63 protein-coding genes, 5 tRNA genes, 1 rRNA gene and 2 pseudogenes are annotated in these 55,548 nt (G+C 39.8%); 54 read left to right on the top strand and 17 right to left on the bottom strand.

The features are described 5' to 3' along the window. Window positions 1-57 precede the first annotated feature (57 nt). The 30 genes and pseudogenes from J671_RS11885 (at window position 58) to J671_RS11740 (ending at window position 16,270) form a co-directional block, all read left to right on the top strand. A complete protein-coding gene (locus J671_RS11885) occupies window positions 58-786 on the top strand; it encodes a type 1 glutamine amidotransferase (protein WP_004711809.1) in 729 nt (242 codons plus the stop codon). A 252-nt stretch (window positions 787-1,038) separates the two neighbouring features. Then, window positions 1,039-1,350 carry a 30S ribosomal protein S10 gene (rpsJ, locus tag J671_RS11880; protein WP_000070912.1) on the top strand — a complete coding sequence of 104 codons (312 nt, stop codon included), beginning with the start codon at window positions 1,039-1,041 and terminating at the stop codon, window positions 1,348-1,350. Window positions 1,351-1,407: 57 nt separating this feature from the next. Next, window positions 1,408-2,046, top strand: a complete 639-nt coding sequence (rplC, locus tag J671_RS11875) for a 50S ribosomal protein L3 (protein WP_002049740.1) — start codon at window positions 1,408-1,410, stop codon at window positions 2,044-2,046. Window positions 2,047-2,057: 11 nt separating this feature from the next. Continuing rightward, window positions 2,058-2,660 (top strand): 50S ribosomal protein L4, encoded by a 603-nt coding sequence (gene rplD, locus J671_RS11870; protein ID WP_002049755.1) that lies wholly within the window; start codon window positions 2,058-2,060, stop codon window positions 2,658-2,660. Further along, window positions 2,657-2,977 (top strand): 50S ribosomal protein L23, encoded by a 321-nt coding sequence (gene rplW, locus J671_RS11865; protein WP_002049693.1) that lies wholly within the window; start codon window positions 2,657-2,659, stop codon window positions 2,975-2,977. The genes rplD and rplW overlap by 4 nt, the downstream gene beginning before the upstream one ends. Window positions 2,978-2,988: 11 nt before the next feature. Then, on the top strand, window positions 2,989-3,813 hold the full coding sequence (gene rplB, locus J671_RS11860) for a 50S ribosomal protein L2 (RefSeq protein ID WP_002049686.1): 825 nt from the start codon (window positions 2,989-2,991) through the stop codon (window positions 3,811-3,813). A 13-nt stretch (window positions 3,814-3,826) separates the two neighbouring features. Continuing rightward, a complete protein-coding gene (gene rpsS, locus J671_RS11855) occupies window positions 3,827-4,102 on the top strand; it encodes a 30S ribosomal protein S19 (RefSeq protein WP_001138119.1) in 276 nt (91 codons plus the stop codon). A gap of 11 nt (window positions 4,103-4,113) precedes the next feature. Continuing rightward, the gene (rplV, locus tag J671_RS11850) at window positions 4,114-4,443 is read left to right on the top strand and encodes a 50S ribosomal protein L22 (RefSeq protein ID WP_001982638.1); all 330 of its coding nucleotides are present in this window, start codon (window positions 4,114-4,116) and stop codon (window positions 4,441-4,443) included. 1 nt (window position 4,444) lies between these two features. Then, window positions 4,445-5,261, top strand: a pseudogene (rpsC, locus tag J671_RS11845) (30S ribosomal protein S3). Next, complete coding sequence (gene rplP, locus J671_RS11840) at window positions 5,201-5,614, top strand: 50S ribosomal protein L16 (protein ID WP_002049688.1); 414 nt, start codon at window positions 5,201-5,203, stop codon at window positions 5,612-5,614. The pseudogene rpsC and the gene rplP overlap by 61 nt, the downstream one beginning before the upstream one ends. Continuing rightward, complete coding sequence (gene rpmC, locus J671_RS11835) at window positions 5,614-5,811, top strand: 50S ribosomal protein L29 (RefSeq protein ID WP_000849928.1); 198 nt, start codon at window positions 5,614-5,616, stop codon at window positions 5,809-5,811. The genes rplP and rpmC overlap by 1 nt, the downstream gene beginning before the upstream one ends. After that, window positions 5,808-6,065, top strand: a complete 258-nt coding sequence (rpsQ, locus tag J671_RS11830) for a 30S ribosomal protein S17 (protein ID WP_001291845.1) — start codon at window positions 5,808-5,810, stop codon at window positions 6,063-6,065. The genes rpmC and rpsQ overlap by 4 nt, the downstream gene beginning before the upstream one ends. 92 nt (window positions 6,066-6,157) lie before the next feature. Next, window positions 6,158-6,526, top strand: coding sequence for a 50S ribosomal protein L14 (gene rplN, locus J671_RS11825; protein WP_001982634.1), 369 nt, complete (start codon window positions 6,158-6,160; stop codon window positions 6,524-6,526). Window positions 6,527-6,535: 9 nt separating this feature from the next. Then, window positions 6,536-6,853: a 50S ribosomal protein L24 gene (gene rplX / locus J671_RS11820; protein ID WP_002049703.1), complete on the top strand. Its 318-nt coding sequence runs from the start codon at window positions 6,536-6,538 to the stop codon at window positions 6,851-6,853. Between the two features lie 15 nt (window positions 6,854-6,868). Then, window positions 6,869-7,405: a 50S ribosomal protein L5 gene (gene rplE, locus J671_RS11815; protein ID WP_002049698.1), complete on the top strand. Its 537-nt coding sequence runs from the start codon at window positions 6,869-6,871 to the stop codon at window positions 7,403-7,405. Window positions 7,406-7,414: 9 nt separating this feature from the next. Then, a complete protein-coding gene (gene rpsN, locus J671_RS11810; protein ID WP_002049689.1) occupies window positions 7,415-7,720 on the top strand; it encodes a 30S ribosomal protein S14 in 306 nt (101 codons plus the stop codon). A gap of 11 nt (window positions 7,721-7,731) precedes the next feature. After that, the gene (gene rpsH, locus J671_RS11805) at window positions 7,732-8,127 is read left to right on the top strand and encodes a 30S ribosomal protein S8 (RefSeq protein ID WP_002049732.1); all 396 of its coding nucleotides are present in this window, start codon (window positions 7,732-7,734) and stop codon (window positions 8,125-8,127) included. A gap of 13 nt (window positions 8,128-8,140) precedes the next feature. Further along, a complete protein-coding gene (gene rplF, locus J671_RS11800; protein ID WP_031982340.1) occupies window positions 8,141-8,674 on the top strand; it encodes a 50S ribosomal protein L6 in 534 nt (177 codons plus the stop codon). Window positions 8,675-8,688: 14 nt separating this feature from the next. Further along, the gene (rplR, locus tag J671_RS11795; protein ID WP_002049741.1) at window positions 8,689-9,039 is read left to right on the top strand and encodes a 50S ribosomal protein L18; all 351 of its coding nucleotides are present in this window, start codon (window positions 8,689-8,691) and stop codon (window positions 9,037-9,039) included. Between the two features lie 2 nt (window positions 9,040-9,041). Continuing rightward, window positions 9,042-9,539 (top strand): 30S ribosomal protein S5, encoded by a 498-nt coding sequence (gene rpsE / locus J671_RS11790; protein ID WP_001141025.1) that lies wholly within the window; start codon window positions 9,042-9,044, stop codon window positions 9,537-9,539. A 6-nt stretch (window positions 9,540-9,545) separates the two neighbouring features. Continuing rightward, window positions 9,546-9,722: a 50S ribosomal protein L30 gene (rpmD, locus tag J671_RS11785; RefSeq protein WP_000849088.1), complete on the top strand. Its 177-nt coding sequence runs from the start codon at window positions 9,546-9,548 to the stop codon at window positions 9,720-9,722. 3 nt (window positions 9,723-9,725) lie between these two features. Beyond that, window positions 9,726-10,166 carry a 50S ribosomal protein L15 gene (gene rplO / locus J671_RS11780; protein ID WP_002049750.1) on the top strand — a complete coding sequence of 147 codons (441 nt, stop codon included), beginning with the start codon at window positions 9,726-9,728 and terminating at the stop codon, window positions 10,164-10,166. A gap of 45 nt (window positions 10,167-10,211) precedes the next feature. Continuing rightward, window positions 10,212-11,531, top strand: coding sequence for a preprotein translocase subunit SecY (gene secY / locus J671_RS11775; protein WP_170318186.1), 1,320 nt, complete (start codon window positions 10,212-10,214; stop codon window positions 11,529-11,531). Window positions 11,532-11,551: 20 nt separating this feature from the next. Then, the gene (gene rpmJ / locus J671_RS11770) at window positions 11,552-11,668 is read left to right on the top strand and encodes a 50S ribosomal protein L36 (protein WP_000867907.1); all 117 of its coding nucleotides are present in this window, start codon (window positions 11,552-11,554) and stop codon (window positions 11,666-11,668) included. A 107-nt stretch (window positions 11,669-11,775) separates the two neighbouring features. Then, window positions 11,776-12,132, top strand: a complete 357-nt coding sequence (rpsM, locus tag J671_RS11765; protein WP_000090816.1) for a 30S ribosomal protein S13 — start codon at window positions 11,776-11,778, stop codon at window positions 12,130-12,132. A 19-nt stretch (window positions 12,133-12,151) separates the two neighbouring features. Further along, entirely contained in the window at window positions 12,152-12,538 is a 387-nt protein-coding gene (rpsK, locus tag J671_RS11760) for a 30S ribosomal protein S11 (protein WP_001040166.1), read from the top strand. A 12-nt stretch (window positions 12,539-12,550) separates the two neighbouring features. Further along, window positions 12,551-13,177, top strand: a complete 627-nt coding sequence (gene rpsD, locus J671_RS11755) for a 30S ribosomal protein S4 (protein WP_002049716.1) — start codon at window positions 12,551-12,553, stop codon at window positions 13,175-13,177. Between the two features lie 17 nt (window positions 13,178-13,194). After that, a complete protein-coding gene (locus J671_RS11750; protein ID WP_002049752.1) occupies window positions 13,195-14,202 on the top strand; it encodes a DNA-directed RNA polymerase subunit alpha in 1,008 nt (335 codons plus the stop codon). Window positions 14,203-14,220: 18 nt separating this feature from the next. Further along, entirely contained in the window at window positions 14,221-14,598 is a 378-nt protein-coding gene (rplQ, locus tag J671_RS11745) for a 50S ribosomal protein L17 (RefSeq protein WP_002049717.1), read from the top strand. Between the two features lie 181 nt (window positions 14,599-14,779). Beyond that, the gene (locus J671_RS11740; RefSeq protein WP_006580692.1) at window positions 14,780-16,270 is read left to right on the top strand and encodes a flavin-containing monooxygenase; all 1,491 of its coding nucleotides are present in this window, start codon (window positions 14,780-14,782) and stop codon (window positions 16,268-16,270) included. Window positions 16,271-16,318: 48 nt separating this feature from the next. Here J671_RS11740 and J671_RS11735 read toward each other — a convergent pair whose 3' ends face one another. Continuing rightward, window positions 16,319-17,491 carry an acyl-CoA dehydrogenase family protein gene (locus J671_RS11735; protein WP_002049748.1) on the bottom strand — a complete coding sequence of 391 codons (1,173 nt, stop codon included), beginning with the start codon at window positions 17,489-17,491 and terminating at the stop codon, window positions 16,319-16,321. A gap of 189 nt (window positions 17,492-17,680) precedes the next feature. Between J671_RS11735 and J671_RS11730 the strand changes: the two genes are divergently transcribed. From J671_RS11730 to J671_RS11710, 5 genes are all read left to right on the top strand, one after another. After that, window positions 17,681-17,938, top strand: coding sequence for a succinate dehydrogenase assembly factor 2 (locus J671_RS11730; protein ID WP_002049719.1), 258 nt, complete (start codon window positions 17,681-17,683; stop codon window positions 17,936-17,938). 6 nt (window positions 17,939-17,944) lie between these two features. Then, window positions 17,945-18,334 carry a hypothetical protein gene (locus tag J671_RS11725; RefSeq protein ID WP_025466084.1) on the top strand — a complete coding sequence of 130 codons (390 nt, stop codon included), beginning with the start codon at window positions 17,945-17,947 and terminating at the stop codon, window positions 18,332-18,334. Between the two features lie 767 nt (window positions 18,335-19,101). Continuing rightward, window positions 19,102-20,187, top strand: coding sequence for a hypothetical protein (locus J671_RS11720; RefSeq protein WP_002049690.1), 1,086 nt, complete (start codon window positions 19,102-19,104; stop codon window positions 20,185-20,187). Between the two features lie 83 nt (window positions 20,188-20,270). Next, window positions 20,271-20,837: a rhombosortase gene (gene rrtA / locus J671_RS11715; RefSeq protein WP_004711824.1), complete on the top strand. Its 567-nt coding sequence runs from the start codon at window positions 20,271-20,273 to the stop codon at window positions 20,835-20,837. A 187-nt stretch (window positions 20,838-21,024) separates the two neighbouring features. Further along, window positions 21,025-23,220, top strand: coding sequence for a TRAP transporter large permease subunit (locus J671_RS11710; protein ID WP_006580689.1), 2,196 nt, complete (start codon window positions 21,025-21,027; stop codon window positions 23,218-23,220). A gap of 147 nt (window positions 23,221-23,367) precedes the next feature. Here the strand turns inward: J671_RS11710 and J671_RS11705 are convergent, their stop codons facing one another. The 4 genes from J671_RS11705 to rnr all read right to left on the bottom strand — a co-directional run bounded on the left by J671_RS11705 (window position 23,368) and on the right by rnr (window position 28,669). Continuing rightward, window positions 23,368-23,799: a hypothetical protein gene (locus tag J671_RS11705; protein ID WP_031982338.1), complete on the bottom strand. Its 432-nt coding sequence runs from the start codon at window positions 23,797-23,799 to the stop codon at window positions 23,368-23,370. A gap of 11 nt (window positions 23,800-23,810) precedes the next feature. Beyond that, entirely contained in the window at window positions 23,811-24,020 is a 210-nt protein-coding gene (locus tag J671_RS11700) for a YheV family putative zinc ribbon protein (RefSeq protein WP_002049754.1), read from the bottom strand. Between the two features lie 40 nt (window positions 24,021-24,060). After that, window positions 24,061-26,115 carry a M3 family metallopeptidase gene (locus tag J671_RS11695; RefSeq protein ID WP_031982336.1) on the bottom strand — a complete coding sequence of 685 codons (2,055 nt, stop codon included), beginning with the start codon at window positions 26,113-26,115 and terminating at the stop codon, window positions 24,061-24,063. Window positions 26,116-26,248: 133 nt separating this feature from the next. Beyond that, window positions 26,249-28,669, bottom strand: a complete 2,421-nt coding sequence (gene rnr / locus J671_RS11690) for a ribonuclease R (protein ID WP_031982335.1) — start codon at window positions 28,667-28,669, stop codon at window positions 26,249-26,251. A gap of 261 nt (window positions 28,670-28,930) precedes the next feature. Between rnr and J671_RS11685 the strand changes: the two genes are divergently transcribed. From J671_RS11685 to J671_RS11665, 5 genes are all read left to right on the top strand, one after another. Continuing rightward, window positions 28,931-29,021, top strand: a tRNA-Ser gene (locus J671_RS11685). A 10-nt stretch (window positions 29,022-29,031) separates the two neighbouring features. Continuing rightward, window positions 29,032-29,108 (top strand) — tRNA-Arg (locus tag J671_RS11680). A gap of 39 nt (window positions 29,109-29,147) precedes the next feature. Then, window positions 29,148-29,224 (top strand) — tRNA-Arg (locus J671_RS11675). Window positions 29,225-29,263: 39 nt separating this feature from the next. Further along, window positions 29,264-29,340, top strand: a tRNA-Arg gene (locus J671_RS11670). Between the two features lie 107 nt (window positions 29,341-29,447). After that, a complete protein-coding gene (locus J671_RS11665) occupies window positions 29,448-30,041 on the top strand; it encodes an HAD-IB family hydrolase (RefSeq protein ID WP_031982334.1) in 594 nt (197 codons plus the stop codon). A 69-nt stretch (window positions 30,042-30,110) separates the two neighbouring features. Here the strand turns inward: J671_RS11665 and J671_RS11660 are convergent, their stop codons facing one another. Then, complete coding sequence (locus J671_RS11660) at window positions 30,111-32,729, bottom strand: beta strand repeat-containing protein (protein WP_031982332.1); 2,619 nt, start codon at window positions 32,727-32,729, stop codon at window positions 30,111-30,113. Between the two features lie 592 nt (window positions 32,730-33,321). On the opposite strand from J671_RS11660, the gene J671_RS11655 reads away from it, so the two are divergent. After that, window positions 33,322-33,398: transfer RNA gene (locus tag J671_RS11655), tRNA-Arg, on the top strand. Window positions 33,399-33,514: 116 nt separating this feature from the next. Here J671_RS11655 and J671_RS11650 read toward each other — a convergent pair. Continuing rightward, the gene (locus J671_RS11650) at window positions 33,515-34,207 is read right to left on the bottom strand and encodes a nitroreductase family protein (protein WP_031982330.1); all 693 of its coding nucleotides are present in this window, start codon (window positions 34,205-34,207) and stop codon (window positions 33,515-33,517) included. A 223-nt stretch (window positions 34,208-34,430) separates the two neighbouring features. Here J671_RS11650 and J671_RS11645 point away from each other — a divergent pair, with 223 nt between their 5' ends. Together J671_RS11645 and J671_RS11640 are read left to right on the top strand one after the other, a co-directional pair. Next, window positions 34,431-34,928: a YcxB family protein gene (locus tag J671_RS11645; protein ID WP_004711841.1), complete on the top strand. Its 498-nt coding sequence runs from the start codon at window positions 34,431-34,433 to the stop codon at window positions 34,926-34,928. A gap of 39 nt (window positions 34,929-34,967) precedes the next feature. Then, a complete protein-coding gene (locus tag J671_RS11640) occupies window positions 34,968-35,609 on the top strand; it encodes a fumarylacetoacetate hydrolase family protein (RefSeq protein WP_031982329.1) in 642 nt (213 codons plus the stop codon). A 75-nt stretch (window positions 35,610-35,684) separates the two neighbouring features. Here J671_RS11640 and J671_RS11635 read toward each other — a convergent pair whose 3' ends face one another. After that, entirely contained in the window at window positions 35,685-36,479 is a 795-nt protein-coding gene (locus tag J671_RS11635; RefSeq protein WP_031982328.1) for a helix-turn-helix domain-containing protein, read from the bottom strand. A 105-nt stretch (window positions 36,480-36,584) separates the two neighbouring features. On the opposite strand from J671_RS11635, the gene J671_RS11630 reads away from it, so the two are divergent. Next, window positions 36,585-37,499, top strand: coding sequence for a DMT family transporter (locus J671_RS11630; RefSeq protein ID WP_006580678.1), 915 nt, complete (start codon window positions 36,585-36,587; stop codon window positions 37,497-37,499). 20 nt (window positions 37,500-37,519) lie between these two features. Here the strand turns inward: J671_RS11630 and J671_RS11625 are convergent, their stop codons facing one another. Beyond that, the gene (locus J671_RS11625; RefSeq protein WP_002050751.1) at window positions 37,520-38,767 is read right to left on the bottom strand and encodes a YihY family inner membrane protein; all 1,248 of its coding nucleotides are present in this window, start codon (window positions 38,765-38,767) and stop codon (window positions 37,520-37,522) included. Between the two features lie 280 nt (window positions 38,768-39,047). Here J671_RS11625 and wrbA point away from each other — a divergent pair, with 280 nt between their 5' ends. Next, the gene (gene wrbA / locus J671_RS11620; protein ID WP_185126866.1) at window positions 39,048-39,650 is read left to right on the top strand and encodes an NAD(P)H:quinone oxidoreductase; all 603 of its coding nucleotides are present in this window, start codon (window positions 39,048-39,050) and stop codon (window positions 39,648-39,650) included. Between the two features lie 54 nt (window positions 39,651-39,704). Here the strand turns inward: wrbA and J671_RS11615 are convergent, their stop codons facing one another. The 3 genes from J671_RS11615 to J671_RS11605 form a co-directional block, all read right to left on the bottom strand. After that, window positions 39,705-40,280: a xanthine phosphoribosyltransferase gene (locus J671_RS11615; RefSeq protein WP_002050789.1), complete on the bottom strand. Its 576-nt coding sequence runs from the start codon at window positions 40,278-40,280 to the stop codon at window positions 39,705-39,707. 71 nt (window positions 40,281-40,351) lie between these two features. After that, the gene (locus J671_RS11610; RefSeq protein ID WP_002050776.1) at window positions 40,352-41,065 is read right to left on the bottom strand and encodes a DUF3108 domain-containing protein; all 714 of its coding nucleotides are present in this window, start codon (window positions 41,063-41,065) and stop codon (window positions 40,352-40,354) included. Between the two features lie 157 nt (window positions 41,066-41,222). Further along, window positions 41,223-41,894, bottom strand: a complete 672-nt coding sequence (locus tag J671_RS11605; protein ID WP_022576134.1) for a hypothetical protein — start codon at window positions 41,892-41,894, stop codon at window positions 41,223-41,225. A gap of 233 nt (window positions 41,895-42,127) precedes the next feature. Between J671_RS11605 and J671_RS11600 the strand changes: the two genes are divergently transcribed. Continuing rightward, on the top strand, window positions 42,128-43,012 hold the full coding sequence (locus J671_RS11600) for an energy transducer TonB (RefSeq protein ID WP_031982326.1): 885 nt from the start codon (window positions 42,128-42,130) through the stop codon (window positions 43,010-43,012). Between the two features lie 88 nt (window positions 43,013-43,100). Here J671_RS11600 and ybeY read toward each other — a convergent pair whose 3' ends face one another. From ybeY to miaB, 3 genes are read right to left on the bottom strand one after another with little or no spacing between them, the layout of a single operon-like run. Then, a complete protein-coding gene (ybeY, locus tag J671_RS11595) occupies window positions 43,101-43,577 on the bottom strand; it encodes an rRNA maturation RNase YbeY (RefSeq protein ID WP_031982325.1) in 477 nt (158 codons plus the stop codon). Window positions 43,578-43,586: 9 nt separating this feature from the next. Continuing rightward, a complete protein-coding gene (locus J671_RS11590) occupies window positions 43,587-44,675 on the bottom strand; it encodes a PhoH family protein (protein ID WP_002050786.1) in 1,089 nt (362 codons plus the stop codon). 37 nt (window positions 44,676-44,712) lie between these two features. Beyond that, a complete protein-coding gene (gene miaB, locus J671_RS11585; protein WP_031982323.1) occupies window positions 44,713-46,164 on the bottom strand; it encodes a tRNA (N6-isopentenyl adenosine(37)-C2)-methylthiotransferase MiaB in 1,452 nt (483 codons plus the stop codon). A 287-nt stretch (window positions 46,165-46,451) separates the two neighbouring features. On the opposite strand from miaB, the gene J671_RS11580 reads away from it, so the two are divergent. From J671_RS11580 to J671_RS11565, 4 genes are all read left to right on the top strand, one after another. Then, window positions 46,452-48,395, top strand: coding sequence for a lytic transglycosylase domain-containing protein (locus J671_RS11580; RefSeq protein ID WP_031982322.1), 1,944 nt, complete (start codon window positions 46,452-46,454; stop codon window positions 48,393-48,395). A 57-nt stretch (window positions 48,396-48,452) separates the two neighbouring features. Continuing rightward, window positions 48,453-49,115 carry a hypothetical protein gene (locus J671_RS11575; RefSeq protein WP_004711857.1) on the top strand — a complete coding sequence of 221 codons (663 nt, stop codon included), beginning with the start codon at window positions 48,453-48,455 and terminating at the stop codon, window positions 49,113-49,115. A 211-nt stretch (window positions 49,116-49,326) separates the two neighbouring features. Further along, window positions 49,327-50,313, top strand: a complete 987-nt coding sequence (locus J671_RS11570) for a malate dehydrogenase (protein WP_002050778.1) — start codon at window positions 49,327-49,329, stop codon at window positions 50,311-50,313. 163 nt (window positions 50,314-50,476) lie between these two features. After that, window positions 50,477-50,722, top strand: coding sequence for a DUF2789 family protein (locus J671_RS11565; RefSeq protein WP_004711858.1), 246 nt, complete (start codon window positions 50,477-50,479; stop codon window positions 50,720-50,722). A 50-nt stretch (window positions 50,723-50,772) separates the two neighbouring features. On the opposite strand, the gene J671_RS11560 is transcribed toward J671_RS11565, so the two are convergent. Both J671_RS11560 and J671_RS11555 read right to left on the bottom strand, forming a co-directional pair. Next, a complete protein-coding gene (locus J671_RS11560) occupies window positions 50,773-51,300 on the bottom strand; it encodes a hypothetical protein (protein ID WP_002050748.1) in 528 nt (175 codons plus the stop codon). 68 nt (window positions 51,301-51,368) lie between these two features. Continuing rightward, on the bottom strand, window positions 51,369-51,974 hold the full coding sequence (locus J671_RS11555) for a 2OG-Fe(II) oxygenase (RefSeq protein WP_002050740.1): 606 nt from the start codon (window positions 51,972-51,974) through the stop codon (window positions 51,369-51,371). A gap of 117 nt (window positions 51,975-52,091) precedes the next feature. On the opposite strand from J671_RS11555, the gene J671_RS11550 reads away from it, so the two are divergent. The 4 genes and pseudogenes from J671_RS11550 to J671_RS0104410 form a co-directional block, all read left to right on the top strand. Beyond that, window positions 52,092-52,949: a 23S rRNA (adenine(2030)-N(6))-methyltransferase RlmJ gene (locus J671_RS11550; protein WP_004711861.1), complete on the top strand. Its 858-nt coding sequence runs from the start codon at window positions 52,092-52,094 to the stop codon at window positions 52,947-52,949. 41 nt (window positions 52,950-52,990) lie between these two features. Next, window positions 52,991-53,824 (top strand): CDP-diacylglycerol--serine O-phosphatidyltransferase, encoded by an 834-nt coding sequence (gene pssA / locus J671_RS11545; RefSeq protein WP_031982321.1) that lies wholly within the window; start codon window positions 52,991-52,993, stop codon window positions 53,822-53,824. A 17-nt stretch (window positions 53,825-53,841) separates the two neighbouring features. Beyond that, a pseudogene (locus J671_RS11540) lies at window positions 53,842-54,928 on the top strand (DUF6670 family protein). A 443-nt stretch (window positions 54,929-55,371) separates the two neighbouring features. Next, window positions 55,372-55,548: ribosomal RNA gene (locus J671_RS0104410) — 16S ribosomal RNA — on the top strand; the annotation flags it as partial.

Here is a 55,548-nt window from a genome sequence, read left to right as displayed (position 1 = left end):
TTGGCTTTATTTTTGCAAAGATCAAACCAACATTCTAACAACAATAGGTTTAAGCGCATGAAGTCGCATTTACGTGTTCACTATTTTCAACATATTGCTGGCGAAGGTTTTGGAAGCTGCTATTCGTTTTTAAAAGCGCATCACGCCACTATTAGCTCTACAGAATTCTTTGCACTTCCCGTAGATCGGTCACTTGAAATAGAAGCTTTACCTCGGATTGAAGAAGTTGACTTACTACTAATTATGGGTGGAACCATGAGTGTAAATGACGAGGCAAACTATCCATGGCTTAAAATAGAAAAAAGATGGTTGCGTCGATATTTGGCAGCAGGGAAACCAGCAATAGGTCTTTGCTTGGGTGGGCAGCTAATTGCGAATGCATTGGGTGCAGCAGTAAGCCGTAATCGTTATCAAGAACTAGGATGGTCGACAGTTCAAAGAGTTGCAAACTTACCACAAGAAAGTTTTCCGCTACCTGAAGAAATCAATGTGATGCAGTGGCATAGTGAAACATTTGAAATACCTAAAGGAGCTATACGTTTGGCTGAGAGCATTGCTTGCCGTAATCAAATGTATCAGATTGGGAAAAATGTACTAGGTTTTCAATTTCATCCGGAAATGACACCAGCAGCTTTACAGCTTTTACTGGAAAATGAAGAAGAGCTATCTATTTTTGACGGAGAATATGTTCAATCTGCACATGAACTGCAATCTTCAGAAGCACAGAAATTTGAACAAGGTAATCAACTCTTAAATAAAGCAATTGAGTTTGTAATAAATGCATAGAATGAATTATTAATACGTAGCTAAAGTGGAATTTGAGCAAAAAATAGAAAAAGAGAATTGCATAAGACTTAAACAATCGTTATAATGAGCGACCCTCAAGAAGAGGGCATTTACTGCGAAGAAAGTAGTAAATGTGCATTACAGTCGTGGCATCGATCACGACCTTGGTGATTATCACTGCCTTTGACACTTACCAATAGGTGAGATGCGTCAAAGGTGATTCTTTATATATTTGGCTTGGAGTTTACTGGTATGTCTAACCAGAGAATTCGTATCCGTCTTAAGTCTTTTGATCATCGTCTGATTGATCAATCTGCTCAAGAGATCGTAGAAACCGCTAAGCGTACCGGCGCACAAGTTTGTGGTCCAATTCCGATGCCTACTCGCATCGAACGCTTCAACGTTCTTACTTCACCGCACGTTAACAAAGATGCGCGTGACCAGTACGAAATCCGCACCTACAAACGTTTGATCGACATCGTTCAACCTACAGATAAAACTGTTGATGCATTGATGAAGTTAGATCTTGCAGCTGGTGTTGATGTTCAGATCGCTTTGGGTTAAGGCTTTCGGTTAATTAACGATTAGTTAATTAGGCCGCTTTTTTAGAGGTTTATGCACATGGCTATTGGTTTAGTCGGTCGCAAATGTGGTATGACTCGCATCTTTACAGATGCTGGTGTTTCTGTACCTGTTACAGTCATCGAAGTCGATCCAAACCGCATTACGCAAATCAAAACACTTGAAACTGATGGTTATCAAGCTGTTCAAGTAACTACTGGTGAACGTCGCGAATCTCGCGTAACTAACGCTCAGAAAGGTCACTTCGCGAAAGCTGGTGTTGCTGCTGGTCGCTTGGTTAAAGAATTCCGTGTTACTGAAGCTGAGCTTGAAGGTCGTGAAGTTGGCGGTACTATTGGCGTTGATTTGTTCACAGTTGGTCAAATTGTTGACGTAACTGGTCAATCAAAAGGTAAAGGTTTCCAAGGTGGTGTTAAACGTTGGAACTTCCGTACCCAAGACGCTACTCACGGTAACTCAGTTTCTCACCGTGTATTAGGTTCTACAGGTCAAAACCAAACTCCTGGACGCGTGTTCAAAGGCAAAAAAATGGCTGGTCACTTAGGTGATGAACGCGTAACAGTACAAGGTCTTGAAATCGTATCTATTGACGCTGAACGTTCTGTTTTAGTTGTTAAAGGTGCAATTCCTGGTGCAACTGGCGGTGACGTAATTGTACGTCCTACCATCAAGGCCTGAGGGGAAATACCGTGAATTTGAAAACTGTTTCCGGCTCTGCTGTTGAATTGTCTGAAGTTGCTTTCGGACGTGAATTTAACGAGGCTCTTGTACACCAAGTTGTTACTGCTTATTTAGCAGGTGGTCGTCAAGGTACTCGTGCTCAAAAATCGCGTGCAGACGTTTCTGGCGGTGGTAAAAAACCATTCCGTCAAAAAGGTACTGGTCGTGCTCGTGCGGGTTCTATTCGTAGCCCTATCTGGGTTGGTGGTGGTAAAACTTTTGCTGCTCGTCCACAAGATTGGTCTCAAAAAGTAAACCGTAAGATGTACCGCGGTGCAATGCAATGTATCTTAGCTGAACTTGTTCGCCAAGATCGCCTTGTATTAGTTGAAGAGTTTGCTGTTGCAGCTCCAAAAACTAAAGAATTGCTTGCAAAACTTAACGACTTAAATGCTGCTCGTGCATTAATCGTTACTGACGCTGTAGATGAGAACTTATATCTTGCAGCACGTAACCTTCCACATGTAGATGTGGTAGATGCAACTGCAATCGATCCTGTAAGCTTGATCGCGTTTGATAAAGTTGTGATGTCTGTAGCTGCTGCTAAGAAAATTGAGGTAGAACTCGGATGAACAACGAACGTATCTATCAAGTCCTTAAAGGACCAGTCTTCTCAGAAAAGGCACAAGTTTTAGGTGATACTGTTGGTGTTCAAGTATTTAAAGTAGACATCAATGCTACTAAACTTGAAATCAAAAAAGCAGTTGAAAAACTTTTTGGTGTAGAAGTTGTTAAAGTTAACACAACTATTACTAAAGGTAAGACTAAGCGCTTTGGTCGTACATTAGGACGTCGTTCTGATGTTAAAAAAGCATACGTCACCCTGAAAGCCGGCCAAGATGTTGAAATGGCTGACTTGGGCGATACCGCTGAAAGCGCAGCGGAATAAGGACGAAAATTATGCCGATTCAAAAATGTAAGCCAACGTCTCCAGGACGTCGCTTTGTAGAGAAAGTGGTTCATGACCATCTTCACAAAGGCGCTCCTTACGCACCGTTGGTTGAAGCTAAAAAACGTACTGGTGGTCGTAATAACAACGGTCACATTACTACTCGTCACGTTGGTGGTGGTCATAAACAACACTACCGTATCGTTGACTTCAAACGTAACAAAGACAGCATCCCAGCTGTTGTAGAGCGTATTGAATACGATCCAAACCGTACAGCACATATTGCTTTATTGAAATATGCTGACGGTGAGCGTCGTTATATCATTGCACCTAAAGGTTTACGTGCTGGCGATAAAGTACAATCTGGTAACGATGCTCCAATTCGTCCAGGTAACTGCTTGCCACTTCGTAATATGCCGATCGGTTCTACACTTCATAACGTTGAACTTAAAATTGGTAAGGGTGCACAATTAGCGCGTTCTGCTGGTGCTTCTGTTCAGTTGTTGGGTCGTGATGGTTCTTACGCGATTATTCGTCTTCGTTCAGGCGAAATGCGTAAAGTGCATGTTGAATGCCGCGCTGTAATTGGTGAAGTTTCTAACCAAGAAAACAACCTTCGTTCATTGGGTAAAGCTGGTGCTTCACGCTGGCGTGGTGTTCGTCCTACCGTACGTGGTATGGCGATGAACCCGATTGACCACCCACACGGTGGTGGTGAAGGGCGTAACAAAGGTATTCAACCTGTAAGCCCATGGGGTCAAAAAGCTAAAGGGTACAAGACACGTACCAATAAGCGTACGACTAAGATGATTATTCGCGACCGTCGCGTCAAGTAAAGGAATCTGACTAATGCCTCGTTCTCTGAAAAAAGGCCCATTCGTCGATGCGCACTTGTTCGCTAAGGTTGAAGCGGCTGTTGCTAGTAACTCTCGCAAGCCGATCAAAACTTGGTCTCGTCGTTCGATGATCCTTCCAGATTTTGTTGGTTTAACAATCTCTGTTCATAATGGTCGTAATCACGTTCCAGTAATTGTTACTGAGCATATGGTTGGTCATAAACTCGGTGAATTCGCGCCAACTCGTACCTATCGTGGTCACGGTGTTGACAAGAAATCTAAACGTTAATAGGTGTCATGATGGAAGTAACTGCTAAATTACGCGGTGCCGCTATCTCGGCACAAAAAGCACGTTTGGTTGCAGATCTTATTCGCGGCAAATCTGTTGCGCATGCTTTAAACATCTTAAACTTCAGCAATAAAAAAGCTGCTGTTTTAGTAAAAAAAGCATTGGAATCTGCGATTGCAAACGCTGAACACAATAACAGTTTAGATGTTGACGATCTTAAAGTTTCTACGATTTACGTTGATGAAGGCATGAGCCTTAAACGTATTATGCCACGTGCTAAAGGCCGTGCAGATCGTATTACTAAGCGTACTTGTCACATCACCGTTAAGGTAGGGGTTTGATATGGGTCAGAAGGTTCATCCAATCGGTATCCGCCTAGGTGTTGTGAAACGTCATAACGCTAACTGGTATGCGAATCCGAAACAATACGCTGAATACTTGCTTAAAGATCTTCAAGTTCGTGAGTTTTTAACTAAAAAACTTAAGAATGCGATGGTAAGCAATATTCTTATCGAACGTCCATCAGGCGCTGCTAAAGTAACTATTAGCACAGCTCGTCCTGGTATCGTAATCGGTAAAAAAGGCGAAGATATTGAGAAATTACAGCGCGAACTTACCAGCATTATGGGTGTTCCAGCGCAAGTAAGTATCAACGAAATTGATCGCCCAGACTTAGATGCGCGTTTAGTTGCTGAAGCAATTGCTTCTCAATTAGAAAAGCGTGTTATGTTCCGTCGTGCTATGAAGCGTGCGGTTCAAAACACTATGCGTGCTGGTGCTAAAGGTATCAAAGTTGAAGTGTCTGGCCGTTTAGGTGGTGCAGAGATTGCTCGTACAGAATGGTATCGTGAAGGTCGTGTACCTTTGCATACATTACGTGCAGACATTGACTATGCAACTATGCGTGCAGAAACAACTTACGGTACGATTGGTGTTAAAGTTTGGATTTTCCGTGGCGAGATCTTAGGTGGCATGAAACAAGTCATGAACCCTGCTCCTGCTGAAGATCGTCCAGCTAAACGTGGTCGTGGTCGTGGTGAAGGTCAAGAGCGTCGTGGTCGTCGCGGTGACCGTGCTGCTGACAAGGGAGAATAATCCATGTTGCAACCTAAACGTACCAAATTCCGTAAAGTGCACAAAGGCCGTAACACTGGTCTAGCGCATCGTGGTAGTACAGTATCATTTGGTTCGATTGCAATTAAAGCAACTGAACGTGGTCGTATGACTGCGCGTCAGATTGAAGCTGCACGTCGTACTATTAGCCGCCGTATTAAGCGTGGTGGTAAAATCTTTATTCGCGTATTCCCGGATAAACCAATTACTCAAAAGCCTCTTGAAGTGCGTATGGGTAAAGGTAAGGGTAGCGTGGAATACTGGGTTTGCCAGATCCAACCAGGTAAGATCCTGTACGAAATTGAAGGTGTGAACGAAGAATTAGCGCGTGAAGCATTTGCTTTAGCTGCTGCTAAACTTCCGTTTAAAACCACTATCGTGACTCGGACGGTAATGTAATGAAAACTAAAGATCTACGTGAAAAATCGGTAGAAGAGTTGAAAGCTTTGCTTGATGAGCAGCAGCTTAACCAATTCCGTCTTCGTATGGCGAAAGCAACTGGTCAGTTGGGTAAATCGCACGAAGTGCAAGTTGCTCGTAAGACAATTGCTCGTATTAAGACACTCCTTACCGAAAAACAGGGGAACGGACAATGAGTGAAAAAACAGTCCGCACGTTAACCGGCAAAGTCGTAAGTGACAAAATGGATAAATCTATTGTTGTTCTTATTGAACGCCGCGTTCAACACCCGTTGTATGGCAAGTCAATTCGCCGTTCAACTAAGTTACACGCTCATGATGAGAACAACGTTGCTAAAATTGGTGATGTTGTAACCATTAAAGAAAGCCGCCCAATTTCTAAAACTAAAGCTTGGACTTTAGTGGAAGTAGTTGAAGCAGCTGCTGAGTAATTCGACGTTCTTGTTGCATCATCGGTCAATTTCGAGTACTCTTTGAGCCTTTCGAAATTGTGACCGGTGATGCTCGGTTTTGGAGTAGGGCAATGATTCAAACCGAAACTATGCTCGACGTAGCAGACAACAGTGGTGCTCGCCGCGTACAATGTATTAAAGTACTTGGTGGTTCACATCGTCGTTATGCTTCTGTTGGCGACATTATTAAAGTTACTGTAAAAGAAGCAATCCCACGCGCACGTGTTAAAAAAGGTGACGTGATGAATGCGGTTGTAGTTCGTACTAAATTCGGCATTCGTCGTCCAGATGGTTCTGTGATCCGTTTTGATGATAATGCTGCAGTTATTTTGAACAACAACAAAGCTCCGATTGCTACTCGTATCTTCGGACCAGTGACTCGTGAACTTCGTACTGAACAGTTCATGAAAATCATTTCATTGGCTCCTGAAGTTCTATAAGAGGCAATCATGGCTAAGATTAAAAAAGGCGATCAAGTTATCGTGATCGCAGGTAAAGAAAAAGGCAAACAGGGTACTGTGTTGTCTGTTTCTGAAGACCGCGTTAAGGTTGAAGGCCTTAACTTAGTGAAGAAGCATCAAAAGCCTAACCGTGTAACTGGCGCTGAAGGCGGTGTAGTTACTCAAGAAGCTTCGCTTCATATTTCAAACGTGGCAATTTTAAATGCTACAACCCAGAAGGCTGACCGTGTTGGTTACCAAGTGATTGATGGCGTGAAAACTCGCGTTTATAAATCAAATGGTGAATCAGTGGCGGTAGCGAAGTAATAGGTTGAAAAGGCAATGGCCAGACTTAAAGCACGTTACAACGATGAACTTAAAGCAAAGTTAAAAGAAGAACTTGGCATTAAGAACGTGATGGAAATTCCACGCATCACAAAAATTACCCTAAACATGGGTGTAGGCGCAGCTGCAACTGATAAGAAATTATTAGATGGCGCTGTAGTCGACATGCAATTAATTGCTGGTCAAAAACCAGTAATTACACTTGCTCGTAAATCTATCGCAGGTTTCAAAATCCGTGATGGTTGGCCAATTGGTTGTAAAGTTACTTTACGTGGCGACCAAATGTACGAATTCTTGGACCGTTTGATCTCTATCGCAATCCCTCGTATCCGTGACTTCCGTGGTTTCTCTTCGAAATCATTTGATGGTCGTGGTAACTACTCAATGGGTTTGAAAGAGCAAATCGTTTTCCCTGAAATCGATTTCGATAAGATTGATCGTATTCGTGGTATGGATATTACCATTACTACGACTGCTCGCACCGATGACGAAGGCCGTGCGCTTATGCGTGCATTCGGCTTCCCGTTCAAATAAGAGGTCGATATGGCTAAGAAAGGTATGATTAATCGCGAATTGAAACGCGAAAAAACAGTTGCTAAATACGCTGCAAAACGTGCTGAATTAAAAGCTACAATTGCAAACGTAAACGCAAGTGAAGAAGAGCGTTTCGAAGCGATGTTAAAGTTACAAGCATTGCCACGTAATGCATCTCCGGTACGTCTTCGTAACCGTTGTGGTTTAACTGGTCGTCCTCATGGTTACTTCCGTAAGTTCGGTTTAAGCCGTAACAAATTACGTGACACAGTAATGCAGGGTGATGTACCAGGCGTTGTTAAGGCAAGCTGGTAAGGAGCGACTAAATGAGTATGCAAGATACCGTTGCCGACATGCTAACACGTGTTCGTAACGCACAAATGGCTAAGAAACAAACTGTTTCTATGCCTTCTTCTAAGTTGAAAGTTGCAATTGCAAACGTACTTCAACAAGAAGGTTATATTTCAAATGTAGAAGTTGCTCAAGAAGAGACAAAATCTACTTTGACAATTACTTTAAAATATTTCGAAGGCAAACCAGTTATCGAAATGGTTAAGCGCGTAAGCCGTCCAGGTCTTCGCCAATACCGTGGTAAAGATAAACTTCCAAGCGTTAAGCAAGGTTTAGGTATTGCAATTGTTTCTACAAGCAAAGGCATCATGACTGATCGCGCTGCACGTGCTGCAGGCGTTGGTGGTGAAGTTATTGCTTTTGTTTCTTAATAGGTGATTCCTCATGTCTCGTGTGGCTAAAGCCCCAGTAACTGTACCTAATGGTGTAGCAGTTACTCAGAACGGCCGGCAGGTCGAAGTGAAAGGCAGCAAAGGTACATTGTCTTTCAACCTGCATGCGCTGGTCGAGCTAAAACAGGAAGAAGGTAAACTTCAACTTGCTCCAGTTAAAGAATCGAAAGATGCTTGGATGCAAGCTGGTACTGCTCGCGCTGTATTGAACAACCTTGTAAAAGGTGTTAGCGAAGGCTTCGAATGTAAGTTACAGCTAGTTGGTGTTGGTTATAAAGCTGCGGTTAAAGGTACTGTTGTAAACCTTAACCTTGGTTATTCACACCCAATTGACTACGCTTTACCAGAAGGTGTAACAGCGGAAACTCCAACTGCAACTGAAATCATTTTGAAATCAGCAAACAAGCAGTTGTTAGGTCAAGTAGCGGCAGAAATCCGTGCGTACCGTGCTCCTGAACCATATAAAGGTAAAGGTGTTCGTTATTCGGATGAAGTCATTCTTCGTAAAGAAGCTAAGAAGAAATAAGGCGCGAGGTTCTTATGAACGAAAAGAAACAATCCCGTTTGCGTCGTGCGAAAAGCACACGCTTGCACATTCGTGCATTGGGTGCGACTCGTTTGTGTGTAAACCGCACTCCGCGTCACATCTATGCTCAAGTTATTTCAGCAGATGGTGGCAAAGTTTTAGCGCAAGCTTCAACTTTGGATGCATCTTTACGTAGCGGTACTACAGGTAATGTAGATGCAGCTACTAAAGTAGGTGCTTTAATCGCAGAACGCGCGAAAGCAGCTGGTGTAACTAAAGTTGCATTTGACCGTTCTGGTTTTAAATATCATGGTCGTATCAAAGCCTTGGCTGATGCTGCTCGTGAAAACGGCTTGGAGTTCTAATCATGGCTAAAGTTGAACAAAACGAAGGTCTTGTTGAAAAGCTGGTTGCCGTTGATCGTGTAGCCAAAGTTGTTAAGGGCGGTCGTATCTTCTCTTTCACAGCATTAACTGTTGTGGGTGATGGTAATGGTCGTGTTGGTTTTGGTCGTGGTAAAGCACGTGAAGTTCCTGCTGCTATTTCTAAAGCACTTGAAGCTGCTCGTCGCAACATGATCACTGTAGACCTTGCTGGTACTACTTTACAACACCCTGTGAATGCTCGTCATGGTGCAAGCCGTGTATACATGCAACCTGCTTCAGAAGGTACTGGCGTAATCGCTGGTGGTGCAATGCGTGCCGTTCTTGAAGCTGCAGGTGTACATAACGTACTTGCTAAATGTTATGGTTCTACAAATGCTGCTAACGTAGTAAACGCAACTTTTAAAGGTTTGCGTGATATGACTTCTCCTGAGAAAGTCGCTGCGAAACGTGGTAAATCAGTAGAAGAAATTCAAGGGTAATCAATCATGAAAACGATTAAAGTTACCCAGACTAAATCTTCTTCACATCGCTTGAAAAATCACAAGCTTTGCTTACAAGGTTTAGGTCTGCGTCGTATTGGTCATACTGTAGAAGTGCAAGATACGCCTTCTAACCGTGGTATGATCAACAAAGTCTACTATATGGTTAGTGTAGAGGAATAAGCCATGACTCTGCGTTTAAATGAGCTTGCACCTGCAGAAGGTGCAAAACGTGAACACCGTCGTTTAGGCCGTGGTATCGGTTCTGGCGTTGGTAAGACTGGTGGCCGTGGTGTCAAAGGTCAAAAATCACGTAAAAGTGGTGGCGTTCGTCCAGGTTTCGAAGGCGGTCAAACAGCGATTTATCGTCGTTTACCTAAATTCGGTTTCACTAGCCAAATCGCTTTAAAAACTGCTGAAGTACGTTTGTCTGAGTTAACTAAAGTGGAAGGCGACATTGTTAGCCTTGAAACTTTAAAAGCTGCGAATGTTGTTCGTCGCGATCAAATTCGTGCTCGTATCGTGCTTTCTGGTGAAATCACTCGTGCATTCACTGTTCAAGGTGTTGCATTGACTAAAGGCGCTAAAGCTGCAATTGAAGCAGCTGGCGGTAAAGTCGAGGAGTAATCTCGAGTGTCTATGTCTCCTAGTTCTTCAGGTCATGTCAACATGATGAAAGGTCAGCCATTTCATGTGAAATACCGTGAAATTATTCGCCGGATGAGTTTTCTAATCGGTGCATTGCTGGTCTTTCGACTAGGAGCGCATATTCCAGTACCAGGCATTAATAATGCTGCGTTAGAAAATTTATTTCATGCAAACCAAGGAACTATTCTTGGGCTATTCAATATGTTTTCTGGCGGTGCTTTAGAGCGAATGTCGATTCTTGCTTTAGGGATCATGCCTTATATTTCTGCATCTATTATTGTGCAGTTAATGTCAACAGTGATTCCTTCTCTTGAAGCCTTGAAAAAGGAAGGGGAGCAAGGTAAGCGAAAAATTAATCAATATACGCGACAAGGTACATTACTACTTGCAGTGGTTCAGGCAGTAGGTATGTGTGCAGGCCTTATTGGTCAGGGTATTACTCTGTCTACAGGACTTGCATTCTATATACCTGCGGTTACATCACTTATCGCTGGAACTATGTTCTTAATGTGGTTAGGTGAACAAATCACTGAAAGAGGTATCGGTAATGGTATCTCAATGATTATTTTTGCAGGTATTGTAGCTGGTTTGCCTAAATTAATTATGCAATCAGTGTCATCTGTAGATAATGGTCAAACAAGTTTGATTGGTCTTGTCATCTTTGGGCTTTTGTCTCTTGGTGTATTGGCTGCGATTGTGTTTATTGAAAAAGCACAACGTCGTATTCCAGTAAACTATGCGCAGAAGCAGCAAGGTCGTCGTATATTTACAGCTCAGCAAACACATCTACCATTAAAAATTAATATGGCTGGGGTGATTCCTGCGATTTTTGCAAGTTCTTTACTATTGTTCCCAGCAAGTCTTGGACAATGGGTGGGTAGTGCAGATCCGAATGCTGGTTTAATTAAACGTAGCTTACAAGATTTAGCTTTGGTATTGTCGCCTGGACAGCCTTTGTATTTGGTGCTCTTTGGTGCGTTAATTATCTTTTTCTGTTACTTTTATACGGCTTTAGTATTTAGCCCTAAGGAAGTATCAGAAAATCTAAAACGCAGCGGAGCTTATGTGCCTGGTATTCGCCCAGGTGAGCAAACTGCTCGTTACTTAGATCATATTCTTAATCGTTTGACGTTTATTGGTGCGATTTATATTACAGTCATTTGTTTGATGCCAATGATTTTACAAAGTTCTTTTGGTATTCCATTCTATTTGGGTGGTACCTCATTACTGATCGTAGTCGTTGTTGTTATGGACTTTATGGCTCAGCTACAAGCGCATTTAACATCTCATCAATATGACAATCAAACATTAATGAGAAAAACGACTGCTCATCCTAAGGGATAAGCGCACTTAGAGGTTTCATCATGAAAGTACAAGCTTCTGTAAAGAAAATTTGTGGTAGCTGTAAAGTTATCCGTCGTAATGGGGTTATTCGCGTGATTTGTAGCGCAGAACCTCGTCATAAGCAGCGTCAAGGTTAATCTAATCAAGACCTGTTGATTTCAGTAGGCGAATTGGGTTAATATCCGCCCCTCAAGATTTTTGTGGGGCGGTTGATTATCTCTACTGCCTTTTTGGAGAAAAGTGAATGGCTCGTATTGCCGGTGTAAACATTCCGGATAACAAGCATGCTGTTATCTCCCTCACTTACATCTTTGGTATCGGTCGCCACACTGCTAAGAATATCTTAGCTACAGTTGGTATTACTGAGACTACTAAGATCCGTGAGTTGGACGATGCTCAGCTTGATGCGATTCGTGCAGAAGTTGCTAAGGTTCCTACCGAAGGTGACTTACGTCGCGAAATTTCCATGAACATTAAACGTTTAATGGATTTAGGTTGCTATCGTGGCCTTCGTCATCGTCGCAGCTTGCCTGTCCGTGGTCAACGCACCAAAACTAACGCACGTACCCGTAAAGGTCCGCGCAAACCGATTAAAAAGTAAGATTTCTGGAAGCTAAAAGATGGCTAAAGATACTCGCACACGCAAGAAGGTCACTCGTACCGTCTCTGAAGGTGTTGCACACATTCACGCGTCTTTTAATAACACCATTGTTACGATTACCGATCGTCAAGGTAATGCATTGGCTTGGGCCACCTCAGGTGGACAAGGCTTCCGTGGTTCACGTAAATCAACTCCGTTTGCTGCTCAGGTAGCTGCTGAAGTTGCTGGTAAAGCAGCTTTAGATTACGGTTTGAAAAACCTTGACGTCCTTGTAAAAGGTCCTGGTCCAGGTCGTGAGTCTGCGGTTCGTGCATTAGGCGCAGTGGGTTATAAGATTAACAGCATTACCGATGTGACTCCAATTCCTCACAACGGTTGCCGTCCACCTAAAAAACGTCGCGTGTAAGGAGAAACATTCATGGCTCGTTATATTGGTCCAAAATGCAAACTCTCTCGCCGCGAAGGGACAGACCTGCAACTTAAATCTGGCGTTAAACCATTTGACGTCAAAACTAAAAAAGCTAACAAAGCACCTGGTCAACACGGTCAGGCTCGCGGTGGTAAGCAATCTGAGTATTCACTACAATTACGTGAAAAACAAAAAGTCCGTCGTATTTACGGTGTGTTAGAGCGTCAATTTAGTAACTACTATAAAGAAGCAGCTCGTGTAAAAGGCGCAACTGGTGAGAACTTGTTGAAATTGCTTGAAAGCCGTCTTGATAACGTTGTTTATCGCATGGGTTTTGGTTCTACACGTGCAGAAGCTCGTCAGTTAGTAAGTCACCGTAGCATTACTTTGAATGGTCGTCGTGTAAACATCGCATCTATTCAAGTTAAAGCGGGTGATGTAATTGCGGTTCACGAAGGTGCTAAACAACAATTGCGTATCAAAAACGCGATTGAATTAGCTGCTCAACGTGGTATTCCAGCTTGGATTGATGTTGATCATTCTAAACTTGAAGGTACGTTTAAAGCTGCACCAGATCGTTCTGATTTACCTGCTGAAATCAACGAAAGCTTGATTGTAGAATTGTATTCTAAATAATCCTTGAGGTAGCAATAATGACGCGTACTGCAAACGAGTTTCTCACTCCGCAAGCGATCAAGGTCGAAGCGGTAAGCGGGACCTCGGCAAAAGTGATTCTAGAACCTTTAGAGCGTGGTTTTGGCCATACTCTAGGTAATGCTTTACGTCGCATTCTATTGTCTTCTTTACCTGGCGCTGCTGTGGTTGAAGTAGAGATAGAAGGTGTCGAGCACGAGTACAGTACTTTAGAAGGCTTGCAGCAGGACATCGTCGAGCTCTTGCTGAACCTAAAAGGATTGTCTATTAAGCTGTTCGATCAAAATGAAGCTTATTTAACATTAGAAAAACAAGGTCCTGGCGATATTACTGCTGCTGACCTTCGTTTACCTCATAATGTTGAAGTGGTTAACCCAGATCATTTAATCGGTACTTTGAGTGCTTCAGGTTCATTAAAAATGCGCTTGAAAGTTGCTCAAGGTCGTGGTTATGAAACTTCTGATTCTCGTTTCCCTGAAGGTGAAACACGTCCTGTAGGTCGTTTGCAATTAGATGCTTCTTATAGCCCAATTAAACGTGTTTCTTACACCGTTGAAAATGCGCGTGTTGAACAACGTACCGATTTAGATAAGCTGGTAATCGACCTTGAAACAAATGGAACGGTTGATCCTGAAGAAGCAATCCGTAAAGCGGCAACAATCTTGCAACAACAAATTGCAATTTTTGTTGATCTTCAGAAAGACCAAACTCCAGTTGCTCAAGAGCCTCGTGAAGAAGTTGACCCAATCTTGCTTCGCCCAGTAGATGATCTAGAGCTTACTGTTCGTTCTGCTAACTGTTTGAAAGCAGAAAATATTTACTACATTGGTGATCTCGTTCAACGTACTGAAGTTGAGTTATTAAAAACTCCTAACCTTGGTAAAAAATCGTTAACAGAGATCAAAGATGTTTTGGCATCGAAAGGCTTACAACTCGGTATGCGTCTTGAAAACTGGCCACCAGCTAGTCTTCGTATGGACGACCGTTTTGCCTATCGTAGCCGTTAATTAAGTAGGACTATCACCATGCGTCATCGTAATAGTGGTGTGAAATTAGGCCGTACAAGCAGCCATCGTAAAGCGATGTTCCAAAACTTGGCTAATTCTTTATTTGAACACGAGTTGATCAAAACAACTGTTCCTAAAGCTAAAGAATTACGTCGTGTTGCTGAGCCTTTAATCACTCTAGCAAAAAACGATACTGTAGCAAATCGTCGTTTAGCATTTGCTCGTACTCGTAATGCTGCAACTGTTGGTAAATTATTTACCGTACTCGGCCCTCGTTACAAAGAACGTAACGGCGGTTATCTACGTGTTCTTAAAGCGGGCTTCCGTGCTGGTGATGCAGCACCGATGGCTTACGTTGAGCTTGTAGATCGTGAAGTGAACACTTCAGCTGAATAATTGATATTATTCGAAAAAGGCCGGCTTTATGCCGGTCTTTTTTATGTTTTGAAAAATGGAAAATTTAAAAATTGTCCTCAAGTGACATAAAAAAACGGATAAGCGGTCAAACTTGACATTGTGTATTGTCAAAATTGTGCTTTAATAAAGTCATATTCTCAACAATGGGTATAAAAATAAAATGGAAAAGCAAGTTGATATTCTAATCATTGGTGCCGGCATTTCAGGAATCGGAGTGGCTGCCCATTTATCTAAAAATTCTCCACAACGTCAGTTTGAAATTTTAGAGCGTCGTGAATCTTTTGGTGGGACTTGGGACCTCTTTCGTTATCCTGGTATTCGTTCAGACTCAGATATGTCAACTTTTGGTTTTAACTTTAAACCATGGCGTAAAGCAAATGTATTGGCTGATGGAGCTTCTATTAAAGGATATTTAGGCGAAGTTATTGATGAATTTAAATTAAAAGAAAAAATTCATTTTGGTCATCGTGTACTTTCTGCAAATTATGATTCTTCATCTAAGAAGTGGAATGTTGTTGTCGAAGACAGTAATAAAAAACAGCAGACTTGGGTAGCCAACTTTGTTGTAGGTTGTACAGGTTATTATAATTATGATCAAGGCTATGCGCCGACATTCCCAAATCAAGATGCTTTCAAAGGTCAACTTATTCATCCGCAGCATTGGCCAGAGAATTTAGACTATACGGGTAAGAAAGTAGTAATTATTGGTAGTGGAGCTACTGCAATTACTTTAGTACCAGCTATGTCAAAAGGTGGCGCAGGTCATGTGACGATGCTACAACGTTCACCGACTTATATTGCTTCTGTTCCGTCTATTGATTTCATCTATGAAAAAACACGTAGATTTATGTCTGAAGAGGCAGCTTATAAATTTACACGTGCACGTAATATTGGTATGCAACGGGCAATTTATGCATTGTCTCAAAAGCATCCGAAGACAGTTCGTCGTTTACTCTTAAAAGCAATTGAAATGCAGCTTAAGGGTAAAGTAGATATGAAACATTTTACACCTTCATATAATCCTTGGGATCAGCGTTTGTGTGTGGTACCTGATGGTGATTTATTTAAAATTCTTCGTGAAGGTAAAGCGAGTGTTGAAACTGATCAAATTGAAAAATTTACTGAGACCGGTATTCAATTAAAATCAGGTAAACATCTTGATGCAGATATCATTGTTTCTGCAACTGGTTTACAGGTTCAAATCATGGGTGGTGTGCAGGCAACTATTGATGGAGAACCTGTTAAATCATCTGAACACATGCTGTATAACGGCGTGATGCTCAGCGATGTACCAAATATGGCGATGATTATTGGCTATGTAAATGCTTCGTGGACATTAAAAGTTGATATTGCAGCAGATTATATCTGTCGTTTATTAAACTATATGGATAAGAATAATTATGATGAAGTCATCCCATCTGGTGATAAGACTGTGATGGAAGAGGACACAGTCATGGGTAGCTTATCATCTGGTTATATTAGTCGTGCTGCTGACGTGATTCCTAAACAAGGTAAACAAGCACCATGGCAGGTAACCAATAATTATCTTGAAGACCGAAAATCATTAAAAAATGCAAAATTTGATGATGGTGTTCTACGCTTTCATAAGCATTCAGAAGTTACTACACGTAAACCAAAATTAGTATCTTGATATTCAAAAATGAAAAGGAGGCTATAAGCCTCCTTTTTATTGTGAACATTAAAGAGTTCTAGAGATTAGTTCTTTCATAATTTCATTAGTACCTGCATAGATACGGTTTGCTCGGTGATCGATGTAAGCGCGAGCAATTGGATATTCCAGCATATAGCCATAACCACCGTGTAATTGAAGACATTCATCTACAACTTTTGAGAACATATCTGAAATTTTATATTTTGCAGCAGCTGCTGCTTCAACACTCAATTTTTCATCGAGTTGTAATTCCATACAACGATCTAAATAGGTACGGCAGAAATCAATTTCTGTACGTAATTCTGCGAGTTTGAAACGTGTATTCTGGAAAGCACTAATTGGCTTGCCAAATGCTTTACGATCTTTTGTATATTGAACAGTATGAGCAAACGCTGCTTCTGCACCAGCTTGGCAGATAATTGCCACCAACATACGCTCCCATGCTAATTCTTTCATGAGCATAATAAAGCCCATACCTTCCATGCCTAAAAGATTTTCTTTAGGAACACGGACGTTGTCGAAGAAAAGTTCACATGTATCTTGGCCTTTCATGCCAATTTTGTTGAGTGGCTTACCTTTAGTAAAACCTGCACGATCAGCTTCCACAATAATAAGTGATAAATTGGCAGAGCCTTTATCACTGTTGCCTGTTTTACAGACCACGATGGCCATATCGCACAAATAACCATTGGTAATAAATATTTTTGAACCATTAATTACATATTCATCGCCATCAAGAACAGCAGTCGTTCTCACAGCTTGTAAATCGGATCCTGTTCCTGGCTCGGTCATGGCAATCGCGGTTACTGTTTCACCAGTCGCCATTTTAGGGAGCCATTTTTGCTTTTGTTCTTCGTTTCCAAAGTTATTGATATAGTTCGCGACAATATCGGAATGCAGTGAAAAACCTGTACTTGAGTCCATTGCATAGGCTTGTTCTTCAATAAGAATCATACTGTATAGGCGGTCAACACCTGAGCCACCGTATTGTTCAGGCATGGTTGTGCACAGTAAGCCTAAGGCACCAGCTTTATTCCAAAGATCTCGGTCAACATGTTGTTGTTTTTCATATTTTTCAGTATTTGGTACCACTTCTTTTTCATAAAACTTGCGTACAGTTTCTCGGAAAGCTTCATGTTCTTCATTTAATAGACGGCGAGGTAACATATTTGGAATGGGACGAATAGCACCAGATTGCATTGTATTTCTTCCTTGGTTTGGGCTTGATGTTATAAGTCTAAACATACGGGAAGCTTACTAGGTCTAACAATGTGATGAATGCTCATTTATAGCTATGAAGTGATAAGTTTGGTCAATTTGAGATTTTTAGCGAACTTTCTTATGTGATCAGGTAAACTAGGCGCACTATCAACGCAGATGGGGAAATAAATGTCTGAAGAAATGACCTTGGAAGAACGTAAAGTAGTTTATCGCGCACGCCGCGGTTTAAAGGAAATTGATGTCTATTTTGACCCATATGTGAAAAATTATTATTTAAAGGCAGATCCAGCAGAAAAAGCATTATTTGCTGAATTAGTAGAGCAGGAAGATCCTGATTTACTTGACTGGTTTATGGAAGTATCTGAACCGCCGCGTACAGAATTACGTGATTTTATTCATAAATTAAAGCACTATGTTCATGGCTGATTAGTTTTGGTCAACCATTTGAATTTCAAACTGAAATATAGCCGTTTTGCGATTATATTTCAGTTTTTTATTGGCTTAAGTTTGGTAGTTCTATTTTATCAACTCCTACCAATATTATGGTGGTTGGTTACGGTCAGTTTACTATTCATAAGTTTTATTTTCTTTTTAAAGCGGCCACAGCTCGCTCAAATTGCTCATTTAGATCAAAAATTATGGTCACTTAGCTTTCATTCAGAACAAACAATTTCTCGGGTAGAGATTTTAAAAATAATTGATTATCAGATTTTCATAGTGGTCTATTTTGAAGGGCATAAGACATTAACTTCTGTTATTTGGTTTGATCAAATACCTCTATCTCAGTGGAAACAACTTAAAACCTTAGAAAAATTTTATTAATTGTTAGACAATTCTACATTTGTATATTTATTTAAAAGCATTAAAAATCAAATAATTAATATTTATTTCTTTTCAGGAAATTTAAATTGTCTAGTTAAAATACAGAAAAAATAGCAAGAAAGTCAATTGTCCGACAATTTCTCAATATGGTTATTATTCTATCGGTTAAAGTACAAACACCAACGTAAAGTGTGTCGGAGGTCTCAAATGGAGATGCCAACATGGTCGTTCTTGGTCATTGCCATCATTCTGGCAGTGGTGATAGGAAGAGCAGGAACTTTACTCAGGGAACATCTTAATAAAGCTAATTATAGCAAAGTTAAGAGACAGAGGATGCAAAGGTCGTCGGTCAGTCAATAGTTTAATTGGTTAATCGATTAATTTCATCAAGTGTCCAGTTTTACTGGGTGCGAATGTAGTAAGGAGGTCTCTCATGGAGATTTCAATGTGGATGTTTCTGTTAATTGCAGTTGTTATGGCTGTAGTAGTAGGAAGAGCAGGAACTTTACTCAAGGATTATATAGAACAACAATAATATAAGCCGTTAAAAGCTTATCCCAGTTAATAAGTAGCATGTGCTGAACCGTCGCAATGCTACTTTTTTTTGCCTAAAATTTTTGTTTCCCTGAAAAACTGTCAATTTTATCTGCTGTGAAGTGTGTCAAAGTATAAGCGCTACAATTAGAGTAATTACTCTTTTATTCAAGATATGCATCTGCTAATGTACATCTGAAAAGGAAAAAACAAATTACATCGAGGACAGGAAGATGTCTAAAGTCCAAAAAATAAGCCAAGGTTTGGCAATGAGTTTTCTTGCAGCTTCAGTTTTATCAGGTTGTTCATACGTCGTGAAAAGCGGAGCAAATGTTGCTTTAGGTTTCACGGAAAAGCACGTCGTTCCACCTATTTTGGCAATGCAAGATGCTGAAATGGTTTGTAATACTGGTAGTGCCTTAACTCCTGCAATTATGTCGACTAAAGGTATGGGTGCAGATCCTACTCGTGTCGCTGTCTTAATGTATGCTGCTTCAGGTGTATGTGCGGAAAACCAAGCATTAGAACAGGAGTTACGTTACTTGCGCGCTTCAAAAGCAGGACAGGTTACAGAAGCTCAAGATGCACGTATTGCGCAGAAGCGTTGGGCTGCTATTGCTGCTGAACGCCAATATACCGGCTATAAATTATTCGCTGATCGTTGGGAATCTAAATATAAGTACCATTTAGGTGACTCATGTCCAACTATGCGTAGTGATACTGATCAGACTGTATATCTACTTGGAATGATCAGCGGTCTTCAAGCGGTGACGAATGATATTAACTCAGGTGGTTCTGTCAATGTTCCGAAAGATATCGCTGCTATTGTAGAGCGTGGTATGGTCTGCCTTGATAACCAAAAGTTCTGGGGTGCACCAAATGCAACACGTGCGGTGATCTGGACTTTATTACCAGGGGCTAACGAAGGTAAGCCTGATCCGTATGAGACTTTAAAACAGTCAGTCCAAATTGGTGAACAAAAAGGTGTTCGTTTGTCTCACGCACTCTATGCTGTAGCTGCTCAGGCGAGTGGTGACGATGCAAAAATCCGTGATGCATTAAAAACATATGCAGCATCTCAAGCAGATGATAAACCAGTTAATCCGAACTTTAAGTTAATCGATAGTATGGCTGGTTTAATCGTTCGTGGCATTTCTGACCGTTACTGGACTGAGCATACCGGTGTTCGTACAGGCGATGGTGGTATGTCTCATTTCTGGGATGAGAAAAACGAAGGTTCAGCAGAACTGGATGAGTTATTTGATGGTGGGGCTGCATCAGAAGTTCCAGCTGACTCAACAACTGCACCTGCACAGTAAAAAGATCTGAAGAAACTCACTCCTTGCGTTACTACTTATTTTCGTATTAATCGTAAGGAGTTCAGTTTTAAAAGGAGTGTGCTATGAAAGATCATGTACTCAATAAAAAAGTGCTTTTGGTCGCAGGGTGCATTTCTGTTTCTGCATGTCTGCAGGTATTTCCAGACTATTTTATTTATTGGCGCGAAAGCTTACTTGGTGAGTTTTGGCGTTTGTGGACAGCACACTGGGTACATGTCGGCTGGATTCATTTTTTATTAAATATGATGGCATTTGCATGTTTGCCCTTCATATTTCCGCATACCAAAGTGTGGCATATTTTAAGTCTTCTTTTTCTTCTGCCGCCTTTTATTAGTTTGGTTTTCTATTTTTATTTGCCTTATATCGATGCATATGCCGGTCTATCTGGAGTGCTCCATGGGCTGTATACGGCTGTTGCTTTAGTTTATTTGCAATACCGTAAAGAACGGAATTTTGCATTACTGGTTTTAGGTTTAATTATCGCCAAGCTAATTTGGGAAAATACATTTGGTCAAACAGGCACAGCACAGCTGATTGGAAGTCCTGTTTTAACTGAAGCTCATTTATATGGGGCGATAGGCGGTGCAATCTTTGGAGGATGCTATTGGCTAATACAAAGATTCAAATAGAAAGATTGACAATACAAACTGTTAAAAAAGAGATTTTAGTCATTCTTTATTGATAAAGTTTGATGCAAATTTGATCGTTGAATAAAGGGATTGGTAGAAGGGGAATGGACGATACCCCTGACCAAGGAAATTGCATGACTCAAAGCCTTTGTTATGAGGGATTTGAGAGAACAAAATTGGAATATTTATGCAAGAATATCAAGAAAAAAGATCTGGATTAGGTCTGCTGGGTTATGTATGGAACGAATGGATCTCAACATTCGTGATCCTCATTTTGTTATTAATGACGCTCATAATTGGTACCGGGGAAATGATCCACGGACAATTATTACGTATCGGGGAACGCCTTTATGGTGACCCTGCTTCAGGCATGCAATATTCGTTTTTGCGTGCTGAGCCTGAAAAGCCATCTTGTGATCGACACCCAAATATTGATGCTCAAGTAAAAGAGCAAATGAAAGCGAATGCATCTGATGATTTCGCAAGCTTCTTTGGTGCAGCTTCAGAAAGTGATGTCCGTGCATCCTTACTAGCAGCACAGCAGCAATGTGAAGATAAATATTTGGCTTATGATAAAACCATTAAATATATTGAAGCACATCCAGGCGTACGTACATACCGTACGATTGAAACGGGTTTCTTTGGTATATTTAAATTTGGTACAGAAAATCGCGCAATTTTGCTGGTCTTTATGGTTTTGATTTCAGCGATTACTGCATCGTTAAAGTTTCACCATATTGGTTTACGTAACCCTGCAACAAAGCTGGACTACAAAGTGTATGCCTTCTTTATGTTGCTTGGTAATGCCTTGCTCAGTTCTTCAGTAATTAGCCAGTACCGTTCTGTGATTAATTCAGGGGTTTCTCCAACTCATGAAACAATCATTATTTATTGGTTATGGATGATCTTGTTTGTCATTCTGACCTTAATTAGCCTTTATCAGCTATTTGTTTCCCCTGCGCCAAAACGTGAGGGTGGCAATATTGGCTTAGCTTTATTATGTGTACCTTTGTATGCGTATATGGCTGTGATTACAGGTGTAGCTTTTACATTCTTTATGGACTATCCAATGGGCCAAGGGATTTACCTAGGTCAGTTGGTAGAATTCTCGGGTATTTTCTTAAACCTTGCCTTATTTATTTGGGCGGGTATGTTACTCACGCAAACACGTGTTATGGATTTATTCCTAAACGTACTTCGTCCATGGAATCTGGCACCAGAAACTTTAACTTGGTTAATTTTAATCGCTGCTGCTGTGCCGACTGCTTATACGGGTGCTTCTGGAATTTTCGTTATCGCAGCCGGTGCGATTATTTATAAGGAAGTTTGGAATGCAGGTGCTCGCCGTCAGTATGCACTTGCTGTATCTGCAATGTCAGGTTCATTAGGTGTTGTGGTACGTCCATGTCTATTGGTAGTTTTAATTGCCATGCTAGACAGTCGCCATGTTACATCTGATGAGTTATTTGGTCATGGTATTTATGTCTTCTGGTTAACTGCATTTATTTTCTTAGGTGTATCTCTTTTCTTGGCAGAAGAGAAGTTTCGCGTGAACTCGCCGAAAGTAGCACTTCCAGGCATGGCACGAGCTTTCGTACCTGTTATTCCATATATCTTAATTACAGTAGTTGTTCTTGCATTTTATAAATATGCATTAGATACAGGAATGAACGAATTTACTGCACCAGTAATTCTGCCACTCGTGCTGATTGCAATGATCTTGTACGATAAAATGGTTATGCCTAAAGAGGCACCAGCTTTAAATATTCATGAAGCAATTGTTCGTGAACATGAGAAAAAATCTCCATTTTTACAGTCACACGATCCGCATAGTTCACAGTTCCGTCTAGGTTTTGGTGGAGCATTACGTTTTGCCACATCAGAAACAGTTGGACATATTGGTGCACTTATTATTTTGATGGCATTGTCAGCAAGTGTGGGTGGTTTAATCGAGCGTACCGAAATTGTTGAAATGTTGCCGACTCACTTAGGTAATATTTATATTTCGCTCGCATTTATTGCATTACTACTTGCCATTATTGGTATGTGTACCGATCCATTTGGTGCGGTAATTTTAGTAGCAGCAACAATTGCACCTGTAGCCTACGAAAATGGTATTCATCCAATTCACTTCTGGATGATTGTATTGGTTGCATTCGAATTTGGTTATGTAACACCACCAGTTGCCTTGAACCATCTATTAACGCGGTTATCCGTTGGTGATGATGAGGTGAATGCTGCCGATGCAGAAGCGAAAGAGAAGTACACAAGTTTCTATTACCGTTATGAACGTTGGTTATTACCAATTATTGTTTTGTTCTCATCATTGGTATTAGTTACTTATGCTCCATTAGTACTCAAACTATTTGGTTGGTACCAATAATCTAAATATGTAAGCTCAATAAAAACACTCTCTTTAAGGAGGGTGTTTTTTTATGTGGTAGTTATTTTGATATAAAAATTCTTAATAAATAAAAAGCTAGTTCAGAGTGAACTAGCTTTTTGCATCATAATGAGATTTAAATAAATACTATTGTTGTTTAACCTGAGCTTCAAGGAGTTTTACTTGCTCTTCTTTTAACTTAATGAGTTGGTCTGCATCGGCATGCTGGGCTTTTAGTGTTACTTCCTGATCTTGCAGCTGCTGATGAATGTCATTAAGTTTAGAAACTTCTTCTTTTGCTAAAGACTCTTGCGCAGGGACAGGCTGTTTGAGCACATCTTCATTTATAAGTTGCTGCGAATTAGCAGTGTGTGTTTGAGCTACAGGCTCCGAACTTGCAGATGGTTGTGTCGTTTTTTGAGGTACAGGTGTCGAGGCTGGTTGAGGATCAACCATTGGCGCTGACGATTCAGTTTTTTTGAAAAACCATTGTGCTGCGAAAAAAAGCACTACGAGAATGCTTAAGCCCCCAATTAAAATCCACAATAATTTTGAGTTTTGTTTTCTTTGTAGTGGCATGTCTAAGACCTTTAGTCAGAACGACGAGGCTTGAACTGTATTACTCCAACTTCATCAGGTATAGCAGGCGTTTCGGGCTCATCAACATGAGTCGGTCGATTTTCGCTATATCCGCATTCGATACATTCAATCCATTCGTCTTCAGCGGTGGTTAGCATGACAATCCGATCTATGGCTTCACATTTTGGACATTTAGCTCCAGCAATGAAACGTTTTTTCATCTTTATCACCCTAACCACACGATCAATTTAGGCCCATAGTTTAAGCGGTTTTATTGTCATTCGTCCAACCTTGATGACGTAACAATGCATCAATTTTTGGCTCACGACCGCGGAAATTCACAAATGCTTCAAGAGCAGTGTCTTTTCCACCTACAGCTAAAATTGCTTGGCGGAATTCTTTACCTGTTTGAGTATTGAAAATACCTTCATTTTCGAAACGGTCAAATGCGTCACTTGCTAAAACTTCCGCCCATTTGTAAGAGTAGTAACCCGCTGCGTAGCCGCCTGCAAAAATATGACTAAAGCTATGTTGGAAACGGTTGTATTCAACAGTTGGTACCACTGCATATTGTTTACGAATTTCATCTAAAGTCTGTTGAATTTGCTCACTATTTAATGCTGGTGTTTTGGTATGAATGGTTAAATCAAACAATGCAAATTCAAGCTGACGTAAAGTTTGCATACCAGACTGGAAGAAACGTGCATTTAATAAAGCATCAAGTAACTCTTGAGGTAAGGTCTGCTTGCTCTCAATATGCTCACTTAAAACATCCAGACTTTCTTTATCCCATGACCAAAACTCCATAAACTGACTTGGTAACTCGACTGCATCCCAAGCAACGCCGTGAGTACCTGCAACCGAAATATTATCTACTTCAGTGAGCATATGGTGTAAGCCATGGCCAAATTCGTGGAATAAGGTGATGACTTCATCATGAGTTAATAAGGCAGGCTGGTTACCTACAGGTGGTGTGAAGTTACACACCATATAGCAAATTGGTTTTTGTAAACCATGAACAGTTTGCATACGTGAGCGGAAGCCACTCATCCATGCACCGCCGCGTTTACCTGTACGTGCATATAAATCAAAGTAGAACCCACCAATCACTTGGCCTTGGTCTTCTAACTCAAAATAACGTGCATCTGGATGCCAAACTGGAGCTTCACGTTCAACAATATTAATACCGTATAGGCGCTGCACAATCTGGAATAAACCCTGAATGACTTTCGGAGCAGGGAAATAAGGCTTTAATGCTTCTTGTGACAAATTGAACTGTTGTTGTTTAAGCTTTTCAGAATAGTAAGTGGTATCCCAAGGTTTGAGTTCATCAATCCCATCTTGTTTGGCAATGGCTTGTAGCTCAGCAACTTCTTGGAGAGCAGGGGTACGTGCATGCTCAGCTAAGTCGGCTAAAAAGTCATGAACAGTTTTAACATCTGGAGCCATTTTGCTAGCAAGAGAATATTCAGCGTAGTTATTGAAACCAAGAAGTTTTGCCATCTCTTGGCGAAGGCTCAAGATTTCTTCCATAATCTTGCTGTTATCAAATTCTGTTTGTTCAGATTGATCTGATGCACGAGTGACATAAGCTTTATAAAGCTCTTCTCGCAAAGCACGATCATCTGCGTAGGTCATAATGGCAAAATAAGCTGGGAAATCTAAAGTTGCTACTGCTTGATCAAGCTCACGCTGTTTGCCGTACTGTTTTAATAACTCAACATTACTTTCTGGAAGACCTTTTAATTGATCTTCTGTCAGTGGTTTAAAATAAGCCTGTGTCGCATCAAGTACATGGTTTGAGAAGTCCGAAGAAAGCTGTGAAAGACGTGCAGAAATTTCTGCGTAGCGTTTTTTCTCTTCACCTTCTAAAGCAACGCCAGAAAGTTTAAAGTCACGTAATGCAAGGCGGATCGCACTTTGTTTTGCGGGGCTTAACGTTGAATAGCTCTGACCATCATGAATGTGTTGATAAGTCTGGTACAGCGCCGTATGTTGGCCAAGCTGAGTGTAATATTCACTTAAAGCAGGTAAGAGCGACTGGTAGACCTCTCTAGTTTCAGCATTACTCATCACAGCATTTAAATGTGACAACACTCCCCATGATTCACTGAGGTTATTTTCAAGTGCATCAATTTGTTCAAGCACGGCAAGTTGCTGATCTGTCTCGGATGGTGCAGCCGTAAGGGTATTTAAGAACTCTTGTCCTGCTTGAATCGCTTGTTGAATATCTTGTTTTAAATTATCTAATGTAATTTGGTCAAAGTGGGGAGTAGGTAGAGTCGCTTGCTGTAAAGTCATTGCTAATAGCCACATTATTTTTTAAACATAGTATTAGATGTAGGTATTGTTAGGCAGGAAATCAAGCTTAATTTGAAAATAAACGTTTTAAAAGTATTAAGCCCCCATGCTTGGGAGCTTAATAAAAGGGATTAGAAACACCTATGAATTAGTCAGCCTTAGACTTGGCATTCGACTTTTTCTTTTTGGGTTTCGCTTTTTTCTTTACTTTTTCTGGCTTGGCTTCTGCTTTCGTTGAGGTTTTTTTGCCAGACTTTTTACTATATGAACTAGGTTTACCTTTTTCCTTCTTTTTACGGACAGGTTTTTCACCATCATTCGAAGGAGTAGATGGTTTGCCAAAAACTTCTTCAGTTGCTTGTGCCGCTGTTCTGGTTGTGCGTGGGGCACGACTGCGAACTACTCGTCCAGCATGTGTCACTTGCTGAATAAGTTGGAAATCGATCTTACGTTCTTCTAGATTTACACCAGCAACCTGAATTTTAACTTCATCGCCTAAACCGAAAACCTGACCACGATTTTGTCCAATAAGGTTTTGACTTGCTTGATCATAAATAAAGAAATCATCGCCGAGCTGGCTAATATGAATCATGCCATCAACATAAAGGTCTTTAAGAGTAACGAATAGACCAAATTCAGTGACAGCACTCACAATACCAATGAACTCATCACCTAAGTGCTGTTGCATATAGTGACACTTCAACCAAGTCGTTACACTACGAGATCCTTCATCAGCACGGCGCTCGGTTTGAGAGAAATGTTCACCAGCATCATCTAAAGCCGCACCAGAGAGCGGATAAGGCTTTTGTTTCAAATGAGCTTTAATAGCACGATGTAACAATAAATCTGGGTAGCGGCGAATTGGTGAAGTGAAGTGTGTATAAGCTTCATAAGCTAAACCATAGTGACCGGCATTTTTTGCACCATAGTAAGCTTGCATCATTGAGCGTAATAACACTGCATGAATGCTTGGCGCATCAATGCGGTCTTTAGTTGCCTCAATAACTTTTTGATAATCTGCTTGAGTTGGTTGGTCGGGGAACGGTAAGCCAAGAAGTTTTACAAAGTCTTTTACTTTCTGAATACGTGAGAACTCAGGCGCTTCGTGTACGCGATATAACATTGGAATATCATGTTCTAATGCATATTCAGCCGCAGCAACGTTAGCAAGCAACATACATTCTTCAATCAGCTTATGTGCTTCATTACGTGTACGTGGCAAAATTTCTTTAATTCCGCCCAGCTCATCAAAAGTCATGTACGTTTCAATGGTTTCAAACTCCATTGCATGACGATCAGCACGTAAATTTTTCAAAATCTGATAAAGCTGGAAAAGCGTATTTAGCGATTTGTGAATATCACGATCTTTTGGAATTGCGTCAGTTGCACCGTCAAAGTATTGCGCTACCTGTGTATAGGTCAAACGCGCTTTTGAATGCATTACCGATGGATAAAACTCATAACCAGTTACGCGGCCCGTACGTGAGAGCTTCAAGTCACAGACCATACATAAACGATCTACGTGTGGGTTAAGTGAGCACAATCCATTTGATAATGCTTCTGGTAGCATTGGTAAAACAAAATGAGGGAAGTAAACTGAAGTACCACGTTCTTCTGCTTCTTCATTTAGTGCCGAGCCTAGGCGTACATAGTGGCTTACATCAGCAATTGCTACAACAACGCGATAACCGCCACCAGGACGTTTTTCTGCATACACAGCATCATCGAAATCTCGAGCATCTTCACCATCGATTGTGACGAGTGCTAAATCTCTTAAATCAACTCGACCTTCACGGTCTTGTGCAGAAGGTTCCTTAAAACTTTCTGCTTCTTTTATAACTTCATCTGGGAATTCATAAGGCAAGCCAAACTCAAGAATGGTTTGTGGGATAATAATTTCTGTATCAGCTTTATCGGCCATAGATTGAATAATATGCGCCGTAGCAAACTCTTCGCGGGTTGGATAGGTATCGATAGCAACACGAAGCATATCGCCAACATTTGCTTTGGCATGTGCAACTAATTCTTTTTCTAATGGGATAGGTTGATGCTGATTTGGATTATTGGGTTGAATAAAGTATTCACCCTCGTGTATCGACAATTTACCAATTAACTGTTTTACACGGTGTTGGAGAACCTCGGTAATGAAACCCCACGGTTTACCTTTTCGGTCTACTGAGGTCTGCCGAACTCGGACGCGATCGCCGTTAAAGACTAAACGTAACTCGCGCTCAGGAAGCAAAAGATCATCTTGGCCATCAATATGTGCAGTGCCTAAACCTTTACTATTAATATAGACAGTGGCTTCATAGGTTGGTTGGTCTGCCACTAACTGAAACTTGAACCCTTCTTTCATGATTTGGCCATCACGAACCATTGCACTTAAGCGATGGCTTAAAGCTTCGATACTTTTTTGGTCTTGAATATGAAAATGGTCAACAAGTTCTGCATGAGATTGCGGCGTTTGCAATTGTTCCAACGTATCTAATATTAGAGTACGGCTTGGAATAGGATTGTCATAACGTTCAGCTTCAGCTTTCGCTTCGGGATCAGCCCAGTTTTTTGTCATGTCTTTTGGTTTCACGCTTGGCAGATAAGTTTAGCATAAGTCATGCAGACCCGAACTGCACGTTTAGGTTTGCAATAATGTGTTATGCGCTACTGTATTTTAATGAAGAAATAATATCTATCTTAACAAGCGTTTGATCGAAAAAGACGAAAATAATAAGGAAATTGCTTAAAAAATAATTCATTGAACGAAAAAATAAGAAAATTTCAGTATGATGACTTGAACAATAAGGTTTTAGTTTGTATTATGGCGGCTCGTTCCGGTGAGGTGGATGAGTGGCTGAAATCACTTCCCTGCTAAGGAAGCATACCTATTACTGGTATCGAGGGTTCGAATCCCTCTCTCACCGCCATTTACTTAATGCGCTCATAGCTCAGCTGGATAGAGCACTTGGCTACGAACTAAGGGGTCGGGAGTTCGAATCTCTCTGAGCGCACCAAGTAAAACAGAACGAATCGCTGAAAAGCACACAAGTTACGCGCTCATAGCTCAGCTGGATAGAGCACTTGGCTACGAACTAAGGGGTCGGGAGTTCGAATCTCTCTGAGCGCACCAAGTAAAACAGAACGAATCGCTGAAAAGCACACAAGTTACGCGCTCATAGCTCAGCTGGATAGAGCACTTGGCTACGAACTAAGGGGTCGGGAGTTCGAATCTCTCTGAGCGCACCAACTTGAAGAATTAACCGCTTTTATAGCGGTTTTTTTGTGCCTGTTATTTAGTAAAATTTTAAAAATCTAAATTTATAACTTTTTAATTATATTAGAGATAATGATAAATGAATCTGGCTTTATTTGACTTTGATGGCACAATCACTCATAACGATACTTTTAGTTTATTTCTTAAATTCTCTTTGAGTAGAAAAACTCAAATATTAGGTGGTCTTCGGCTTGCGCCTTATATTGCAGGATATAAGTTCGGATGGGGAACGGATAAAATCATACGAACTAAGCTCTGTCAGGTGGGATATATAGGCTACGATGCGGATTTTCTAAAATATATGGGACAAGAGTTTGCTAAAACGGTAATTCCTACCTGTATTCGTGAAAATGCTTTAGAACGTATTCACTGGCATAAACAGCAAGGAGATCAGGTTGTTGTGGTATCCGCTTCATTAGGTGTTTATTTAGAAAGTTGGTGTCAGTCTTTAGATTTGGACGTTATCTATAATCAACTTGAAATAGATAATGGTATTTTAACGGGTAATTTTATTAATGGTGATTGTGGTTATTTAGAAAAAGTAAATAGAATAAAAAATAAATATGATCTAACCCAATATTCTACAATTTATGCTTATGGAGATACTCCTAATGATTATGCAATGTTAGAGCTAGCACATAAGAAATATTATAGATGGCAAGAGATGAATTAATTATTAATTAATATTTAAAAATATATTTAAAAAAGAAAGCCACTTTATCAGTGGCTTTCTTGAAGATTATTAAACAGTGTGTACAGAGATATTTAAGAAGTGGTCAGTAAGTAGTGACTGAGGTACTAAAGTATGAACCGTGTCTGTTACGTTAGATACTGTAGAAGTTACTCCGCCTAAGTTACCAGTTACTCCACCTAATAAGTTAGAAATAACATCTGTGCTACCTGTACCAGTTACACCACCAGTTAAGCTACCTACGATATCTGTTACGACACCAATAGGGTTGCTGCCAGCTGTACCCCCAGTCACACCACCGATAATATCGGTAACTGTGCCAAGTGGGTTACTTCCAGTAGCACCACCAGTTAAACCACCAATAATGTCAGTTACAGTGCCAAGTGGACTATCACCGCCTACACCACCAGTAACACCGCCAATAGCACCAGTCGCACCACCAAGAATGTCGGTTAAAATGCCAGCCGCAGTTGTGCCATTTGAAACGAGAGTGTTGACAATACCAGTCGCATGATCAGTTGCACCTTGGATATTGCCACCCACTAAATCAGATACAACTTCAAGCGCACCATTTACAGTATCGCGAGAAGTTTCAAAAGTTAATGTACCGAGGTGAGCAATATCAGTAACAGGGTGTTCAGTTTGAGGAAGTACGCCAACTACAGTGTCCGCAACAGTATTAATGCCTGTATTAATAATGCTAGTTTTTAAACTTTCCACACCTTGAAGAACATCAATACCACTTTGAACGGCATCAACAACTGGGGAAATAGGAGATGCACCACCACCAATAATCCCGCCCGTTACACCACCGATGATGTCAGTCACAGTACCAAGCGGATTGCCGCCAGTAGCGCCACCAGTTAAACCACCGATAAGGTCAGTCACAGTACCAAGAGGATTACCGCCCGTTACACCACCGATGATGTCAGTCACAGTACCAAGAGGATTACCGCCCGTCACACCACCGATAATGTCAGTCACAGTGCCAAGAGGGTTACCACCAGTAACACCACCAGTTAAACCACCGATGATATCAGTCACAGTACCAAGCGGGTTACCACCAGTAGCGCCACCAGTTAAACCACCGATGATATCAGTCACAGTACCAAGCGGGTTACCGCCAGTGGTACCACCAGTAACACCACCAATAGCACCAGTTACGCCACCAAGAATGTCGGTTAAAATGCCAGTCGCAGTTGTGCCATTTGAAACGAGAGTGTTGACAATACCAGTCGCATGATCAGTTGCACCTTGGATATTGCCGCCCACTAAATCAGATACAACTTCAAGCGCACCATTTACAGTATCGCGAGAAGTTTCAAAAGTTAATGTACCGAGGTGAGCAATATCAGTAACAGGGTGTTCAGTTTGAGGAAGTACGCCAACTACAGTGTCCGCAACAGTATTAATGCCTGTATTAATAATGCTAGTTTTTAAACTTTCCACACCTTGAAGAACATCAATACCACTTTGAACGGCATCAACAACCGGGGAAATAGGAGATGCACCACCACCAATAATCCCGCCCGTCACACCACCGATAATGTCAGTTACAGTACCAAGCGGGTTACCGCCAGTAGTACCACCAGTAACACCGCCGATAGCACCAGTTACCCCACCGATAATGTCAGTCACAGTACCAAGCGGGTTACCGCCAGTAGCACCACCAGTTACACCGCCAATAGCACCAGTTACCCCACCAATAATGTCAGTTACAGTACCAAGCGGGTTACCACCAGTAGTGCCACCAGTTACACCACCGATAGCGCCAGTTACCCCACCAATAATGTCAGTTACAGTACCAAGCGGGTTGCCACCAGTAGCGCCACCAGTTACACCGCCAATAGCACCTGTCACACCACCAAGAATGTCAGTTAAAATACCAGTTGCAGTTGAACCGTTATGAACAAGTGTTCCAAGAATACCTGTTGCAGATTGGGTAGCTCCTTGGATGTCACCACCTACTAAATGAGAAACTGTTTCTAAAGCACCATTTACAGTATCGCGAGAAGTTTCAAAAGTTAATGTACCGAGGTGAGCAATATCAGTAACAGGATGTTCAGTTTGAGGAAGTACGCCAACTACAGTGTCCGCAACAGTATTAATGCCTGTATCAATAATGCTGGTTTTTAGACTTTCGACACCTTGTAGCACGTCAATACCGCTTTGTACGACGTTAACAACTGGTGCCAGTGGAGAAGTTCCACCTCCGACTACACCACCAGTGACACCACCAATAATATCGGTCACGGTACCAACAGGATTGCTACCAGTAGCACCACCAGTTACACCGCCAATAGCGCCAGTTACACCACCAATAACGTTGGTTAATCCACCAACAGGGCTACCGCCAGTCACGCCACCAGTTAAACCACCTACCACATTGGTTATGGTTCCTAATGGATTTGTTGAGCCTGTAGTACCAGTTACGGTACCCACTACATCAGAAACTAATCCTGTTGTAGCATGCGAGACTGTATTGGTTACAGTTGAAAGTACATTAGAGAGTAAGCCTGATGTTGAAACATTTCCATTAGCAATATTTATGTCGGAAACGTTTACATTAACAGGAGAACCTGTGTTTACAACAGGATTCACCGATACAACATTACCCAGGTCCTGAGTAACTTTTGTTATCGAAGATACGAGATTTTTCAGTAAGAACATGATGGTCTATTTCCTGTATATTTATGTATTTTTAAGTAAGTATTTATTTATTGCGTTAGGCAATTATTGAGATATGTTTCTCAATAATTAAAATTTAGTATTGGGTAGATCTCAAAAAGTGTCAATGCATATTTCTACTCAAATAATTTGATACTTATAATATTTTGACAATTAGTTATTCATTCTGATTTAGACATAAAAATAATAATTTTTTTTATAATATATAGTTTGAAGATGAATGTATGTTTCTCTCATTTTATTATTATTTTTTATAATTATTAATGCTAAATAATTTTATTTATAAAAATACTTTTGCATAAGTAGAAATATATTATTTATATAATCCTGACTAAAAAGCTAGGCTTTTATTTCTGTCAATTTGGCCAAAATGCCCAAATTGGATAGATGAAGACAGAAAACTTTAATTGCAAAAAAATATTTCAAATACATTTTATGGGCAAACAATCCTTTTTTGGACAGCTATGTTGCTGAGGTATTTTATTATGGCTAAGAACTAGACGCTTGATGACAAAAAGATGAAAAAGGTCTTTCTAAAATGAAAAAACTGCGTATAATGCCCTCCATCAAGTACGCGCTCATAGCTCAGCTGGATAGAGCACTTGGCTACGAACTAAGGGGTCGGGAGTTCGAATCTCTCTGAGCGCACCACTTGAAGAATTAACCGCTATATAGCGGTTTTTTTGTGCCTATTTTATATGGATTCTAATAAAAAAGCTGGTGCACATGGCGACCAGCTTTAAAAAGTTCTAAATTCAAAAAAACTATTATCCGAATGTTTTAAAACGACTTTCATCATCAATAAAGGTTTTTTCACCAGCTTTAGCTTCAATAGAACCAAAAACTAACTGAGCTCTTAGCTTCCATTCAGATGGAATATTAAATAAAACATTAATTTTTTCATCAATAATTGGGTTGTAGTGTTGCAATGAAGCGCCAATACCTTGTTCGGTTAAAATGTTCCAGACCGCAAATTGTGCGATTGCTGTTGAATGCTCTGACCAGATCGGGAAATTATCAGCATAAGCTGCAAACTGTTCTTGTAAACCTTTAACCACGTTCTGATCTTCATAAAACAAAACTGTGCCTGCACCAGCAGCAAAACTTTGAATTTTTTGTTCTGTTCCAGATACAGCTTCAGCTGGAACAATACTTTTTAAAACTTCAAGAACTGTATTCCAGAATTTATGATGTGATTGTCCAAATAAAATGACAGCGCGAGATGATTGAGAGTTAAAAGCAGAAGGGCTGTGTCTGATTGCTTCTTGAATTAACTTTTCAATTTCATCATTTGATTGATTTAAGTTATTTCCAATTGCATAAATAGAGCGGCGGTTCTTAATGAGTTCTATAAAAGAAGTTTCATTTGAAGATTCTAGCTCTTGAGCGGCTTTTAAAGCCACATCTTCTTGAGCTGTCGTTTTTTGATTTAAGCCAAATAGTTTTGCAAAGAAAGACATGACGTATTCCACTAAAGAGACAATAGAAGTATTTTATAAATTTAAAGATATGGAATAAGCCTTAAAAATATGAATCTACGTTCTATATATGAAACGAGTAAGCAGCTTGTATGAGTGAAGGCTTTATAGTTCGAGCAAAAATAAAAAATCACTTTTGATTCATTTTAAAGCGTAGATGAATATGCTCTAATAGTTTCGATTTATTCAATATTGATACATAGTGATGACCGAGCAAAAAAGCGCTTTATCTTTACGTTATTATTTAAATTTAGAAGAGTCTCAAGATGGGTTTGGCTTGGTGACATTCGGAAAGAAACAATTCACACGTTTTTTAACCCCTGTTATTAGTATTGCAATTGTTATTTGGGGTTTTTATTTAGGCTTATCAGGCGTTGGTCGCTACTATGTTGCTTTGGGTATTTTTTTCCTGATTATGCAAGGTTTAATGCGCTATTGGCTTTTACCTATGATGTTTAAACGTCAATTTGTTCGTTATCAATTTGGTAAGAGCGAGCAGGGGATCGATTTATACCAAGATTACTTTGAGCTTTATGCCGCTGGCCGTAAACAAGTTGTACAGTATGGTGATGTACAGACTTTTGCCAAAGGTAAACTAACTTATATGCTTGAGTTAAAAAATAAAACGGTCATTATTGTACCGAAACGTGCCTTTGCTCAAGCTTCAGATCAAACTATATTTGAAAATACATTCAAGAAGTAAGTTATTGGAATTATTAGCCGCAACAATAAAGGAAGCCTCATGAAAACACGTCCTTCAAAAATCGTTTGTGTGGGCAGAAGTTATGCTGATCATGTAAAAGAGCTGAACAATGCAATGCCGGGACGACCAGTATTGTTTATCAAGCCTCCAAGTAGTTTGATTGGTTTGGATGACGGTATTTCATGGAATCCTGCTTGGGGTAGCTGTCATTTCGAATGTGAGTTTGTTTTACGTATTGATCAGCCACTAAAAGGAGAAACCGATCCGCAAAAAGTACTACAAGCTATTGGTGCAGTGACTTTAGGATTGGATTTAACATTACGTGACTTACAAAATGAATTAAAAGATAAAGGTCAACCTTGGGAAAGAGCAAAAGCATTTGATGGCTCATGCGTACTTGCGGACTGGGTAGATGTAAGTGAAATTAAGAATTGGGAAGAAACTAAATTTACTTTCCATATTAATAATGAACTGCGTCAAGATGGTAATACCGCCTTACTCATGTTTAATATAGCTTATCTATTAACAGATATTAATCAGGTGTTCTCACTTGAACCGGGCGATGTCATTATGACTGGCACGCCAGCGGGTGTAGGACCATTACATGCTGGTGATCAGCTAAAAATGACTTTGAAAGGTGCGACTCAGGATTTTATTTGGGAAACCTTTGTGAAAGCATAATTTGATTTACCTCACTAAGTTTTGAACCCTATTATTGAACCAATAATAGGGTTTTTTATTATACCCAACATTAATTTATTGATAGAGCTTTCGGAACTGGTCTGGTGTAAAACCCATCCAACGTTTAAACATATATATAAATGCTGATGCACTGGCGTAGCCTAAATCAAAAGCAATATTTTCTATGGTTTTACCTTGATTGAGCATAGTCATCGCTTTCATGACTTTTAGTCTTTGTCTCCACTCATGTAAAGACATTCCTAACTCTTTTTGACTGTAACGAGCTAACGTTCTTTCGGTCATATTGTTCCGTTCAGCAATTTCTTGCAAAGTACTATTGTCAGCAGGACATTGATGTAAATCATTTAGTATTTTGGCTAAGGCTGGATGATTTGTTGTAGGTAAATAACTACCGACCAAATCCGCTTTTATGAGTTGATCTAATAAAACTTGGAGTAGCCGTATATATTCGATCCGGGTTTCATCTTGGGGATTTTGCCTCAAGTGATCGAGTAAAGCAGGTACAAGTGGGGATGTTAATAGGATACCGGCTTTCTGCGGTAACTTTTGGCACAGACTTTCATGAACATATAAAGTTGCATGAGTCACTTGGTTGCGGTTAATTCCGCTATGTTTGGTATAAGGCGGTAACCAAATCCCATTAGGAGGCGGAGTTAAATAATTAATTTGATCAATATTAACTTCGAGTACACCACTAAACGCATAAATAAATTCACCCCATGCATGTGCATGTTGAGGGTAAACCGTCTCTGCGGGCGCATTGCGGATACGGAACCAAAGCAAATCAGGGATGGCGTTATGAGCAGGAATTTCCTGAAAATCCTGCACACGTTGAGCTGATTTTTTCATCTTTGAAAATTGCCTGAAATTGCTTATGTGTTGTCTGTTTTTCACTATATCATGTAAATAAGACAGTTCTATAGTCAGATTTTTCGCTATAAAGAAAGGTGCTATATGGAAGAGCGCAAAAATCTAGATGCCAGAGCCTCGGCTTTAATGGTGCTTTTATGTATGGTGTTAGGGCTGCAACAGGTGGTTCTGAAAATAGCAGCACCAGATATTTCACCGATTATGCAAATTGCTTTACGCTCTGGTTTATCTGCAGTTCTAGTTCTACCTTTATTGTGGCGTGATCATTCGATTCATCTGTTTTCTTATCAGCAATGTAAAGCTGGTGCTCTTGTCGCTTTATTTTTTTCATTAGAGTTTTATTTCGTTACCGAAGCTTTAAAGTTTACTTCGACTTCTCATACTGTAGTTTTACTCTATACCGCTCCAATTTTTGTCGCCTTAGGATTACATTGGAAATTTCCTACTGAACGCTTGAACCGAGCGCAATGGGGAGGTATTGCTTTAGCTTTTATGGGAATTATTATTACATTTTACCCTACAACCACAGCTATAAATGCACCAGCTATAGCGCAAGTTTTATTAGGTGATTTATATGCACTTATGGCTGGACTTGCATGGGCACTGAGTACCATTATCGTTCGTTTATCTTCTTTAGCCCAAGCACCAGCAACTCAAACTTTATTTTATCAATTAACGGGTTGTTTTATTTTATTAATCTCAATCGCTTTTTTGACAGGTCAAACAACTATTCATTTAACAGCTTTAACAATTCTAAGCTTAAGCTTTCAAACTTTAATTGTATCTTTTGCAAGTTTACTATTATGGTTTTGGCTACTCAGAAATTATTTAGCTTCACGATTAGGAGTTTTCTCTTTTCTGACGCCACTATTTGGTGTGCTGTTTAGTGTTTTGTTGTTAAATGAAAAATTAGAAATTAAATTTATTTTTGGAAGTATTTTAGTGCTATCTGGAATAGTTGTGATGAGTCTAAAGCAGGGCCAACCAAACAAAGGTTAAGCCCTGTTGTGAGTTAAATATTATTTCTCTTCAAAAATTGTTGAAAGTGGAATTGAGAGTTTCGCAGCTAAATAGTCATTTGATTCTACTAAAGCAGGGCCAATTCTTTCCATCCATTCATCATCATCATGTACATTTAATACATCCGGACGTAAAGGAAGTGGATAAGGCAATGCAGTAAAGAAGCTCCAAAAATCGACTTGAGATAAATTACGCACTAAAACATATTCATCTTTATCTGTACGTTTCACTAAATTTTGCTCTTCGAGTAAAACCACATAAGCGGGCCAACGGCCAATCTCACCACGGCCTAAAATTGCCAATGCTTCTTTATCACTTACACTTTCACCAAGTTTTTGCTTTTTATAAAATAATTCTAAAATATCAAGTAGCATGAGTACGGGATGTCTTTTTTGTTCTTTACCCGAGTGAAAAGCAGTAAGCGCAAAACTCACCTCGACACCGAGCAACACAATATTCCAAGATAAGAAGACCCATAATAGGAAAATAGGTACTGCTGCAAATGCGCCATATATGATTTCATAACTGGTAAAGTTTGACATCACAAAGCTAAATAAATTTTTGAGTATTTCAAACAGTACAGCACTTAAACAGGCGGCAATTGCTGCTGAAAATAGAGGGACTGTGCGGTTGGGAATAGTCCAATATAAAATGAAAAAACCTAGAACAGTAAGAACAAAAGAAATAAGCCAGAGCAAGAATGCACCATCAAGTTGATAGCCCGTGAAGTTATTACTCAATAAGTTCATAGATGCAACAGTTGATGAAATAACAAATGCACTGCCTAAAATAATCGGACCAAGTGAGATAATGGTCCAATAACGCATAAAGCCAACAATGCCGCTACGGGTTTCTTTTACTCGCCATATACGATTAAAAACAGTTTCAATTGTGGTCAGCATTAAAACTGTGGTGACAAATAGAAATAACACGCCAATCACAGTTAAATTGCTAGATTTTTCAGTAAAAGCATTAAGTGCTTTATCAAATGCAATTGTGCTTTTAGGTAAAAAATTACTATAAATTAAGTGCTGTAACTGTTGTCTGGCTGGTTCTAACGCTTTAATTGAAGAAATAATAACCAAAAATACCGTTAGCATCGGCACAACGGCAAAAAGAGTTGTGTAGGTGAGAGAGCCTGCCTGTTCCCGGCAACGATCAGCTTCGAAACGCTTAATTACGAATAAAATAAATTGAAACCAGGTCTTGTTATAAAAAGGAAGTCTCTTCAAAAAACGTTCTAACATGCGTCATCTATCCCGATTTTTTTAATCATGATGTGGGTGATTGATATTCACCGGTGTATTCGGTTGAGAACACTATGGTTGGTGTGAGGAAAACTTTAACCTAAAGAATAAAAAAGTATTCTGAAAGTTCCCTATGTATAATGGTAACAAAAGGTAGTAAAAAGCTTTTACAAATATTTGTTACGGTTGCCTTTAAAAATCAATCACCTTTAAAATTTCATAAAATTGGCTAAGCCAAAAAAATAAAAAATACCGTATAGTGTTCTTTTTAACAAAATTCATGAAACCGATGCAACCTTACATTCTTGTGCTTTATTACAGTAAATATGGTTCTACTAAAGAAATGGCGCATCTTATTGCGAATGGTGTTGAATCTGCAGGTATCAGTGTAAAAATACGAACAGTACCCAATATTGCAACAGTTGTAACTGAGGCTGAACCGAGCATTCCCGAAGAAGGCGATATTTATTGTACTTTAGAGGATTTAGCCAATTGTGCAGGCTTGGCTCTAGGGTCTCCAACCCGCTTTGGTAATATGGCGAGCGAAATGAAGTATTTTTGGGATCAGACCACAAGTCTTTGGTTAAATGGTGCTTTGCATGATAAACCAGCATGCGTTTTTACTTCTTCTGGTTCAATGCATGGTGGACAAGAAAGTACTTTGTTGACGATGTTACCTCCATTATTTCATCACGGCATGATGATTTTAGGTTTGCCAAATTCTATTCCTGCGTTGTCGAATACGAAAACTGGCGGAACTCCTTATGGTGCAAGCCATGTGAGTGGTCCTAGACATGACCAAAGTTTAAGCCAAGATGAAAAGCTTTTATGTGAAGCACAAGGTAGACGTTTAGGTGAAGTGGTAAAAAAGCTTTGCCTATAGTTTTATAAAAATAAAAAAAGAGCGAAAGTCCGCTCTTTTTTTATTGAAACAATTTTATTCTTTAACAAAAGTTACTGTGCCATCAGTAAGTGATTTAACACGTGCTAATGATTCAACGCGGTAACCTTTCTCAAGCAATAAATCACGGCCAGGTTGGAATGATTTCTCAATCACAATACCAACACCTACAACCTCTGCGTTTGCTTGGTGAATTAAGTCAATCAAACCAAGTGCAGCTTGACCATTTGCCAAAAAGTCATCAATTACTAAAGCTTTATCGCTTGAGTTGATGTGTTTATTTGAAATAGCAATAGTACTTTCTGTTTGTTTAGTAAAACTAAACACTTTGGCGCGATATAAATCGTCTTTCAAAGTCAGCGATTGATATTTACGAGCAAAAATCACAGGTACACCAAGTTCTAAACCTGCCATGATTGCTGGCGCAATACCTGAAGCTTCAATGGTAATAATCTTGGTAATCCCTGCATCTTTGAAGCGAGCGGCAAATTCTTTACCAATCTGCTGCATGAGGACAGGGTCAATTTGGTGATTTAAGAAAGCGTCGACTTTCAACACTTGATCAGATAGAACGATACCTTCTGTTAAGATTTTCTGTTCTAGTGCGTGCACGGGAGAATCCTCTAGACGGATGCTTTTAAAGCAAATGCGTATTTTAAAAAGCATCCGAAAAAATGCAAGCTTTAATTCGTTTTACCGCTATAACTTGTTAATAACAAACCATAAGATGTTTTGCCATCAATATGACTTACCTTAACCGGTAAGTAGTCTAATTTAGGCGCTAGCCAAAAAATCGTACTACGATCTGGTCGGCCATGTTCTAAGACAACTTTTACAGTATCAAAAGTGCCATAAGAAGTTTTAATTTTTTCGCTGCCTTGTTTTACAAAACGGCGGTTTTCAACTTCTTTTGCATCGGCAAGAGGATACGAAGACTTAAGTGAACCATTTTTTAAATCTTCACGCACTTGCAATTCAGCATTTAGCTCGTCAAGTACGCCAGGCTGCCAAGCAAATGTTCGTGCTTTATCATCTTTCTTGGTGCTAATTGTCTTATTGCCAGGGTTAAAATTAATATTCATAGTATTGTTATGAATTAAAATTTTACTGGTACGGCTAAAGCTTTGTGATCCGATTTTGCCATTTGCAAAACTAAATTTACTTGTTTCGCTCGCAGAAGCAATTCCGCCTGCTTTTGCAGTGAATAGATAAGTCCAGTTATTGCCTTGTTGACTAAGTGCGCGTGTTGCTGAACCCATGCCTTTATTATTATAGGTAAACTGATAATTTGCCTGAAATGGGCTCATGGCAAGTGCATGGCTAGAGAAACTTGCAATAAGCAAAGTTGTCGAAATACCAGTTGCGATGCTGAATGATTTCAGAAATTTTGTTGCCATAAGTAAATATCCTTGTACAGACTGAAAGGTCAGTGCTGATGCATCTATGACTTTTGCATATTATGCCTGTTGATCATGGAGAAAAAATCAGGATTTATGCTAAATATGTAATCTCTTTGTGTTTTTTAACAATGAATTTCTTTAGCTCATACAGTTGTTATGCATCTTTTTGCTGTATTGGCGTAATTTCAGTGTCTTCAAGATCATCTTCAAAATCATCTTCTTGGTCTCGGAAAAGTAACGCGGCAAGATTGACGTTACCAAAGACGACTAATTCTGCTTCACGTACTCGAGCATAGTTGATATGTACCTTTCCTAAAGTTTCAATAATGCTGGCTTTTTTACCGAACCAACGATTTAGGTCTAGAAAGATAAGGTCATCTTTTTCTTGGGCTACGTTAAAACGCTCTAAAATCATGCCCAATGGATCTTTTTTTAGAATTTTGTGATAGTAAAAAATAGCAGCTTTTACAGCAATCTTTTGCCAGAAATTTTTATATTTAGCTTCTACAATTTGTGTATTACTAATTTGTTCAAATACAATAAGTTGCTGTTCTTTGTTGAATTCCATCTGTATCAATTTTAAGTCGACAGATAAAGTTGTCTCTAAACCTTTAACATGCATTGTGGCATATAGCCTTAACCAGTCATGATAAAGGTCTGCATGTAGATCATCTAAAAACTCGACATTATTAGTCACGTAACGTTCTAAGGTCGCATTTAGAAAAGTTTGCGACAATGTAAAATCTCTTTCTTCCTCAATGAAGGCTTCAGCTTTTCGGTAGACTTTATGAAGACGTTTGACTAATGAGGAAAATAGCGTTTGCATAAAAGAACTTCCAGAAGATGAATTATTAAAGAAACAACACACTCTTTATTATGTTAAAAACAGGTTTTGATATTGCAGTGTAACAAATTTAATTGATACATTTTCACAAAATGAAAATGGATAAAAACCTATATTTGAAGTGAATCACACTTTTATCCATATTTGAATATCAGTTTGTATTTTGTTCGGTTATTAATACTCTGGGGAAAAGGCATTTATATGCTTTTAAGATTATGTTGAAAAAAAGAAGTCTTTCTATAGAGCCTTTTCATTATTGGTGGCAAGACCGAGTCTTTATTGTCGCGATAATACTCGCAATCTTATTGCATACTTTTGTGCTGCTCATCCATTTTGCGATGCCTGCACCATCAGAACAATCGACTAAAGAAATTGCGATATCGGTTCGTCCTACAGGAGAGATCGTTAAGCATGCAGACTTTTTAGCTCAAGCAGACCAGCAGGGTTCGGGAACTTTTCGAGCGGCTCATCGAATGTCCAGTAATTCTCCGACGCCTATGCCGACTGATGCTTCAACTGGCGAAGCTCAGTTAGACACTTTGGAAAAAGTGCGGCAACAAAGAGAACTTAAATTTGAAGAAAAAGTATTAATGACTGTGTTGAGTTGGCAGAAACAAGCAGAGGAGAGCCAAAGGAAAAAAGCACTTGAACAGTTACAGAGCCAATTTCAAGCAAAAGCCGCAATGGTCGCGAGCCTTGAAGCTCAATATTTGCAACGTCAGCAAGATTTCAGCCGCCAACAAAAAATAAAAACAGTAGATGGTATTCAAGCCAAGAAAGATGCCTCAGCAGCTTATCTAGATAAATTCCGTGAAAAAGTAGAGCTTTACGGTAACCGCTATTATCCAGAAGAAGCCAAGCAGCAACAGCTAAAAGGTGAAGTCCGCCTTATGGTAATTTTAAATGCTCAAGGGGGAATTCGTGCAATTCGTTTACTTGAAAGTTCAGGACATCCAGTTTTAGATGAGGCAGCAAAGGCATCAGTACGTCGTGGAGCACCGTTTGGTCGTTTTGATACAAATATGAAGGATATTTCCGAGCTACGTATTGTACGTACTTGGCGTTTTGATCCAGCTGAAGCCGAGTTTGAAGTTCATTAATGAAAAAATGTGGATAACTTTTAGGATATCCACATTTTAAAATGAATTAAGAAGCTATTTGCGTTCTTAATAGTTTGAGAGAAATTGGTTATTCCTGATAAGGATTAGCAATATTGAGTTTAGCTAAAATTTCGATCTCTAAACCTTCCATTTCTTCTGCATCTTCATCACTTATTTCATGGTCATAGCCGAGTAAGTGCAGAACACCATGTACTAAAAGATGTGCAAAATGATTTTGGGCAGTTTTCTTTTGTTCCAGAGCTTCTTGTAGTACCAGTGGAATACAAATCACCAAATCACCTAGTGGTAATGCATCAAGCATTGGTAGGACTTCTTCGGGAATGTCGCTTGGAAACGAGAGAACATTGGTGGGTTTATCTTTCTCACGATATTGCAAGTTAAGTTGATGGCTTTCTTCCAGATCAACACAGGCAACACCAATTTCACAGTCTTCTTTGTAGCCAACGTGGCGTAAAGTTGTCTCAATAATTTTTTTGAGTTGAGCTCGTTTGAGCTCTAACTCAGGGGATTGAAAGTCTTGTTGTAAACTTAAACTGATTTTCAAAGTGAATCCTTAGGCATCCTGATGTTGCAGGTCTGCTGCTGTATCGTTTTCAGCGACTAATGCTTCTTGGCGTGCTTTACGTTCAGCGCGTGCTTCAGCATTAAGACGCTGTTGTTCACCATCCCAACCTTCATACGCTTCAACAATTTTTTGAACAAGTTGATGACGTACAACGTCGCGAGAATGGAAACGGGTAATATGAATTTCTTTAATATTCTCAAGTACACGAAGGGCGTGTGCCAAACCGGATTGTTGGCCTCGAGGTAAATCTACTTGGGTAATGTCACCTGTAATCACTGCACGAGAGCCAAAACCTAAACGGGTCAAGAACATTTTCATTTGTTCAGGCGTAGTGTTTTGCGCTTCATCCAAAATTACAAATGAATGGTTAAGTGTACGGCCACGCATATAAGCAAGAGGCGCCACTTCAATCACTTGACGCTCGATTAACTTGGCAACTTTTTCAAAGCCAAGCATTTCGTAAAGGGCATCGTAAAGAGGACGTAGGTATGGATCAATTTTCTGGGTGAGATCACCCGGTAAGAAACCGAGCTTTTCTCCTGCTTCTACCGCAGGGCGAACAAGTAAAATCCGCTGGATTTCATTACGCTCTAACATGTCGACTGCGGCGGCAACTGCTAAATAAGTCTTACCTGTACCAGCAGGGCCTACACCAAAAGAAATATCGCTTTGTAAAATACGTTGTACATAGCGTTTTTGATTGGCACCACGTGGATTAATGCGACCTTTTCGAGTCTGGAAATAGACATCCATTGGCGCATCATGCTCTTCCATCTCTTCACCAACTAACTCGAAATTACGTTCAGTTTGTGAAGATTGAATCAAGAGATGTAATAGATCAGCACTGATTTGCTGAGACTCTTCAGTTTCTTCGTAGAGTCGTTGCAATAATGCTTCGGCTCTCCCAACAGCATCTATCTCACCATCTATGTGAAAAACATCTCCACGATGAGTAATTTTGACATCTAAACGCTGTTCGATTTGCTTAAGGTGCCCATTATAGGCACCCAAGATGCTCTTTAAACGTTCCATTGAAATTTCAGGAAATGTTACGGTACGTCGAATCGCTGCAGTCAAGAGAAAACCTTTCAGTAGACTTTAGAATACCTCTACATTACGCCACGTCAGGCTCAAGATTCAAGAGTTCACCGTAAACTAAATTTAAAGTTTTAATTTCAGTAATCTCGATCTCGGCAAAACGGCCAACCCAAGAAGCATCACCTACAAAAGTTACTAAGCGAGTATTGTCTGCTGTACCTACTAAAATATTAGGGTCTTGATCAGACACTTTCTCGATAATTACACGTTCAATTTTGCCAAGCATTGCATCAGTTTTCTCAATACTTGATTGCTTAATGACTTGTTGAACTTGTGCTAAACGTTCTTTTTTAACATGTTCAGGAGTTGTATCTGGTAAGTCAGATGCTGGTGTACCCGGGCGTTTTGAGTAAACAAAGCTATATGAGTGATCGAAGTCTAAATCTTTGATAAATTGCAATGTTTCTGCAAAGTTTTCGTCAGTTTCGCCTGGGAAACCAATAATAAAATCGCTCGATAAATGCATATCCGGACGTATTTTACGTAACTTAGCAATCTTGTCGATGTATACATCAATAGTGTGATTTCGCTTCATTGCTTTAAGTACATCATTTGATCCACTTTGTACAGGCAAATGTAAGTGTGAAACCATTTGAGGTAAATCTTCATAACACTGAATAAGTTCATCGGAGAACTCAAGTGGATGTGAAGTTGTATAACGTAAACGGCCAATTCCAGGAATTTCTGCAACGAGTCGTAACAATTCAGGGAAGGTACAAATACCACCTTCGAATGTTTCACCACGATATCCGTTTACATTTTGACCAAGTAAGCTAATTTCACGAACGCCTTTTTCAGCAAGACCCGCGATTTCTGCAAGCACATCATCAAGTGGACGAGAAACCTCTTCGCCACGAGTATATGGAACCACACAGAAAGAGCAGTATTTAGAGCAACCTTCCATAATAGAAACGAATGCTTTGAAACCTTCTACGCGCGGTTCAGGTAAGAAGTCGAACTTTTCAATATCCGGGAATGAAATATCAACGAGCTTAATTTTTTCTTTTTTCGGCTTTTCCACTTGTGCATGATGTTGGTCAAGCATTTGTGGTAAACGGTGTAAAGTTTGTGGGCCAAAAATCATGTCGACATATGGCGCACGTTTTTGAATGTTGTCACCTTCTTGAGATGCAACACAACCACCTACACCAATCACAAGATCAGGATTTTGTTCTTTTAGTTTGCGCCAGCGGCCTAATTCACTAAATACTTTCTCTTGTGCTTTTTCACGGATAGAACATGTATTCATGAGCAGAATATCTGCTTCATTAGGGTTAGTTGTTAAAACATAACCGTGAGAATCCCCTAAAAGGTCTGCCATACGGTGACTGTCATACTCATTCATCTGACACCCTTGAGTTTCAATATATAATTTCTTTATTGAAACATCAGTGGTGTGCGTTGGCTGGGTAACAGTGTTTTCTGAGGCAGCTTTGGCACCATTGGGAATGAAGGTTTGAACCGTCATGTAGGCTCCTAACAGATCGATCTAGATAAATAATAAAATGACCCAAAACGGGTCAAACCGATCATTATAGCAGTATTTGAGCCAGACAGATAACAATAAACTGCCATAAGCTGCACATGATTTATGAAGACAAATGACATAAATTTTAATGATGTCGAATCAGATAGTTACATAACACAACAAAAGAATGTACGAAGAATAATTAAACTATGCCTAAAGGTGGATAGTCAGGGTTTAGCACATTTATGAGACCAGGTAAAAAGAGCTCATCAAACAAGAGTCGTGTGATGAAAAATAAATATGCACATCGTAGCTGGTTAGGAGCTGTGTGTTTACTTGGTTGTTCATTGTCTTATGCCGCAGAAGAACAATTTAACGATGCATTAAATGCCGCCAATAGTGGTAATACTGCTTTATTAGATCAATATCAGGCTGCAATGCAAAATGATGTGCTGGGCTATTATCCTGAATACTGGAAGTTAAACAGTAATTTAGGATTTCAATCTCCAACTTCAATTGTAAGTTTTGCGCAGCGCTATCCACAATCTGCTATGGCAGAGAAGCTTGCAGCGGATTATGTTGAAGAAAAAGTTAAACAAGCTGATTTTGTATCTGCACAGCCATTGTTACCTTATGTCTCTAACCCTGACCCAGCCGAAAATTGTGCTTTGGCACAGGTACGAGCTAAAAGTGGTGATGCATTGGTATTTGCAGAATATAAAGATGTTTGGTTAGCCACTGAGTCACAACCAGACTCTTGTGTTGGGCTAGGCCGTATGATGCTTACCAGTCCATTAATGAGTACCCAAGATAAGCAACAGCGTCTGTGGGTACAGCTACGTTCAGGCTTATCAGGACAAGCTCTTGCAACTGCTCAAAGTCTTGGAATGAATCTTTCTTTGGCTCAGCTCAACCAGATTCAGGCGAATCCTCTTAATTATTTATGGACCGCTCCAAAGACCAACGATGTAGATTATGCCTATTTGATTTTCGCATTAGGTCGTTTAGCGAATAATGATTTAGGTAATGCTTTTGCAAATGTACAGCGTGTAGCGCAAGGTACTCCAGAGAGCGTGCAAAAGTATCTTTATCGAACCGTGGCTTATATCGGTGGCACTACGGTGATGAAAAATAACTTTAACCGTGAAGTACTTCAATATTTTGATGCTAGCTATGGTTATCCGCTAAGTCCTGAAGAAGCTGAAATTTATGCACGACAAGCTATTCGCTTTAGCGCATGGGAAAGCTTAATTCGTGCGATTGATAGCATGTCAGTTTCCCAGAAACAAGAAGATCGCTGGCAATATTGGTTAGCCCGTGCGACAGAACAACGTGGCGATAGTAACTCTAAAAACACGGCACAGCGTATTTATAAAAAATTAGCTGAAAGTGGGGATGATTATCACAATCTTCTTGCAAAAGACCGCCTAGGTGTACGTTATAACCATCAGCCATATAACGACGAGCCGACTGCAAGCGATTTACGCCGTCTAGATCAAAATATTCACTTTAATCGTGCATTTACTTTAAGACGTATTAACGCAAATCCAACGTATACCAACCGTGAATGGAACTGGGCAGTCCGTCAAGCATATCTTCAGCATGACGATGGATTATTATTGGCTGCGGCAAAACGTGCTCACGATATGGGATGGTATGATCGTGCAATTTACGCAGCAGATCGTACAACGAATAAACATAATGATATGTATCGTTATGTGACTCCGCATAAGACTAATGTCGTAAGTCATAGTTACAATGCTGGAATTGATCCTGCGTGGGCTTATGGTTTAATGCGTCAAGAAAGTCGGTTTGTTACCTCGGCACGTTCTCATGTAGGAGCTGGTGGCCTTATGCAAATTATGCCTGATACAGCAAAGTTGATTGCTCGTCAGATGGGGGAGACATATAATCCGGCGGCGTTAAGTGAAATGAATACCAATATTCGTTATGGAACATTTTATTTATCAATGATTCAAGGGCAGTTAAGCAATAACCCTGTTTTAGCGACAGCAGGCTATAATGCTGGCCCAAATCGTGCAAGACGTTGGCAACCCGATTACCAACCGATTGAAGCTGATCAATATACAGAAACCATTCCATTGCTTGAGACTAGAGATTATGTCAAGCATGTCATGACAAATGCGACCCATTATGGAGTGGTGTTGGGGCAAGGCGCTCAGTCGCTAATACAGCGTATGAAAGTCATTCCAATGCGATCATCACCTTAATTTTAGATGATGAATGATGGAACATTCTTTTAATTGGCATAACCAAGTTTTAATTAAATGAAATATAGATATCTAGGACTTCATCCAATATCGCAACTTGCATGGTGGCTCATCTGTGCAAGCATTGGATTGATGAGTTCTGTTTTACATGCGGAACCTGTAAACGTGCAAGGTTATGTCATGCATGTTCAGATGACGCCTGCTGTCTGTTCGTTAGATCCTTCTAAACAGAAGCAGCGTAAATGTCTTGAAGGGTACTCACTCACAATTACGGGTTTAATGCCTGAAACAACTAGAACGGACTGTTCAACTGAAAGTTCTGCCACCCTTTCGCCCTTGCAAGCTAAAGTTGTTGCTCGAGTGATGCCAGACAACAACGCTCGTGTGCAACTTTGGAAGAGTGTTGGTGGCTGTGTACCTATGAACGCCAGTCAGTATTTCCGTACAATTATTAACTTCGCTGAACGATTAAAAATCCCTGCCAATTTAACTAGTTCTAGTAATGTAGAAATGCAACAATCTACATTACGTCAACAATTTACAAAGCTTAACCCGAGTTTGCCACAAAATGGCATTCGTTTTTCGTGCCAACTTTCACGTTCCGATGTTGTACTTACTGAAGTTAAAGTTTGCTACACAGTAAATGGCCAATATAAGCAATGTTCAAATCATGTAGTCTCTAATTGCCCAAGTGAAATTACAATTAAAGGTAGCTATTAAGAGTAGCTACCATTTCACAGAAAAATGCTCACCATACATTGAATCTATTTGTAAAGGTTAATTTGTATTTTCTATCAGACTTTTGGTGAAAATGAGTCGCTTTTACATGCATCTGCAACTTCTTTAGAGTACAATCTTTGCCGTTTATGATGATTTGGTTAAGTAGAATCGCTATTTAGCCCGATTAAGGACACTCATTGGAGACAATTACATGAAGCAACCCGTTCGTGTTGCCGTGACTGGCGCTGCAGGTCAAATTGGTTACAGCTTATTATTCCGTATCGCAAGCGGTGAAATGTTAGGTAAAGATCAACCTGTTATTTTACAATTGCTTGAAGTTCCAGTTGAAAAAGCACAACAAGCGCTTAAAGGCGTAATGATGGAACTTGATGACTGTGCTTTCCCTTTATTGGCTGGCATGATCGGGACTGATGATCCTAAAGTTGCATTTAAAGATGCTGACTATGCATTATTAGTTGGTTCTCGCCCACGTGGTCCTGGTATGGAACGTGCTGACTTGTTAAAAGTTAACGGTGAAATCTTCATTGGCCAAGGTCAAGCATTAAACGAAGTTGCTAGCCGTGACGTTAAAGTATTAGTTGTAGGTAACCCTGCAAATACAAACGCTTACATCGCAATGAAATCTGCTCCAGATCTTCCAGCGAAAAACTTCACAGCAATGTTACGTCTTGACCACAACCGTGCATTGACTCAAGTTGCTCAAAAAGCTGGTGTTGCAGTTGCTGACATCGAAAAATTAACAGTTTGGGGTAACCACTCTCCAACAATGTATGCTGACTACCGTTTTGCTACTGCAAATGGTGAAAGCTTAAAAGACAAGATCAACGATCCAGCTTGGAACAAAGACGTATTCCTTCCAACTGTTGGTAAACGTGGTGCTGCGATTATCGAAGCGCGTGGTTTGTCTTCTGCTGCTTCTGCTGCTAACGCTGCAATCGACCATATGCGCGATTGGGCACTTGGTACAAACGGCAAGTGGGTAACTATGGGTATTCCATCTGATGGTTCTTATGGTATTCCTGAAGGCGTTATGTTCGGTTTCCCTGTAACAACTGAAAACGGTGAATACAAAATCGTTCAAGGTTTAGAAATCGATGAATTCAGCCGTGAGCGTATCAACTTCACTCTAAACGAGCTTGAAGAAGAACGTGCAGCAATTGCTGACATGCTAAAATAATTCATTAGTTAAATGAATTGGAAAAGCACTCTCTTGTAGGGTGCTTTTTTATATTTGAAATTTAATAAGAACACACAAAAAACAACAAGAAAATATAGACCTAGATATACAACTAACATCTATTGTTGCTAGATTATTGAAAAGAAGCCATGGGAGAATAACAATGTTTGAACAGCAACCGACATTACAACTTTTATTCGAGCAATTGGGTTTAGATGCTGATGACGCGAGTATTGAAAATTTTATAAAAACGCATCAGTTACCCGCTGAGCAGAAGTTACATGAAGCATCTTTTTGGTCCCAAGGTCAAAGTGATTTCCTAAAAAGCCATTGGGAAAAAGATGATGAGTGGATTGTCGTCATTGATGAACTTAATGAGCAGCTACACGAAGATAGTGTAAAAAAATAACCAAATAAAAAGGCCTGTTTATAAATAACAGGCCTTTTAAAATTCACACTTTAGTGAGTTTTGAATTTTAATAATTCTTTATACCATGGCTCATGGCGTATTGGATGAAATACCGGATGTTCATGAACCAACTCAAGATCACATTGAGCAGTTGATAAATATTTTGTAAGCCAATGTCGGGTAAGAGCTGGTTTTTCCTGCGCTGCCGAAGCATAAGCCAAGAAAAAGTATATATCACTATGGTGATGGTGAGCTAAGGGCTTTAAAATTTGCTGTGCAATGAGCGCAAAGCGTTTTTCTTTATTTAGCTCAAAATAAATCATATACGCTTTAGCTAAATGAAGAGATAAATTCAAATACAAACGCATCGGCATTTCATCGTATTCCATACGAGCTTGCTCAAGCAAAACAATAGCTTCTTGCAAAAAATGAATTTGCTCTTGACGAACACGGCTTAATACAACGAGCTGCATACGTAAATCTGCACGTTCCAAAGCAAGTTCGGGCGTATTCTCAGTTAAATAGAGTTGGTCTGTTTCACCAATTCTGCTCACAATCATTTTTGTTTCAATAGACATACGCCTTCGCCCTTTTTAATCAATAGCTCTTATATCGGGTTTATTTAAGAAATTTAAAGAGCACTTATCTAACCCCAAATCGAGTTTCCACTACGAAGCCAAGCTGTAATTGATAAACGCTGCTGTTTAGAAACTAAAACTTCATGAAGCAAATTACTTTGGAAAATAACTAGGCGATTAGGTTCTGGCGTAATAATGTGCCAAATATCATTTTTGTCCTGCAAGCGTAATTGTCCTCCCCAATCATCCTGCCATTCAGGATGTAAATAATAAACAGTAGAAATAATACGATCATTTTTTTGTTGAGGATTATCTCGATGTAATGCATAAAATTCACCTGCGTTATAACAGGCAAAATGCGCTTCAACCTCTTTAATTCCTAAAAAGAAAGCTTGATTTAGATGTTGGCAAAATGAAGTTAGGGTTTCGACATGTTGTTCGGCAATAGGAAGTGACTCATTAATCCATAAAATATGATCGCTTCGAATAGTACTCACTACACCATTTTGAATCCCTGCTTCACGGAACTCATCAAAGTGATGACTACACTCTGTGGCAACTTGAGCAAGATACTCAGTAGAATAAGCATGGTTTACAATTGCAAAACCATGTGCATTTAAGTCATCTAAAATCTGGTTCAGATTCCAACTGTCAGGAAGTGGTCGAGAGCGCATATAACCTCATATCGATCGTAAGAAAATCAAGCAGCCTTATTTTAGATGATCACAACCTTACGAAAGAATATTTTTTTCATGTTAAACTATTCGTTGAATTGAGGAATTAAAGTCAACATGAATTACCGTCACCATTTCCATGCGGGCAACTTTGCAGATGTTATGAAGCATGTGCTTTTGCTACAGCTTCTCAACCGTTTAAATGCTAAAGATAAACCTTATCGTTATATCGATACGCATGGAGGGGCAGGAAAATATGATCTATCTCAAGCACCTGCACAAAAGTCAGGAGAATTCCTAACGGGTATTCATCGTCTTGTACAGCTTTCTGAAATGGAAAAGCGTCAAGCTCCTGAAGCAATCCAGCAATACTTAAAACTTGTAGAAGAATTACGTACTGAAGAAGGTAAAGGTAGCTATCCGGGTTCTCCTTGGTTTGCTTTGCAAGGTATGCGTGAAATCGACAAAGCGACTATATTTGAAATGCAGCGCGATGTTTTTCAGCAATTACGTCATAACATTCGCGATAAACGTGCAGGTTTACATGAGCGTGATGCATATGAAGGTCTGCTCGGTGTAATTCCACCGAAAGAAAAGCGCGGTCTGGTTATGATTGACCCGCCTTACGAATTAGAACGTAAAGACTTTCCACAATTGGTTGAGCTCTTACAAAGCGCTTATAAGAAATGGCCAACAGGTGTCTTTGCAGTTTGGTATCCAATCAAAGACCGCGCAATGATTGAACGTTTTGAAAAGAAAATGTTCAAAACTGGAATTCGCCGTCAATTAATTTGTGAAATTTGTGTATGGCCAGATGACACACCTGTAGGTCTGAATGGTTGTGGTTTATTGGTAATTAACCCACCTTGGCAGTTTTCTGAGCAAGCAGACCAAGCCCTACAATGGTTATTTCCTCACTTACGTATGCAAGAAACAGGTGGTCACGCTGCTGTTCGCTGGTTAGTGGGTGAGTAATAATTAATCTAAATCAATGCACATGTTTGGAATAGAAAATAATGACAAATGCGCCTAAACCAGAGCAAGATTTAACTCATAATGAACATTCTTTTGATGGGATTACGTTCGAAGTGGTTGAAGAAGAAGATAATCCGGAAGGACAAAAAGTGAAGCGCCGAGGTATTTATCTTTGGCCTAACTTAATCACGACAGCCGCTTTGTTGTCTGGTTTCTATTCCATTATTGCAAGTATGAATGGCGAATTTACACAAGCGATCTATGCTATTTTTCTTGCTGCTTTGTTCGATGGATTAGATGGTCGTGTTGCCCGAGCTATTGGTGCTCAAAGTGCTTTTGGTGAGCAATATGATTCTTTATCTGATTTGTTAGCATTTGGTGTGGCGCCAGCAATGCTAATGTATAGCTGGAGTCTCCATGATTTAGGTCGCATCGGCTTAGCATGCTGTTTTGTTTATACGGCTTTTGCAGCATTCCGTTTGGCGCGGTTTTATGTTCAAATTGGAGGAGTTGATAAACGCTATTTTATTGGTATTGCAAGTCCATTAGCTGCAATTATCATTATTTCGCTTGTATGGGTGGCTCGTGATTATCCGTTTATTTTCGATTTACGTGATATTGCGATTCAGGTCATTAATGCGGTAATCATGGTTGTTGTTGGTTTACTTATGATTTCCAATATTAAATATTATTCATTTAAGCAAATGGACCGCAAACGTGTTCCTTTTGTAGTTATGTTGCCGGTAGTACTGATTTTTGCAGCAATCACTTATAATATCCCAATGGGTATTCTGATTGTTTCAATCATCTATGCTCTATCAGGTTTTGTTACCACACTTTTAGCTAAAAAAAATAACGAGACTATCAAAACATAAATTAGATGAGGTTCAGTATGCCTAAGTTGATGAGTCCAATAAATCAATTACAGCAACTGAGCCTCAACTCAAATGAGGGTGTTGTTTATCAACCCGCTAGAGGCTTCTTTAAAGTTGTCTATCAAGGCTTAATCCTTCCAAATTTACCGGCCCCACTTCGTTATTTTAATTATATTAGTCTAATCGGGCAGCCTAGAATTCCACTTTGCTATAACGCAAACAGTATTGTGACTTCAGCAATTGATACAGCAACAGTACTGGTGAGTAACAGCCTACACAGTGTAAGTCACTTAAAAACCTATTCTATCCGAAGACAATGTCAACTTACTCCTAATAGTTACCAATTTGATAAAACAGATCTTATTGAATGGCAAATTCCAAGAGTTCAGCTTAGACGAACAGATTCTGAAATGAGTTGTGACTTAGTTGTCCAAACACCTTCTGATATTTCCAATTCTTCAGCACTACAGTGGGGAATATCTGACTACTGGTCTGTTTTGTGTCATTGTGAAGGAGAGATTTTATATAAAGGGCAGAAATATGAAGTCAATGGATTAGGACGTTTTAAACATGCTCGGGCCTTGCATTTACCTTTCTTATCTTTATGTTTTTATACCTGCCAGATTATTAATTTAAATGAAACAACACAAATCACACTTTCTCAAATAAGAAATCAATGGAATATTATTCTGTTTTCACGTTTAGATATTCAAGAGCTAGGAAAGCCTGCTGTCACATTTACGGAAGATGTTAATTTCCATATCCATCGGGTTTATCCAAAGGTTGAAACACCACATGGACGTGAAATGTATTTACCTCGAGAGTTTTCTTGGCAATGTAAAAAAAATGGAAAAGTAATTTTCGAACTCTATGCAGAAAGTCGTGGTGATTACAAATTTGGATTCGCTGCTGGATATATTGGAAGTTTCCGTTACCAGCTAAGTTGGAATGATCAATGCCTTCAAGGAGAAGGTGGATATTGTGAATATATCGATTGCCGTCCATTAAGATGGCAAGAGAAGAATCAAGATGAGAAAATCCTAGATAAATTGATGCTTTTACAACCGTGTTTATATAAAAAATGAATATTTTTATCATTTTTGATCAAAAAGCGAACTATCGTTGCGCTAATATTAAAAAAGGTATTGCAAAGGTAAGTTAATGGTCTATAATGCACATCCATCGGCGGTGATGCAGATAGAAACTTGTTGAAAAACAGTTACTTGAGATTAAGTTGGTTGCTTTAAGTGATGAATTTGATGTTAAGTTGGTTTGAAAGATAAGTTTTAAAAATATCGAAATTACCTGTTGACTTTTAAGAGATTAAGAGTAATATAGCCGACCTAGCTTGCTGGTGACGAACCAGGAAGAAGATCATTAAGAGAATTGAAGAACAACTTGTGTGGATTTTTACTGATTGATTAATCGAAATAATTTTCATTGATTGATTGGTTTAAATTACTCGAAGTTTATTTGAGCGAAATTTAAGTCAGTAATTGATGAGCCAGAATTGGCACCTTGTCTATAAATAAGGTGCAAAATGATTTTAACTGAAGAGTTTGATCATGGCTCAGATTGAACGCTGGCGGCAGGCTTAACACATGCAAGTCGAGCGGGGAAAGGTAGCTTGCTACTGGACCTAGCGGCGGACGGGTGAGTAATGCTTAGGAATCTGCCTATTAGTGGGGGACAACATCTCGAAAGGGATGCTAATACCGCATACG

The sequence above is a fragment of the Acinetobacter sp. 1130196 genome (assembly GCF_000588095.1).
In the GTDB taxonomy this organism is placed as follows: domain Bacteria; phylum Pseudomonadota; class Gammaproteobacteria; order Pseudomonadales; family Moraxellaceae; genus Acinetobacter; species Acinetobacter nosocomialis.
This window is presented reverse-complemented; position numbering and strand designations above follow the sequence as displayed.

Excerpts from the sequence above, each read along its gene's own strand:
- rpsN (WP_002049689.1), top strand. The coding sequence starts at position 7,415 with ATGGCTAAGAAAGGTATGATTAATCGCGAATTGAAACGCGAAAAAACA.
- rpsK (WP_001040166.1), top strand. The coding sequence starts at position 12,152 with ATGGCTAAAGATACTCGCACACGCAAGAAGGTCACTCGTACCGTCTCT.
- J671_RS11575 (WP_004711857.1), top strand. The coding sequence starts at position 48,453 with ATGAAATATAGATATCTAGGACTTCATCCAATATCGCAACTTGCATGG.
- J671_RS11660 (WP_031982332.1), bottom strand. The coding sequence starts at position 32,729 with ATGTTCTTACTGAAAAATCTCGTATCTTCGATAACAAAAGTTACTCAG.
- J671_RS11650 (WP_031982330.1), bottom strand. The coding sequence starts at position 34,207 with ATGTCTTTCTTTGCAAAACTATTTGGCTTAAATCAAAAAACGACAGCT.
- rpsD (WP_002049716.1), top strand. The coding sequence starts at position 12,551 with ATGGCTCGTTATATTGGTCCAAAATGCAAACTCTCTCGCCGCGAAGGG.
- J671_RS11625 (WP_002050751.1), bottom strand. The coding sequence starts at position 38,767 with ATGTTAGAACGTTTTTTGAAGAGACTTCCTTTTTATAACAAGACCTGG.
- rrtA (WP_004711824.1), top strand. The coding sequence starts at position 20,271 with ATGAAAGATCATGTACTCAATAAAAAAGTGCTTTTGGTCGCAGGGTGC.
- wrbA (WP_185126866.1), top strand. The coding sequence starts at position 39,048 with ATGAAACCGATGCAACCTTACATTCTTGTGCTTTATTACAGTAAATAT.
- J671_RS11730 (WP_002049719.1), top strand. The coding sequence starts at position 17,681 with ATGTCTGAAGAAATGACCTTGGAAGAACGTAAAGTAGTTTATCGCGCA.
- J671_RS11550 (WP_004711861.1), top strand. The coding sequence starts at position 52,092 with ATGAATTACCGTCACCATTTCCATGCGGGCAACTTTGCAGATGTTATG.
- rplC (WP_002049740.1), top strand. The coding sequence starts at position 1,408 with ATGGCTATTGGTTTAGTCGGTCGCAAATGTGGTATGACTCGCATCTTT.
- J671_RS11750 (WP_002049752.1), top strand. The coding sequence starts at position 13,195 with ATGACGCGTACTGCAAACGAGTTTCTCACTCCGCAAGCGATCAAGGTC.
- rplQ (WP_002049717.1), top strand. The coding sequence starts at position 14,221 with ATGCGTCATCGTAATAGTGGTGTGAAATTAGGCCGTACAAGCAGCCAT.
- J671_RS11720 (WP_002049690.1), top strand. The coding sequence starts at position 19,102 with ATGTCTAAAGTCCAAAAAATAAGCCAAGGTTTGGCAATGAGTTTTCTT.
- J671_RS11580 (WP_031982322.1), top strand. The coding sequence starts at position 46,452 with ATGAAAAATAAATATGCACATCGTAGCTGGTTAGGAGCTGTGTGTTTA.
- J671_RS11665 (WP_031982334.1), top strand. The coding sequence starts at position 29,448 with ATGAATCTGGCTTTATTTGACTTTGATGGCACAATCACTCATAACGAT.
- rpmJ (WP_000867907.1), top strand. The coding sequence starts at position 11,552 with ATGAAAGTACAAGCTTCTGTAAAGAAAATTTGTGGTAGCTGTAAAGTT.
- rpmD (WP_000849088.1), top strand. The coding sequence starts at position 9,546 with ATGAAAACGATTAAAGTTACCCAGACTAAATCTTCTTCACATCGCTTG.
- pssA (WP_031982321.1), top strand. The coding sequence starts at position 52,991 with ATGACAAATGCGCCTAAACCAGAGCAAGATTTAACTCATAATGAACAT.
- rpsQ (WP_001291845.1), top strand. The coding sequence starts at position 5,808 with ATGAGTGAAAAAACAGTCCGCACGTTAACCGGCAAAGTCGTAAGTGAC.
- J671_RS11740 (WP_006580692.1), top strand. The coding sequence starts at position 14,780 with ATGGAAAAGCAAGTTGATATTCTAATCATTGGTGCCGGCATTTCAGGA.
- rplN (WP_001982634.1), top strand. The coding sequence starts at position 6,158 with ATGATTCAAACCGAAACTATGCTCGACGTAGCAGACAACAGTGGTGCT.
- secY (WP_170318186.1), top strand. The coding sequence starts at position 10,212 with ATGAAAGGTCAGCCATTTCATGTGAAATACCGTGAAATTATTCGCCGG.
- J671_RS11700 (WP_002049754.1), bottom strand. The coding sequence starts at position 24,020 with ATGAAAAAACGTTTCATTGCTGGAGCTAAATGTCCAAAATGTGAAGCC.
- J671_RS11735 (WP_002049748.1), bottom strand. The coding sequence starts at position 17,491 with ATGCAATCTGGTGCTATTCGTCCCATTCCAAATATGTTACCTCGCCGT.
- rplF (WP_031982340.1), top strand. The coding sequence starts at position 8,141 with ATGTCTCGTGTGGCTAAAGCCCCAGTAACTGTACCTAATGGTGTAGCA.
- J671_RS11705 (WP_031982338.1), bottom strand. The coding sequence starts at position 23,799 with ATGCCACTACAAAGAAAACAAAACTCAAAATTATTGTGGATTTTAATT.
- J671_RS11640 (WP_031982329.1), top strand. The coding sequence starts at position 34,968 with ATGAAAACACGTCCTTCAAAAATCGTTTGTGTGGGCAGAAGTTATGCT.
- J671_RS11630 (WP_006580678.1), top strand. The coding sequence starts at position 36,585 with ATGGAAGAGCGCAAAAATCTAGATGCCAGAGCCTCGGCTTTAATGGTG.
- rpsM (WP_000090816.1), top strand. The coding sequence starts at position 11,776 with ATGGCTCGTATTGCCGGTGTAAACATTCCGGATAACAAGCATGCTGTT.
- J671_RS11645 (WP_004711841.1), top strand. The coding sequence starts at position 34,431 with ATGACCGAGCAAAAAAGCGCTTTATCTTTACGTTATTATTTAAATTTA.
- J671_RS11710 (WP_006580689.1), top strand. The coding sequence starts at position 21,025 with ATGCAAGAATATCAAGAAAAAAGATCTGGATTAGGTCTGCTGGGTTAT.
- miaB (WP_031982323.1), bottom strand. The coding sequence starts at position 46,164 with ATGACGGTTCAAACCTTCATTCCCAATGGTGCCAAAGCTGCCTCAGAA.
- J671_RS11555 (WP_002050740.1), bottom strand. The coding sequence starts at position 51,974 with ATGCGCTCTCGACCACTTCCTGACAGTTGGAATCTGAACCAGATTTTA.
- rnr (WP_031982335.1), bottom strand. The coding sequence starts at position 28,669 with ATGACAAAAAACTGGGCTGATCCCGAAGCGAAAGCTGAAGCTGAACGT.
- rplO (WP_002049750.1), top strand. The coding sequence starts at position 9,726 with ATGACTCTGCGTTTAAATGAGCTTGCACCTGCAGAAGGTGCAAAACGT.
- rpsS (WP_001138119.1), top strand. The coding sequence starts at position 3,827 with ATGCCTCGTTCTCTGAAAAAAGGCCCATTCGTCGATGCGCACTTGTTC.
- J671_RS11565 (WP_004711858.1), top strand. The coding sequence starts at position 50,477 with ATGTTTGAACAGCAACCGACATTACAACTTTTATTCGAGCAATTGGGT.
- J671_RS11600 (WP_031982326.1), top strand. The coding sequence starts at position 42,128 with ATGTTGAAAAAAAGAAGTCTTTCTATAGAGCCTTTTCATTATTGGTGG.
- rpsH (WP_002049732.1), top strand. The coding sequence starts at position 7,732 with ATGAGTATGCAAGATACCGTTGCCGACATGCTAACACGTGTTCGTAAC.
- rpsJ (WP_000070912.1), top strand. The coding sequence starts at position 1,039 with ATGTCTAACCAGAGAATTCGTATCCGTCTTAAGTCTTTTGATCATCGT.
- rplP (WP_002049688.1), top strand. The coding sequence starts at position 5,201 with ATGTTGCAACCTAAACGTACCAAATTCCGTAAAGTGCACAAAGGCCGT.
- rplV (WP_001982638.1), top strand. The coding sequence starts at position 4,114 with ATGGAAGTAACTGCTAAATTACGCGGTGCCGCTATCTCGGCACAAAAA.
- J671_RS11570 (WP_002050778.1), top strand. The coding sequence starts at position 49,327 with ATGAAGCAACCCGTTCGTGTTGCCGTGACTGGCGCTGCAGGTCAAATT.
- J671_RS11635 (WP_031982328.1), bottom strand. The coding sequence starts at position 36,479 with ATGAAAAAATCAGCTCAACGTGTGCAGGATTTTCAGGAAATTCCTGCT.
- rplW (WP_002049693.1), top strand. The coding sequence starts at position 2,657 with ATGAACAACGAACGTATCTATCAAGTCCTTAAAGGACCAGTCTTCTCA.
- J671_RS11605 (WP_022576134.1), bottom strand. The coding sequence starts at position 41,894 with ATGCAAACGCTATTTTCCTCATTAGTCAAACGTCTTCATAAAGTCTAC.
- rplR (WP_002049741.1), top strand. The coding sequence starts at position 8,689 with ATGAACGAAAAGAAACAATCCCGTTTGCGTCGTGCGAAAAGCACACGC.
- J671_RS11885 (WP_004711809.1), top strand. The coding sequence starts at position 58 with ATGAAGTCGCATTTACGTGTTCACTATTTTCAACATATTGCTGGCGAA.
- rplE (WP_002049698.1), top strand. The coding sequence starts at position 6,869 with ATGGCCAGACTTAAAGCACGTTACAACGATGAACTTAAAGCAAAGTTA.
- J671_RS11695 (WP_031982336.1), bottom strand. The coding sequence starts at position 26,115 with ATGTGGCTATTAGCAATGACTTTACAGCAAGCGACTCTACCTACTCCC.
- J671_RS11560 (WP_002050748.1), bottom strand. The coding sequence starts at position 51,300 with ATGTCTATTGAAACAAAAATGATTGTGAGCAGAATTGGTGAAACAGAC.
- rpmC (WP_000849928.1), top strand. The coding sequence starts at position 5,614 with ATGAAAACTAAAGATCTACGTGAAAAATCGGTAGAAGAGTTGAAAGCT.
- rpsE (WP_001141025.1), top strand. The coding sequence starts at position 9,042 with ATGGCTAAAGTTGAACAAAACGAAGGTCTTGTTGAAAAGCTGGTTGCC.
- J671_RS11610 (WP_002050776.1), bottom strand. The coding sequence starts at position 41,065 with ATGGCAACAAAATTTCTGAAATCATTCAGCATCGCAACTGGTATTTCG.
- rplX (WP_002049703.1), top strand. The coding sequence starts at position 6,536 with ATGGCTAAGATTAAAAAAGGCGATCAAGTTATCGTGATCGCAGGTAAA.
- rplB (WP_002049686.1), top strand. The coding sequence starts at position 2,989 with ATGCCGATTCAAAAATGTAAGCCAACGTCTCCAGGACGTCGCTTTGTA.